We start from the raw sequence: 57,671 nt of genomic DNA, 5'->3' as shown, positions 1-57,671 counted from the left end.
GCGGAACCGGATGCCTTCGCTGCTGGCGTTCGCCCCGTTCCCAGCGCTGGCAGCGGTGTTGCTTGTCGCCTCTGATTCCTCGCTCGCGATAGGGTCGACGCGCCTTCGTTTGACTTTCGCCATGGACCGCCCTGGAGCCATGCTGCTGGGCGTTTCGGCGCTGCTGTGGATCGCATCAGGTGCCTACGCTTCACAGTATCTGCAGGGCCGGCCGAACCACGCACAGTTCGTGGTGTGCTGGTTGATGACGCTGACTGGCTGCGTCGGGGTATTTCTGGCCGCCGACATGGTGGGCTTCTATTTCCTTCTCGCTCTGCTCACGCTCGGCGCCACAGGCCTCATCATCCACCACGAAACGCGCAGCGCATGGCGCGCCGGTGCGGTCTATATCGGGCTCGCCCTGCTGGCCGAAACCCTCCTGCTCATGGCCTTCGTGCTGCTGGCCGCGCAGATCCCGGGTGACAGCCTGTTGATCCGCGACGCCGCGGCGGTGCTGTCGGCCTCGCCGCAGCGCAATCTGATACTTGTCCTGTTGATAGCCGGCCTCGGCATGAAGGCCGGTCTCGTACCATTTCACTTCTGGATGCCACTGGCATATTCGGCCGCGCCGACGCCGGCCTCCGCTGTGCTCAGCGGTGCGGTCGTCAAGGCAAGCATCCTTGGCATGATCCGGTTTTTTCCGCTCGAAACCGCGCTGCCCGATTGGGGCACCGCCCTTGCAGCAACAGGGGGTTTTGCCGCGCTTTACGGCGTCGTGATTGGAATCACGCAACGCAATCCCAGGGTCGTGCTGGCCTATTCAAGCGTGAGCCAGATGGGATTCATCGTCGCGATCATTGGCATGGGAATGCTTGCGGGGGACGGCCGCGCCGCGCTGGCAGCGGCCTTCTATGCCGCGCACCACGTCCTGGTGAAGGGCGCGCTGTTCCTGTCGGTGGGCGTAATTGCCGCGACCGGCAGCCGACTTCTATGGCCGATGCTGCTGCCCCCGGCAATCATTGCGGTGGGCCTCGGCGGACTCCCGCTCACGGGCGGTGCATTGGCGAAATTCGTCGCCGACGAGTTGCTGGGAGATGGCACCGCGAGCACGATTGCAACGCTGTCCGCGGTCGGCACGACGCTGCTGATGTTGCAGTTCTTGCGCAGCCTGGCGAATACCGCATCGCAAGACCCGCAAGCGACGCCGGCCGTGGGACTTGTCTGGCCCTGGCTTGCGACCGCTGCAGTTTCGCTCGTTGTGCCGTGGACGCTGTATCTGACGGTCCCGGCCGGAACGCTGCCTGACCCGCTTTCGCCTGCGGTACTATGGAAGGCGCTTTGGCCCGTTCTCCTTGGCGCCGCACTGGCGGTTCCGCTGTGGCGTTGGTGGCGTTGGCTGCCTCGAATTCCCAAGGGAGACATCGTTGTGGCACTGGATGGTGGAATGCGGATGGCCGTCACATGGGGTAAGGCGCTGGAACGACTGGACTGTGTTCTTCGTCAATGGCCGACAGCCGGCGCATCGTTGCTTGTACTGACCATTGCGCTAGGTGCGGCGGTGCTCGCGCGATAGAAATGGCGCGCAGGATCACCGGACGCGAACGCTTTCCTTTATCCCATTCGAATCGAATGGGCATCCGAAATTAAACCATGGCGACTTTCCCCGTGGGAAGATCATATACGGCACCGACCACGCGGAGCTTCTTCTTCGCCACCATCTCCGCCAGAATCGGGGTTGCCTGTTCCAGTCGCTCTACATTATGGCGTACATTCGCGACGACCGCGCGCTGCTCGAGATCCGGCCCGGCTTGCTTCATTTCCCCTTCAATACCCGGCTTCATGGCCCGCACCAGATCCGCAATGTGCCCGGGCAGATCGTTGCCTTTCTGAAGTGCCGCCACGGCGGCATTGACAGCGCCACAACTGCTGTGGCCGAGCACCATGATCAACTTGGTGCCAAGCACTGCAGCGCCAAACTCCAAACTCGCAAGACCTTCGGTCGTTACGAAATTGCCCGCAACGCGAACAACAAACAGATCTCCTGGTCCTTGATCAAATGCCAGTTCGGGTGCGATCCGAGAATCCGCGCAGCCTAGAATCGCTGCAAAGGGAGCCTGACCAAGTGCACGGCTTGCGCGTCCGGCAGAGAAATCCCGCTCGCGTGGTTGATTCGCGACATAGCGCTCATTGCCCTCGGTCAATAGGTTCAGCGCTGCATCTGGCGTGTCGGCAGCCGATGAGGGCTGAGCTTGGGCGGCACGCCCGACAAGGGGAAGCGTCGCGAGCACGGCGCTCCCTAGCAACAGCGACCGACGGCTGGGCCCCTCTCGCGAACAAGAATCGCACATAAGATTTCTCCTTCCCTGTTTTCATTATCCCCCCTTGCTCTCCTCGCCTGCATCCGCTCCGCGCCTCTGAGATCGTCGTGCCCTAGCGTCGCCCGCCCATCAGTCGTAGCAGCATCATGAAAAGGTTGATGAAGTTGAGGTAGAGCGAAAGCGCGCCCATCACGGCCTTGCGGCCTGCAGAAGTGGCGTCATCGCCGCGGTCGTACATGGCCTTGATCCGCTGGGTATCGTAGGCGGTGAGGCCCGCAAAGACACCGACGCCGATGATGGAAATGATCCAGTCCAGCCCGCTCGATCTCAGGAACAGATTGACCAGGCTCGCGATAATGATGCCGACCAGACCCATGAACAGGAAAGTTCCGAATCCCGACAGGTTTCGCTGGGTGGTGTAGCCCCAGATACTGAGCGCACCGAAAGCCGCCGCCGAGATAAGGAACACCCGCGTGATCGAGGATTGCGTGTAGATGTGAAAAATGGTCGACAATGAAACCCCGACCAGGGCCGCATAGAGGAAGAACAATGCTCGCGCAGTTTCCGCTGACAACGTATTGATCCGTGCGCTGATGAAAAACACCAGCCCCAGCGGTGCCAGTATCAACACCCACATCAGCGGGCTCTGAAGCAATTCAGGGCCGGTGAACTGATAGGTTAAAAACGCGACAACGCCGGTGAGGCCAACACCCGCGGCCATATAGTTGTACACGCGCAGCATGTGAGCGCGCAGGCCGGCGTCTATCGCGATGGCGGCGTCGGCGGGAAGACCGGGCGCGCCTGCATTTCGATCGTAATCTGACATGGTCTTGTCCTCCCTGATCCCGACGACCGCCGGTGCGCTTCTTACCGAAGCCCGTAAGCCTAACCTGCCATCAATCGGATTTCTGTTGTTGCTGGCGCAGCTGAATATTGCGCTCGCTCTTCCCTCGCGGCAACGCCGTCGTGTGCGGCCGCCGTCGACTGCGGACTCCATGCGACACTCGCGGGCTGGCATTCTTGGCAGCAGTATCGCCCGCGCCCGCGGTACGGACATCGTCCCTGACAGCATCCATTGCCAGGCTGCGTTCGACGGAAGCGCCGGGTCTTGCGGCAGCAGCGAACGCCGCGCACATGACCACCATTCCCACACCCGCCATCGCAGTGAGGCGCTTCATGACCACTTGGCTCCCTTGGTCATTGGGGCTCCCTCCCGTCACGGCCTTTGCCTGATCGGGAAATTCGCCCGTCCTGGGCACGAAGGCCACTGGATGCATATCGCCCCAATAAGACCAGAACGCCATGGCGAGCCCCCCAAGGAACGCCACAGCCAGAATCAAGAGCAGTGCGGATTGCCGGCCCGACGAGATCGCCGGAACCGTCAGCGCCAACGAGAGATCGCCTGCACGCGTGTCTCCACGCCGCACCGACGATGTTTGCGGGAGACTGCGCTACTGTCGCACCGCACGGCATCGGATGATCACCTCAATGGAGATGAGGAATTACCCTGAAAGACAAATGCCGCCGCCTGTATTTCCCTGCCTGGATAGACTCGTTCAGGAGCGGAAGAACGCGGCGATGCACACGAGGTCAACGAGGTTCCCAGATCGGCGCGTCAGCGAACAAGCCGCCCTCGGCAAAACAGATGCCGTAGATCAGGACCACCCCGAAGGAGACGCTGATCAGGCCCGATGCCACGCGAAGGCGCCAATTGAACTTCGGCAGATTGACAGCCGTGAACGTAAACGGCGCCGACAGGATCAGCGTGATCAGCATCATTCCAAGGATAGTCCCGAGCCCGAATAGCAGCAGATACCCGAGCGCGGCCATCGGTTCGCGGATAATAGACAGGATCATCAGGGCGATTGCGGCTGACCCTGCCAGGCCGTGCACGAGGCCGACCACGAAGGGTCGCAGCCAGCCGTAGAACGCGATTCGGCTGAGCCCGCTGCGGTCGAGCCGCGCCAATGGCGCTTGCTCGTCGGCGTGCCCGTGCGCGCCGACGCCATGACCATGCGGGTGCCGGTGCAAATAGTCGCCGTGTGCATGGAGATGATCGTGGACGTCGAGCTCATGTGCGCCGGGAACGCCCTCATGCGCGTGGGCCACACCGCCCGTGCGGCAAATGCCTGCCAGGGTGAGCACACCGAGCAGGACGAGCATGATGCCGACGGCAAATTCCATCGACATGCCGAGCCGCGGCGGAATGACGACCCCGAACACGATGATTGCCGCGCCGACTGCCATGACCGTCACGGTGTGTCCGACCCCCCAGGCGGCGCCAATCAGCGCCGCACCCGCCAAGCCTCGCTCGCGACTGACGATGGTCGCAATGGCGACCACGTGGTCGGCGTCGGTTGCATGCCGCATCCCGAGGAATAAGCCGAGAAACAGGAAGGACGCAACGTTCAGGGTGGCTTCGGTCATTGCGCACGTTTCAAGATGGCATCGAAGCCAAGGCACTTTCGCGCGGAAAACCTGGGACGATAGGTCCATCCGCAACGGCTGGTCCATCAGGGCAATTCCGATAGACGACCGGGGGAGAACCCTGATTGACACTTCCAGTTGTGGGGCACCTACTATCGGGTAGTTTCGTTGAACGGAGATTCTGACGACCGTTCCGCGGAACCAACAGCCACCTGCTTTTCCCAAAGCAAAGCAGGCAGGCAGGCAGAGCCGGAGGATTGCATGCAGCTCACTCCGAGAGAGTTCGACAAGCTGCTCGTCTACATGATGGCAGATGTCGCGTTAAAGCGAAGAGCCAAGGGCCTCAAGCTCAATTATCCCGAAGCCGTCGCGGTCATATCAGCGGTCGCTCTTGACGGCGCGCGCGCCGGGAAAACGATCGAAGACGTAACCAAGGAGGCGCGTACCGTGCTGACCAAGGCTGATGTGATGGATGGCGTCGCCGATCTTATTCCGATGGTTCAAATCGAGGCGGTGTTCACCGACGGCAGCCGCCTGGTGACGGTGCACACGCCCGTCCAGTGAGTGCCTGACAGGAGGCTAACATGGCTGGACCAAAAGTGGGCCCCGCTGTCGCCGCAAATATCGACCCGGCGACAGAGGACGTACCGGTCGGCGGTTACGTGTGCAGTTCAGCGGCGATCACATTCGATGCCGATCGTCCGGTGACGACGCTTAAGGTGCGCAATGCCGGTGATCGCCCGATACAGGTCGGATCGCACTTTCATTTTTTCGAAGTCAATCCTGCGCTGGAATTCGATCGCGCAGCGGCCTTCGGGTTGCGCCTGAACATCCCGTCATCAACCGCAACACGGTTCGAGCCCGGGGACGAACGCGAGGTTCAACTCGTTCCCTACGGCGGCAACCGGGCCGTCTATGGTTTCAACAATCTCGTCGATGGTCCCACCGCAGGCCAGGACGCCGCCACGGTCAAATCCAAGGCGGTGGCGCTGGCAGCGAAGCGGGGTTTCCGCTCGATATAGGACGCGAGGTCACGTCCAAAGGCAAATCTTGAACGAGGGCCAGTATGCCTACCATGTCTCGGAAAGAATATGTCGGCCTCTTCGGTCCGACGACGGGTGATCGCATCCGATTGGGCGATACCGGCTTGTTCGTCGAGATTGAGCGCGATTTACGCGGTGGCTACGGCGACGAGCTCGTCTTCGGCGGCGGCAAGAGCATGCGTGAAGGCATGGGCATGGACAATCAGGTGACGCGGGCGGGCGGTGCTCCTGATCTCGTGATCACCAACGTGACCGTGATTGACGCCGTGCTGGGCGTGGTAAAGGCGGATGTGGGAATCAGGGACGGCCGCATCAGTGCGATCGGCAAGGCCGGCAATCCGCAGACGATGGATCGCGTTACACCTGGCCTGGAGATCGGCCTTACCACCGATGCCATCTCGGGCTCACATCTGATCCTGACGGCCGCCGGGATCGATACACACATTCACTTCATTTCTCCGCAGCAGGCGCAGGCAGCGCTCTCAAACGGCACCACGACCTTGATCGGTGGCGGTACCGGTCCTTCGGACGGCTCCTACGCGACGACGGTCACGTCGGGTCCCGGAAACATCAGAATGATGTTACGCGCGTTCGAAAACTGGCCGCTCAACGTCGGCATTCTCGGCAAGGGGCACGGACACGGCAAGGCGGCCCTGGTTGAACAGATCGAGGCGGGCGCGGTCGGCGTGAAATGTCATGAAGACTGGGGCACCACCCCCGCGGTGCTTCGGTCCGCGCTGACAGTCGCAGACGAGACCGACACTCAAGTGTGCATCCATACCGACACGCTGAACGAATCCGGTTTCGTCGACGATTCGATCGAGGCATTCGAGGGGCGGACGGTCCATTCGTTTCATACCGAAGGATCCGGCGGCGGCCACGCCCCTGACATCATCAAGATCGCGGGCCTTCCCAACGTCTTGCCGTCTTCGACCAACCCCACGCTCCCCTACGGCATCAATTCGCAGGCGGAGCTCTATGACATGATCATGGTCTGTCACCACCTCAGCCCCGACATCCCGTCGGACGTTGCGTTCACCGAGAGCCGTATCCGCGCTGAAACCATCGCCGCGGAAAACGTCCTTCAGGATCTCGGCGTAATCTCGATGTTCTCAAGCGATTCCCAGGCCATGGGACGCATCGGCGAATGCTGGCTGCGTTGCATCCAGACCGCTGATGCGATGAAGACTGGACGCGGCAAGCTGCCGGAGGACGCGCCCGGCAACGACAATTTCCGGGTGCTGCGCTACGTGGCGAAGATCACGATCAACCCGGCGATCACGCATGGTATTGCCGACGTGCTGGGCTCCGTCGAGGTCGGCAAGATCGCCGACCTCGTCCTGTGGGAGCCGGCGTTCTTCGGCGCCAAGCCGAAGCTTGTGATCAAGAACGGCTTTATAAGCTGGGCGGTGATGGGCGACCCAAACGCGTCGCTGCCGACGCCGCAGCCCACCTACTATCGGCCCATGTTCGGCGCCTACGGTGATGCGTTGGCGGCCAACTGCATCACGTTCGTCTCCGGCGTCGCTCACACTGCCGGGATCAAGGAGCAGCTGGGGCTTCGCCGGCAGGTGATGCCGGTGCGAAACGTGCGCAAGATCGGCAAGCGCGATATGGTCCGAAATGCCGGGACTCCGAAAATTGAAGTAAGTCCGGAGACTTTCGCCGTGACCGTCGACGGCAAGCACGCGACCGTGCAGCCATTGACGACGATCTCGCTAAACCAGAAGTATTTCTTTAGTTGAGGAGCGTGCCGTGATCGTCATCCAGACCGTTCTCGGCAACATCGGCGATCGCGAATGGGCCGAGCGCCTGTCTGCCGCGAACACGGACTTGCTGGAGATCGACCAGTGGGAAGCGCAGAAGAGCCGCTTTCGCAAGACGACTGCAAAGGGTGTGGAGATCGCAGTCTCGATCGACCGCGGCACCCATATCCGCGACGGCGACGTGCTGCTCTGGGATGCCCAAGCGCTCTCGGCGCTTGTCGCGCGAATCGAACTGCGTGACGTGATGATCGTGCATCTGGACGGTCTAGCGAGACTCGTGCCCGAAGTGGCAATGCGCACCTGCGTTGAACTTGGCCACGCCATGGGTAATCAGCATTGGCCGGCATTGGTCAAGGACAATCTCGTCTATGTCCCGCTCACCGTCGATCGCAAGGTGATGGCATCCGTCATGAATACCCACCGTTTTGAGGGAATCCGCTACGAGTTCGTATCCCGCCGAGAGGTCGTTCCCTACCTCGCCCCGCATGAATCACGTCGGCTCTTCGGTGGTGCAGAGGGGCCGGTGCATTCGCACACCCATGAGAACTATGCCGGTGTCGAGGCCGAGACGGGACGTGTGTACGGACGCCCACCGACGCACGTCCATCCTCATCAGGAAGCCCCCGCCCAGGGACGAATATCGCCAGCAACGGCCGGTTCTGCTCATGACCATCGAGAATGATGGCGTCGATGCGACGAGAAGCACCGCATTTCTTTCGCGGATGCTGCAGTTTGGAGACTCGATGTTTCCCATTGGCGCATTCGCGTTCTCTTCCGGCCTCGAATCCGCCATTCAGAAAGGTGTCGTCACCGACGCGGCTACGCTTCGAGCGTTCGCGCGCACCGCGTTGGAGCAGGCGGCGCGCGGCGATTGTATCGCGCTGATCGCCGCGCATCGGGCGGCAACGGCCAGCGACGTCGATACCCTTGCCCGGATCGATGCGCAGGTATATTCGCGCAAGCTTTCAGACGAAGTGCGGACAATGTCAGTTCGCATGGGCAAGAAGTTCACGGAGATGGGCGTGGAGGTAGTGGGCGCGCCGCTGCTTCGCACCTGGCGTGAATGCATTGAAAAGTCCGTTACCCCCGGTTGCTACCCGATAGCCCTGGCCATCAATTTTGCCGTACAGGATCTGCCTGCCAGCCAGGCGTTTGTCGTACACCAGTATGGCGTTGCGACAACGATCCTTGGTGCGGCCTTACGATTGATGAAAGTCAGCCACATCGAGACGCAGAAGATTCTCTTCGAGCTTACCGGGCAAACGGAAGGGATGTACGCGACCGTCGCGGCGGCGCGGCTGTCGGACATGGCGGGCTTTGCTCCGTTGACGGAAATTCTGACGGCGATCCACACCAGGGCCCATGTGCGCCTGTTCATGAGCTGACGTTGAAGGGAGCTTCTGATGTCGAACAATATCACGCGCATCGGCATCGGCGGGCCGGTCGGATCAGGCAAGACCGCGATCGTGGAAGCCATTACACCGCGCTTGCTAGACCTCGGCATCAAGGTGCTTATCATCACCAATGACGTGGTAACGACCGAAGACGCCAAGCACGTTCAGCGTACGCTCAAGGGTGTTCTGCTCCAGGAACGTATTCTCGGAGTGGAGACAGGTGCCTGCCCTCATACTGCGGTGCGCGAAGATCCAAGCATGAACCTCGCAGCGGTCGAGGATATGGAACAGCGTTTTCCGGATAGCGACGTTGTGCTGATCGAAAGCGGCGGCGATAATCTCACGCTGACCTTTTCGCCGGCGCTGGTGGACTACTTCATTTATGTAATCGACGTCGCCGCGGGCGATAAGATCCCTCGCAAGAACGGACCCGGGATCACGTATTCCGACATCCTGGTGATCAATAAAACAGATCTTGCCCCCTATGTCGGGGCCAGCCTTGACGTGATGGAGCAGGATTCGCGGATGATGCGCGGTAGCAAGCCGTTCCTGTTCACGAACTGCAAGACGGGGGAAGGCATTCCGGAGTTGGTCGCGCTGATCGAGCGGGAATTTCTGTTCGATATCAATCCGCGCGCGCGGCGCTCAGCATGATACCGGCGGCCTTTCCTCCCTGGACACGCGCTGAAACGCTCGGCGCATCGATGCCGGAATTCGCCTCGTTCCAGGACGAGCCGCCGCAAATGAGCAGCGGCACTGTGGGCAAGACGGGCTTCCTCCGTCTGGGCTTCGAGCGCCGCTCGGGCGAGACGATCCTGGCAAACCTGGAACGCCGTTCTCCCTACATGGTGCAGCGCGCGTTGCATTGCGACGAACAAATGCCAGGTTTGGCCTACGTGTTCCTGATCACCACCACGGGCTGCCTGCTGCAGGGAGACAGGCTCGGTCTGGACATCACCCTTCATCCGGGCGCGCAAGCTCACCTCACCTCCCAATCGGCAACCAAGATCCATGCGATGGACGCCAATTACGCGGCGCAAAGCCAAGCTATTGCGCTTGCCGACGACGCATACCTGGAGTTTCTTCCCGAGCCCGTGATCCCGCACCGGCACTCTCGGTTTGTCAGCGACACACAAATCTCCGTTGCTCCGTCAGCCACATTGCTGCTCTCGGAAATCATTCAACCGGGCCGAAAGCACCATCATCCCGACGAGTGCTTCGGAGCAACCGTGCTGTCGGTATCAACGGCAGCGGCGCGGCCCGATGGTCGTTCCTTGTTCTCCGAGAAGCTGGTAATCGAACCGCGGCGATATGCGATGCGGCAGACTGGCGTGATGGATTCCTTTGATGTGTTCGCCAACGTGATCCTGTGCGCCCCCAAGGACAAGGCAGACCGGATCCACGAGCGCGCGGGGGCCGATGTCAACCTTGCGGACGGTGTTGCGTTCGGAGCCTGTCGTTTGCCCAATGATGCTGGCGTGATCTTCAAGGTATTGGGCCGCGAAACCGCGCAAGTGAAAGCCAAGGTGCGCGAGTTCTGGAGCGTGGTGCGTCAGGAGATCATCGGCGCCGCGCTGCCACCGCCCTATCTATGGCGCTAGCGGACCAACGGCACCAACAGGTGATCTCCAACAGCTGATGTCGACACGTTCGAGGAGGCAGCAGTGGAAACGATCTTGGCAAAGTGGGAAGGCCTCGCCGCGTCGTCAGGCATCGTGCGGTTCCTGGACATCAATTTGCGCGGCATCGGGCAAGTCATGTTTCAGAACAACCCGCTAACCGGGATTCTCTTTCTGGCCGCGATCGGCTGGGCTTCATACGCGGCTGGCGTCCCCCGAGTGGTAATTGCCGGTGTCCTCGCTGTCGTCGTGGCAAACCTGACGGCGCAATGGCTTAACGCCGATCGCGAGTCACTCCATGCAGGGCTCTACGGATACAACGGCGTCCTTGTCGGACTTGCGTTGGCGACATTTCTGGCTCCGAACGCACTCATGTGGATCTATGTGGTGTTGGGCGCGGCGGTTTCGGTCATCGCGATGCTTGGGACTGTCAACGCCCTCAAGCCCTGGGGTGTATCCAGCCTCACGTTTCCGTTCGTGCTCACGACATGGCTGCTTCTGCTGGCCACGTATGGATTTTCCGGCCTCGTGGGGGCTGCACTACCGGCTGGCAACGTTGTCGTTGCGTTTCACCCCTACGAGGCCAGCCCACTCAAGCTGATCGACCTCCTCCAGGGTGTGCTTCAAAGCGTCTCACAGGTCTTCCTGAAGGCGAACGGCGTGGCCGCCCTGCTACTGCTCGTCGGTCTGGCGGTGAACTCATTGAGTGCCGCCGCATTCGCTCTCGCCGGTGCGATAGTGGCAGTTCTGACGGCCCATCTTTTTGGCGCCGAAAGCGAGCTGATCACCGGCGGTCTTCTCGGTTTCAGCCCTGTTCTGACGGCGATCGCACTGGGTGCCGTGTTCTACCGACCGAGCTGGCGGGTCGCGATCTACGCCATGCTGGGCACGCTGGTGACGGTCATCGCACAAGCGGCACTGAACGTTGCCTTGACGCCTCTCGCCATCCCTGCGCTTACGGCGCCGTTCGTGTTCGTCACATGGATCTTCCTTCTTCCACGTCAATGCTTCGAGCCGGCCGCGGCAGACGATGCCGAGACAGTGCGCACAAGCTAGATTTCCATTTTTTTGGAGCTCACATGTCCGGCATGATTTGCGCAGCGCTCCTGGACCAGCGCGGACGTCACCAAATCGCAGATTTGAGGTTGTTGCTGGTGGAGGGCTGAACGATGGGACTCGTCGGAATACTGCTCGGGCTCGCTCTGTTGATGTGGCTCGCCTATCGAGGGTGGAGTGTACTCATGGTGGCGCCGGTGGCTGCCATGCTGGCCGCGGCGATTTCGGGTGAGCCGCTTCTCGCTCATTGGACGCAGACCTTTATGCCCGGTGCTGGCCGATTCGTTACGCAGTGGTTTCCGATGTTCCTGCTTGGCGGGTTGTTCGGCAAGCTGATGGACGACAGCGGTTCGATCACCTCTATCGCGCGTTTTCTGACTGAACGGTTGGGAACACACCGCACGATGCTCTCAGTGGTGCTGGCTTCGGCAGCGGTGACCTACGGCGGCGTGAGCGTCTTTGTTGCCTTTTTCGTGTTGGTCCCCATGGCGAAAGAGATGTTCCAGGCTGCGAACATCCCGCGTCGCTTGATGCCGGCGACCATCGGTCTCGGGGCGTTCACGTTCACGATGTCGGCAATGCCGGGAACGCCGTCTGTCAACAATGCCATTCCGATGCCGTACTTCGGCACAACGACCTTCGCGGCGCCGGGTCTGGGTATCATCGCTTCGATCATCATTTTTGTCATCGGCATGTGGTGGCTCCGCCGTGCAGAAAGCGCCGCGCGCAGGGCCGGCGAGGGCTATGATCACAGTTCGGAGGTGTCTCCCGCCATCGACGAGACCGTTCGCATGCAGGCGTCAGCTGCCGGCGATTTCGATCCAGCTGAATTTCAGCATGGCAAGCACAGTGCTAGTCTCCCCCCCTTTGTGATTGCCGCATTGCCGCTGGTTGTGGTCATCTGTACGAACTTCCTACTGTCGCTAGTCGTCCTCCCACGGCTGGATTTTTCGTTCTTGGCCAAAGAGGTGTGGGGCGAGACCACGATCGGAGCGGTGGCCGGCGTCTGGTCGGTTGTTATTGCGCTCGCGACTGCGACCCTGACCGTCATTGTCTTCAACTTCAGGCGTTTCCCGGCGTTGCGGGAAAGTTTGGATGCTGGCGCCGCCTCCTCCGTCATGCCAATCCTGATGATTGCCAGTCTCGTCGGCTTTGGGGCTGTCATTGCCGCGCTGCCCGCGTTCGCGGACGTACGTGACGCGCTACTCGCGGTTGGCGGAGGCCCCCTTATCTCTCTCACGATCGCCGTGAACGCGCTCGCTGCGCTTACCGGCACCGCCTCCGGGGGAATGGCAATCGTGCTCAATATACTCGGCGACACCTTCTTGCGGCTCGCCGCCGAGCACGGCATCAATCCTGAGCTGATGCATCGCGTGACCACGATTGGCGCTGGCACGCTCGATGCGCTGCCGCACAACGGCACGGTCCTGTTGCTGCTTCAGATCAGCGGGCTGACCCATCGCGAGAGTTACTTCGATATGGTGATGACCGTGATCGTCACCTGCATCATCGCACTTGCTGCTGTCCTTGTCCTGGGCACGGTGTTCGGGTCATTTTGACGATTTCAGATCCAGCAATTCAAGCTTGGTTCTCGACTGAAGTTCAGAGCGGATACGCTGGAGTGGAGTAACTCGCTCGAGGCGATCCCCCGCTCTGCGAGCTGTCGGGGGTTCGAGTCGGGAGAGTACTGCCGCCTCTCCCCACACGACGCAAATCTGCGATATTTGCTCCGATCGCCCGCCTGAACTCAGAAGCTGGTCGAACGGTGGGTTCAATTCGGGGACCGCAACAACCTCCCCCAAAGACTTCCGCCGGTCGTGATCTGCCTGCGTTTGTAAGGATTTGATCCGCTCTCTTCGTGAAGGCAGACTTTGGCGGTTGCTAGCTGCAGGTCGGCCATGGCCATGCCCGGACATCGCCACAGGCGGGGCTGGCTGACATGTCACTTGCTTGACACCTTTCGTAGCGTTGGTCTCTAATCCGCACGCGAGTCCTGAGGCTGGAGGTGAAATTTTCGCCGCCAATCAAGAATGAAGCCAACTGCTCCGCCAGGCGAGTGCCGGGTAAAGGAGCGGAGGCTAAAAATAGCTTCCTGGGAGGGAACAATGGACAGACGCCAGACACTCAAAATGCTTGGTGGTGCGGCGGTGATCGCCGGTACCGGTTTTCCGGGGTTTGCTTTTGCGCAGGCTCAAAAGGAAATGGTCACGGTCGTGAAGATCGCCGGCATTCCGTGGTTCAACGCTCTTGAAAAGGGAATCCAGAAGGGCGCCAAGGACTTCAGCATCAATGCCACCATGGTTGGACCGGCGAACGTCGATCCGGCACAACAGGTAAAGCTGCTCGATGATCTGATCGCCAAGAAGGTCAACGTGATCGGCTTGGTGCCGCTGGACGTCAAAGTGTGCGAGCCGGTGCTCAAGCGCGCCCAGGCGGCCGGCATCAAAGTCATCACCCATGAGGGCCCCGAACAGGAAGGCCGTGACTGGAACGTGGAATTGATCGATTCCGTTCGCTTCGGTGAAGTGCAGATGGAGCGTCTCGCCAAGGACATGGGCGGCGAAGGCGACTACGTGGTTTATGTCGGGACCTTGACGACGCCGCTTCACAACAAATGGGCCGACGCCGCGATTGCCTATCAGCAGAAGAATTTCCCGAAAATGAAGCTCGTCGCCGACCGTTTCCCCGGCGCCGACGAGATCGATACCAGCCAGCGCACGACGCTTGACGTGATCAAGGCCTATCCGAACCTGCGCGGCATTCTCGGCTTCGGCTCGAATGGACCGATCGGGGCCGGCAATGCGGTGCGCCAACAACGCCTTGGCAAGAAGATCGCCGTGGTCGGCACCGTGCTGCCGAGCCAGGCGAAATCGCTCATCGCGGATGATACCATCCGCGAAGGTTTCCTGTGGAATCCCACCGATGCAGGTTACGCTATGGTTGCAGTTGCCAAGCTCGTGCTTGATGGCAAGCCAATCACGGATGGCGTCGATGTTCCCGGCCTCGGCAAGGCAGCGGTCGATGTGGCCGGCAAGCAGATCAAGGTCGACAAGATCATGCGGATCAACAAAGAAACCATCGACGGACTGATCGCCGGAGGACTCTAGAACTACACCGGCCCCAGCCGCCTCGTCGCGCCGCATTCCCGGCTTTCCGGCCGGGAATGCGATCCGCGTCGAGGCGATCGCTTGACAAGCGGTCACATTACAGGACGAAGCCTTGACGACTTTCCTGGAGATGTCCGGCATATCAAAGCGTTTCGGCGGCGTGCATGCGCTTCGCGACGTCGATCTGACGCTGGAGGTCGGAGAGGTGCATTGCCTTGTCGGCGAAAACGGATCCGGCAAGTCGACGCTGATCAAGATCATTTCCGGCGTCGAGGCGCCGGAACCAGGGGGCCGGATCGTCATTTCCGGCAAGGAGTACCCAAAACTAAGCCCGGTCTACTCCACCCATTGCGGCATTCAGGTCATCTATCAGGATCTATCGCTATTCTCCAACCTCACCGTCGTCGAGAACATCGCCATGGCGCACCATCTTGGCGGCGTCCACACGGTGAACTGGTCCTCTATGCGGGCCATCGCCATGGCCACAATGGCGAAGGTCGGTATTGAGGTCGATCCGGAAACAAAAGTCTCCGAACTCAGCATTGCCGGACGCCAGCTGGTCGCGATCTGCCGGGCCCTGGCGGCGGATGCCAAACTCCTCATCATGGATGAGCCGACAGCGTCGCTGACCCGCCACGAGGTCAACACCTTGATCAAGCTCGTCAGCGACCTGAAACGAAGCGGTATCTGCGTCGTATTCGTGAGCCATCGCCTCGACGAGGTGCTTGAGATCGCCGAACGCGTGACGGTGTTGCGGGACGGCGCCAAGGTAGGCACCTTTGCCGCAGCGGCCATCGACGGCAGCAAACTCAGTCACCTGATGACCGGGAAAGCTTTCGAGTATCAGAAGCAGGTGCCCGACCTAGCCGTGGGTGCGGTTGTCCTCGAAGTCCAGGGCCTTGGCCGCGATGGTGACTACGACGATGTGAGCTTGCAACTGCGCGCCGGAGAAGTCGTGGGGCTTACCGGATTGCTTGGATCGGGCCGAACCGAGCTCGCACTGTCGCTGTTCGGCATGAACCCGCCTGATCGAGGCACCATGGCGCTTGACGGCCACCGCGTCGTGCTGAACACGAATGCAGACGCGATCCGTCGAGGCATCGCTTATGTATCTGAGGACAGGCTCACGCTTGGCCTCATCCTTGACCAGTCGATCACGTCGAACGTCACGCTGACTGTGCTGGAACGTCTCGCTGGTGCATTCGGCCTGATTGGCACACGCGCGCGGCAAAGCCATGTTGCGCGATGGGTCGCCGAACTCGGAATCAAAGTGTCTGATCCCAACAACCCGGTCAAGACGCTCTCTGGCGGCAATCAGCAGCGGATCGTGCTCGCCAAATGGATGGCGACCAACCCACGAGTGCTTATCCTTGATAGCCCAACGGTCGGTGTCGACATCCGCGCTAAGGATGGGATTTATGAGATCATCCGGCGGCTGGCCCGCGAGGGCGTCGCAGTGCTGATGATATCAGACGAAATCCCCGAGGTACTTTATCACAGCCATCGCGTGCTGGTGATGCGCGAAGGGCGTTTGACCGCTGACGTGATGGCCGCAGACACCTCCGAAGATGCGCTTCGGCAGGCGGTCAATGCCTAAATCGCGGTTTGCTTCATTTGGCAGGTTTCGGCGCAGCCATGAGTTCTGGCTGTTGATCGTGATCCTCGTGCTCTGCGCCAGCCTGGGCGCGGCGAACGGCCAGTTCCTGACCATGCAGAATCTGTTCGACCTGCTGACCTCCTACGCATTCGTAGGCATCCTCGCCCTCGGGCTGCTCGTGGTGCTGATCGCCGGCGGAATCGACATCTCCTTCACGGCGACGGCATCGGTGGCGCAATATGTCACGCTTACGGTGGCGAACGCATACGGCGCGAACTGGGTCTGCGTTTTTGCGATCGCGATCGGCATTGGCGGTACGCTCGGCGCCCTCAACGCGATCTTCATCCAGAAGCTTCGGATACCATCAATCATCGTGTCCGTGGCAACGTTGAACATTTTCTATGGGCTGCTGATTTTTTTCACGGGCGGTAAATACATCTATTCGTTACCCGACTGGTTCGCGACCGGGATATTCTGGTTCGAGTTCGATTGGGGCAAGGATACGTCCTACGGCGTCAACCTGCAGATCCTCGCGCTCGGGTTCTCATTTCTGTTCACCTGGCTCCTGCTCAATCGTAGCAATATCGGTCGTCAGATCTACGCCATGGGGGGCAATACCGATGCCGCGCAGCGACTTGGCTTCCATGTCTTCGGCCTCAACATGCTGGTCTATTGCTACATGGGGGTCATGGCCGGTATCGCCTCGCTGGTCCAGGCGCAGCTTGCACAGTCCGTCGCTCCGACGGTGCTGGTGGGCAAGGAGCTTGACGTGGTTGCGGCCGTCGTGCTCGGCGGCGCCAGCCTGATGGGCGGTGTCGGGACCGTTCTCGGCACGTTTCTGGGGTTGGCACTGCTCGCCATCCTGCAGAATGGAATCATTTTGCTGGGCGTTTCGTCCTACTGGTCGCCATTTTTTGTCGGGTTGGTCATCCTGATCTCGGTCTCGGCGACAGCCTGGTCGCAGCGAGAACGACGGACCCGGAGCGCGCGGCCATGAGAAATGCGTCCACCCTCGCCCTTCGCGGACGCCTGATCCGTTTGGCCGGCAGCGGGACGATCGCAACCCTCATCCTGTTGTTGGTCGCGCTCTGGTTGGTGTTCGCCATTACCATCGGCGACCGGTTTTTCTCCGTCAACACGCTGCAATCGATGGCCTTCCAGATGCCGGAGCTCGGCATCCTTTCGCTTGCGATGATGCTGGCCCTGCTATCGGGCGGCCTTAACCTTTCCATCATCGCCACCGCTAATCTCTCCGGACTGACCATTGCCTTCCTGCTGACGCACTACATTCCGGGCACCCAGGGCATTGCCTGGGCCGGCGTGCAGGTGCTGGCGATTGCGGCAGGGTTTGCCGTCGCTGCACTGGTCGGCCTGGTCAACGGATTTGTCATCGCCTATCTCGGCGTTTCGCCGATCCTCGCAACCCTCGGCACCATGACACTCTGCAAGGGACTCGCGATCGGCCTGACACGCGGCAATGTCATCTCCGGATTTCCGGAGCCCATTGTTTTCATCGGCAATGGAACGGTTCTCGGGGTGCCTTTTGCCCTGATCGTGCTGGCGCTCTGTGCGTTACCCGTCGCGCTCATGCTAAACGCAACGCCCTTCGGGGCAAGGGTTTACATGATCGGCTCGAACGAGAAGGCAACCCGCTACTCCGGCGTCGATACCCGCGCCGTCCTGCTCAAGCTCTATGTCCTCTCGAGCCTGCTCGCCGGTGTCGCAGCAGTCGTCATGCTGGCACGTTTCAATTCAGCCAACGCGGCATATGGCGAGAGCTATCTGCTCGTCACCATTCTTGCAGCAGTGCTCGGTGGCGTCGATCCATTTGGCGGCTTTGGCAAAGTCGGTGGATTGCTGCTTGCGCTGATCATCCTTCAGGTGATCTCCTCGGCGTTCAACCTTCTCAATCTCAGCCAGTTCCTCACTCTGGCGATCTGGGGTGGCATCCTGATTGCCGTTGCCGCGGTTCCTCATCTGGGCGGCAAAGCGCCCCGGTAGACAACGATGACAAGATCGGAAGCCTCTCCCCGGATCGCGGTTCTCGACATTGGCAAGACGAATCTGAAACTGCTGGTCGCGAGTGAGGATGGCTGGCCGCTCGAAACACTTTCGATCCCGAATGTGCCGACCACGACAGGACCATACCTCGCCTATGATCTTGCCGGGCTGGAAGAGTGGTTCCTCGACACCTTGGCCGTGGTGACGCAACGCCACACCATCGGCGCGGTGATCGCGACCGCGCATGGGTGTGGCGCCGTGCTTGTCGAAGGTGACGAGCCAGTGCTGCCGATGATGGACTATGATGCAGTCTCGCCGCCTGAGATCGACCAGGCCTACGCCCGGATTGCGCCTGCCTATGATGAAGTGTTTTGCGGTATCAGCGGCGCGATGCGGCTCGGCAAGCAATTGCTCTGGCAGGAACGCGCATATCCCGCCGAATTCGCCCGCGCGAAAACCTATCTTACGACTGCGCAGTATTTCGCCTTGCGGCTCGGCGGGCGTGCTGCAAGTGAAATTTCACAGCTCGCGGCTCAGAGCCATATCTGGGACCTTTTCCACCATCAGCCTTCCTCCCTGATGCGCAAGCGCGGCTGGGACCGTCTTCTGCCGGAGCGGGCATCCGCCGGTGCGGTGCTAGGGAGGGTTTCGGAGGCCGTAGCCAAACGTACCGGCTTGGCGCGCTCGACCGAAATCCTCTGCGGCGTGCATGATTCCAACGCCAACCTGTTCCGCTACAAGGCCGCCGGCCTGGCCGATACCTCGATCCTATCAACAGGCACCTGGATGATCGGCTTTCAGCGCGGCCTCGCGCTAGACAAGCTCGACGCCACACGCGGCATGGTGCTCAATATCGATGTCGACGGTGAGAACGTACCCTCCACGCTGATCGCGACAGGCCGCGAATATGACTCGATCAGCAGAGACCACGACGCTTCTGACGCAGCTGTCCTCACCGCATTGCCGAGTCTACTGGCCCTTGGAACCCTGGCACTCCCCTCCTTCGTTGGGGATGATGGACTGTTCCCCGGTGCAGCTCACCGCGGACGCATTATCGGACCGCCGCCCGAGACGCCAGCCGAATGGCAGGGGTTGGCAGTCCTCTACGCCGCATTCAGCGCAAACCGCTGTCTAGATGCGCTTGGCAGCTCGAAACACATCGTCATCGACGGTGGTTTTTCCGCCAACCTGCCCTTCGCGCGTGCTCTGGCCACGTTGCGGCCGTCGCAGAGCGTCTCGGTGAGCCAGTCGCGGGATGGAACGGCGCTCGGCGCGGCGCTGCTGTGGCGGAGATTTTCGCGTACGATTCCGGTTTCGAGCGTGGTGCTTGAAGCTGTCACGCCGCTCGGCGAGGACGAGTGCAAACGCTCCCTTTCCGCCGCCTATCAATCCTGGATTTCTTTTTCGGAGCACCCATCATGACAGACCGCAATCATGCCGATCTCCGCCAGGGCATCGTCGATACCTGCAAGGAGATGAACCGAAACGGTCTCAACCAAGGAACTTCCGGCAATCTTTCGCACCGGATTCCAAACGGCATGCTAATCACACCGACAAGCTTGCCCTACGAGCGCATGCGGCCAGAAGACATTGTCGCGATGGATTTTTCCGCGAATTACCAGGGCAACCATCGCCCTTCTTCAGAATGGCGTTTTCATCGCGATATTCTGCGAGCGCGTGACGACATAAACGTCGTGCTTCATACGCATTCGACCTTCAGCACCATTCTCGCCGTGCACGAGCGTGGCATTCCCTGCTTCCACTACATGGTCGCGGTAGCCGGTGGCAACGACATCCGTTGTTCGCCTTATGCCTGTTTTGGCACGCAGGCGCTGTCGGATTATGCCGTTAATGCGCTCGAAGGACGAAATGCCTGCTTGCTCGGCCATCATGGCTTGATCGTAACGGCGCAGACACTTGAAAAGGCGCTTTGGCTTGCCGTGGAGGTGGAGACCCTGGCGAAGATGTATGTCCACGCGCTGGCGATCGGCGAACCTCCGCGCCTCAGCGAGACCGAAATGGCACAGGTCCACGAACAGATGAAACGCATGGGCTACGGCCAGGCGCCCGATCTTGACGACGTCGGTGATGTTCCACGCGCCATGCCTCAGTCGAAACTGGCGCCACATTGACTCAGAGTGTCGTTGAACGCGGCTAGTCTCTTCTCTTCGCTAAGGAAACTTGCAAGCAACTCTAAGTGCCGAGCTTGAGATGCTCGGGGACGACCGTCGTTGGCCTCAATTGTGTCGAAAAATTACAGTACTGATTCGCCAGTGAGCCAGCGTCTCGCAATCGGTTGGTCCTTTGGCCTCTGAACTCACAAGTCACCGACGCGAGTGGCGTGCAATGGGGCCCGGCCCAGCCGGGCCTTTTGTCCTTTGTGAATTGTGTGCACTCACTGCACCCCAGGCTCACCGCGCCCGCATCGCGACCAAGAACCCTCGTTGGCGCGAACTCACAAATATTTGGCCTGAATTGCCAAGATACAGACTGCCCTTTTTACTATGGCGACCCAGTTGGCCCAACGCACGGGGTGCACTTCGACCGGGGATCGATGACCAATGCGCGTCTTTTTTAGTTGCTTGTTTTGCGGGGCGCTTCACAGCGCTATCCAAATAAGGCGACCGGTCGTGGCAAGCGGGCGTTTCGATTGCAAAGCGTGCGGGCAGACACTGCATCGATGGTGGGCCGTATATGACTTTACAGATTGGAAGGGGCCGCTCGACCAGTAGCGGGCGCGGCCAATCCGGGTCGCCGCACCTTGCCGGCCCCGCTCAAATGCGCCTATGCCCGTCCTCACCCGCCGGCACGATCCGCACCGCAGCATTGCGGCAAGCGGATACCGTCGGACTGGCGTCAGCATGGCTGAATCCGATGGTTGCTTACACCGCTTTGGCACTCGGATCGTGCTGCCCGCGATCCGTTGAGCGACTGATAGCTGTGCAAAAGTCCGCGCCAGCCGGATCCCGCCTTGGCCCAAGGGTGGGCCCTAGTTTCACCGTAAGCGCCGGCGAGCGCCGCCCCGTGTCTTGGCTGCTCCGGGACGGCTTGGCTCGTGCGCGCGTCGGCGGTCAAGGCGTCAAGTAAAGCGCGAGCCACGCCAGTCGATTAGACTATTAGGCTCGTAAAGAAGGGCTTGGTTATCTCGACGACCGAGGGTTCTCTCTCATCAGGAGTGGCGGCGGAGACAAACTCGCTTTTGCAGTTAAAGCAATGCCAAAGATCATGGATTTCTTGGGCATTGACGCGCTCACGCCACTCTAGATGGACCAACCCAGAACCACATTGAGGGCATTTTTCTGGATGGGGCGTCGAGAAGATTGATGCCATGTGGAACCTCCCTCGTTTTCGGCGCAGCTTACGACTGTCTGGACACCTTGGAATTGATCCACAACAAACAATTTGCCCATTTGTCATCGCCGGGCGGCTTCCAGGTCCGGGACCGTCGAGTGCTGGCGCGCGCCCTCCGCAATCGGGCCTTGCCAGTTGGTACACAAAGGGCGGCGATGTGGCGCATTCGAATATGGAAGCCGTGATCTTCATGGGTTGGAACGCCCAGAGCCCGCATAAGGTTAGATAGATTGCGCACCATCGCGGCGGCCTGACCGCACGCTGGATTGGAGGCAGCACATGAAAATCGTGGACGAAGACGGCGAGATCATCGCAACAGCATCCGATGACCATACTTTAATCGGCGGCCACCACCGCCTCGCAGTGGCGGCCAGCCTCGGTAAAAGACTGTTCTGGCGAGATACCGGCGAACCAGTGAAGCTAGATAACTTCTTCAAGCATTATGGAAGTTCTCTTCGACATACAGCCTGAGCCGCTCGCCGAGCGTACGTTGTTCGGTGCATCGCAACAACGCCAACGAGGATTTTTGCCATCGCGCATTCCTGGTTTAATTTTATGCGGTCCCGTACACAAAGGGTGGCGCGCGAAAGAAATCTACTGCGACATCTGTCGCAGTTGGGAAGCGCGCACGGGCAAGAATTGTAACGCCCGCAAGGTGCCGGTCGAGCGGCGCGCCTTGGCCGCCTGCGTCGAGCCTGTGTCACGTCGCGAGATCTGGTCGCTTCAAATGACCAATTGCGCGGGCCCGCCGCCGATCTATCAGGTCTGCCTCTTCACGATTTCAAATCCCTTTGCGTGCAATTCCAGCAGTATGCCCTGTGCCAAGTGCGTGCACTCTTCAGACTTGATCCAGTGCGGACTTCTCCAATCCGGGTCGTCTTCCTTTGGGTAAATGGTGAAGGCGGAGCGAATGGCGGCTTCGATCACGTCGATGGGATTGTCCGACATCTGCATCCCTCACGCATTTGGCGAAATAAAACAAAATCCTGGGAATTAAAGAACAAGCCCAGCCGGACACTCACGCGGCCCTCTCCATTCAGAAGAACGTCACCGCCATCAATGGCTTGATCTAGGTCAACGCTGCGCCTCGGGCTCAGGCACGTGAACGGATCGCACTAAATTTAACGCGGTATGATGAATTGCAAATATATTCATACGGCGCGGTCGCGCGGTCCCGGCACTTGCCTCTGGCCCTCACAAAGGACCGGAACTGCACCAATGACCGCCCCCGGCGCGGCGTCACTGCGTCAGAGAGGGCTGCAGTAATGCCGAGAGCGGTCGTCGGCAGGCGGTCGCCATCGTTTCAAGCACCCGGCAAATCAGGAGGCGAAGCCGCCGGTACCGCCGCTTTGACCTCCGCCAGCGCCGCTTGCAAGGCTGCTTCCTTAGTGTGGTCGAGAGAAGTCTTTAGCACCGTGCCGCCTTCGCCTTTTAGCTTCTCAAGAACCTTGTCCGCCGTGACTTTGCGCACCAGTACGAAGAGTGCCGCGGTTCCGGGTTGAACGGCGGCAGCGGTCTCTTTCATCCATTTGTCGTTGATGCCGACATCCGTTAAATATCCGCTGAGTGTGCCGGACGCGACGCCAAGGACAGCACCAGCAAGCGGCATTAAAAAGATCAAGCCAATCAGCGTGCCCCAAAAGGCGCCAGTAGCCGCACCAGCAGCCGTGGTATTGATCAGTTGATTTAGTTTGATGTTTCCGTTGCTGTCTTTCACCGCGATCACGGCATCGCCGAGTTCGATCAAATACTCCTTCTGCATGGCCAGCAATTTTTGACGAACTTCCTCCGCCTTCGCCTCGGTTGGAAATGCAATCACGACAAGGTCACTCATCTGTTCTGCTCCTCTACTCGAACGATTGCTACCCGTGCGAGAGAGGATGCGCCCGGTCGCGCGGGACAGGCAAGCCGCTACGGATAGCGGATGACGGCGCTCCGGGCACAACGGGAGGCGGCGGGCACACCCGGCACGGGCGGCAACGCACTGCAGTCAGACGCGCACCAGCGACGCCCCTATTGCTTTCCGGGTCCCTCGGGGGGCCAGGGGAAAGTGCCGGGACCGCGCGACTTCAGCATATTTGCAATTTCCGCTTTGCCATTTTTGTATGCTGAAATTCGTTCCATGTTAGCGCAAGATAGTGAGATACGGGAATGACGTCCGCAAACCCGACCAGGACCGAACGCGTTATTTGTCCCGCAAACGAGGCTTCTGCAATTTGATCGATACGAGAGAGATCCCGTTTTCGAGACGAAAACCGGGACTCCGGATCGGGCTCGGTCTTGTCGGCGCATATCGCCTTCTGGAGCGATGCGAACAGGATTCGGGAAGGACTAAACCGGCCGGGCGGGCAGCGCGAATCCTTTCCCTATTTCAGGCGTCGAGCGACTGGAGTCGGTACTCGGACATCTTCTGGGCGGCGATGATGACCTCGACCCTGTTCCTGGCCTGCATCTTCTGCATCAGCTCGGTCATGTAGTGCTTGACCGTCTTTTCGGTGATGCGAAGCGTCGCAGCGATTTCCTTGTTGGTCATGCCACGCAGCAGCAGCCGGACAATCTGTCCCTCGCGCTGACTGAGCTTGATGGCCTCGGCGACGCGGTGGCGGACGTCGGTGTTGCGGAGCGCGTCGATCACCCGGACCGCAAAGCCCTGGGTGATATAGGTCTCATCCTTCAGCACGGCCCGAACGGCGGCCATCAACTCGTCGGCCGAGGAGCGCTTGAGGACGTAGCCGTGAGCGCCGGCGTCGAGCGCCCGGACCGCATGGTCGACGCCGTGCTGGGAGGTGTAGGCGACGATCTTGATCGCAGGCAGGACGTTGCGGATCGTGCGGATGGCGTCGTAGGTCTCGTCGGGGACGGAGGGGCTCAGAATCATCAGCCTGGGGACATGGAAACGGGCCAGCCGGATCATGTCGGCGGCGGTGGCGCCGAAGGCGACGATCTTGAAATCGGTCGGCGCCGAAAGAAAGGTCTTGAGGGCCGTCATCATCAAAGGTTGGTCCTCAACAATCGCGATCGTAATATCGCTCATCAAACCCACCCAAAATAGCCATCATTTAAACTTCCGCCGGTGGAGAACGACGGTTCCAAGGCATTCACGAGGAAAGAAAAAATCCCCGAGCCCGAAAGAAAATACCAATTCGTGGAATCCGTCCTTGGATATTCCGGAGGTGTGGCAAGATGCCCGGGCTGCGGTGCTGGGCCGGAAGGCCTCCGAAACCCCGCCGAATGTCGCCGGTTCGCGGTTTCCGACGCTCCCCTTCGCTGAAAGGTTAACGTAAGGACCCCCCGCGGCCACCTCGGCGGTCGATGCCGTCCTCGGTGTGTCGGTGGGTAAATTCGTCATGCCTCAGCGCTCCCGAAAGGCGCGGGTCATCTGGTCGGTGACGGGCTTGGCCAGATAGGAGGCAGCGGTACGCTCTTGGGTCGAGACGAAGACCTCCGCCGGCATGCCGGGAACGAGCTTCAGTCCCTTGTACTGTATCAGGTCCTCCTCGGCTGGAAGCAGGCGGACGTGGGCGATGTAGTGCTCCTGGCCGTTGGACGGATCCCGGGCCGAGGCCGGCGACACCATCGCGACCTTGCCCTTCAGCTCCGGCGTGGTGGTGCGGTTGAAGGCGGAGAGGCGGATGCGTGCCGGCTGTCCGACCCTCACCTGGTCGATGTCGGCCGGCGAAACGCGAATCTCGAACTTGAGGTCGGCATTCTCCGGCACCACGGTCGCGATCTTGGCTGCCGGAGTGATGACGCCGCCCACCGTGTAGGCGAACAGTTCGTTGATATAGCCGGACGCGGGGGAACGTATCTCGGTGCGCGACAGCCGGTCCTCGATGGCGAGCTTGCGCTCTTGAAGCTCGGCGATGCGCGCCTCCACCGTGCGCAGGTCCTTCTGGGCCTCGGTCGAAGCGTTCTGGTCCACGGCGATGATCTGCACGCGGATCTCGCTGGTCCTCACCTTGGCACGGGCGATGCTCGCCTGGATCTCGCCCTGCTCGCCCATGATGCGGGCGTAGTCGCGCTGGGAGGTATAGACGCGCTGGTACTCGACGATCTTGCGCTCGAACAGCGACTGTAACTTCTCGCGCTCGGCGCCGACGAGCCTGCCCTCCTCCTCCTTGGCGGCGAGGCGGGCCGCCATGCCCCTGATCTCCTCGCCGGTCTGGGCAATGCTGAGCTCGAGCTGCTCCTTCTGGCTGTCGCGTGCGGTCTTGTTGCCGGCGAACAGACGGGCCTCGCCGTGGATTACCGATCCAGCGGTTGAGGGGAATAAGGCGTGCATGTCGTCGGGAAATTCGACCGACGTCAGGTTGTCGCGTTCGGCCATCAGGCGGGCGCGGCGCCCGAGTGCCTCTACCAACTGAGCGCGCACGATCAGATGCTCGGCCTTGATCTGGACGTCGTCGAGGGTCGCCAGTACCTGGCCTTCGCGAACCTGGTCGCCCTGGCGCACCGACAGCGTCTTGACGATGCCGCCGTCGCGGTGCTGTACCTCCTTGAGGTTCTGATCGACCTTGACCGTGCCGGCGGCGACCACCGCGCCCTCCAGCATCGCCCAGGCCGCCCAGCCGCCGCAACCGGCGACCAGCAGCGCGCTCAGCAAGATGCCGGCGACGATGCGCGGCCACAGTCGCAACGGCCGTTCGCGAGGCGCGTCCATGGCAGGATGCTCCGGGCGGACGAGTTCGGATACATCGACATGCTTCATGGCTTCACTTCCTCAGGGATGGATCGATGAGAATTGCAGATGGTGGTGGCCGGCGACCTCGATCGTCATGCCGTCTCCGTCGTCGTTGCCGTAATGGACGTCGATGGCGGTGTACTTGCTGTTGGCGAGCTCCTCGAAGCGGAAGCGCACTGGGCGATTATGGCCGCCGTCGTTTTCCTCGAGGTAGATCTGTTCGAACAGGTCGGCGACCTGCTCCTCGGCGTCGCCGCCTTCCTTGATCGTAATCTGATAGGTCGCGGCCACGATCTTGTCGCCGACCGTGAAGTCGGTGATCTTCTTCACCACGTCCTGCTGCTGGCGGTCATCCTCGTCGCGCTCGAACTGGAAGCAGTCGTCGCCGGCGCCGCCGGTCAGGACCACCGGGCCGCTGCCGGCGATGATCACGTCGTCGCCCGAGCCCGCGATGATCTCCTCGAAACCTTCGATCAGGTCCTTGCCGATCTCGCGTCCCATGGCGGTGCCGCTGCGCAGATCGATGGTGACGGTGACGGTGGTCGCCGAATAGTCCAGGGTGTCCTGGCCCGAATTGCCATCATAGGCGTCGTCGGCGCCGTCGACCGACGCCAGCACGACGTCGTCGCCGAAGCCGCCGTCCACCTTGTCGGCTCCGCCGCCGTCGGCGATGGTGTCGTTGCCGTCCCCGCCGGCAAGAGTGTCGACCCCCGCACTCCCGGTGATGACGTCGTCGCCCGCGCCGCCGACGACGATCTCGAACTCCGCGATCGCGTCCTCGCCGATGTCCTCGCCGGAGGCCCGGCCCGAGGCGAGGTTCACGGCGATCTTCCTGATGGCCGAGGAATAGTCGAGCGTGTCGGTCCCGGCACCGCCGTCGAGGCTGTCGTTCGCAGCATCGGCGACAGCGAGAACCAAGTCGTTTCCACCGCCGCCGGCGACCGCGTCGGATCCGCCGCCGTCCGAGATCGTGTCGTTCCCGGTCCCGCCGGTCAGCGTGTCGTCGCCGGCGCCCCCGGCCACGACGTCGTTTCCGCCGCCGCCGTCAATCGAGGCTGAAGCCGATCCGGCGGCCGTGAGGGTATCGTCGCCCGCGCCGCCGATGACGATCTCGAACTCCGCGATTGCGTCGTTGCCGATGTCGGTGCCGGAGGCGGTACCCGAGCCCAGATCCACTCCGATCGAACGCGTAGCCGATGAATAGTCCAGCGTGTCTACGCCGGCGCCGCCGGCGAAGCTGTCGTCCGCGGCATCGGCGGCCGCCATTACGATATCGTTCCCCGCGCCGCCTGTTACGAGGTCGTTTCCGCCGCCGTCGGCGATGATATCGTTGCCGCTCCCGCCGGACATCCGGTCCGCGCCCTCGCCGCCGTCGAGGTGGTCGTGGCCGTCGCCGCCCTCAAGGGTGTCGTCGCCGGCTCCCGCAAGCAGGATGTCGCGGCCCGCGCCGCCGTCGAGGTGGTCGTCTCCCTCCTCGCCCAGCAGGGTGTCGTCGCCTTCGTCGCCCCACAGACGGTCGTCGCCGGTGCCGCCGAACACCACGTCGTTGCCCGTGCCCGCGAACACGATGTCGTTGCCGTCGCCCGCATAGACCACGTCGTGGCCCGCGCCCGCCAAAATGTGGTCGTCGCCGGCCCCGCCCGAGATCCGGTCGTTGCCGCCTCTGGCGTCGATGTTGTCGTCCCCGCCGAGTCCCGCGATGGTTTCGGCGCACTGGGTGCCGAGCAGGATGTCGTCGCTCTCGGTCCCGACTATGGGCGGCGCCTCAACCACATTGAAGTAGGCTGTCTGCATGACGATGTGGGAGCCGTCGCTGATCGCGTAGGTCAGCTTGACCTCGCCGAGCATGTTCGGCGCGCGGTCGAATTCCCAGCCGTCCTCGGTGCGGACCAGAGAGCCAGAGGAAGAGAAGATGCCGACCACGGTCAGATTGTCGCCGTCCGCATCTGTGGCGCCGGCCAGCAGCGCCGCCATCGATATCGCCAGCCCATGGCAGGCCACCACGTCAGGAAGATGCACCGCGCCCGAGACGCGGGGCGCGCGGTTGCGGTGATCCGGCGCCGGCGGGTCACGCGGTCTGTCGCCGCCGCCACCTCCTCCGCCACCTCCTCCGCCTCCGCCTCCGCCTCCGCCTCCACCTCCGCCTCCTCCGCCACCACCGCCACTGCCACCACCGGAGCCGGAGTCCTCCTGGCGAGGCCGGTGGTTGTCGTTTGCGACCTTCGGACTCGCCCCGGATCCCTTGTTCAGCTCGGGCTTGTCGGTGCGCGCCCGGGCGCTGAAATCGGTCGCACCGCCGCCTACGGCGCGCTCCTCCTCGCCGCGCGCGACGATCCTGCCCTCCTCGGTCCAGTCCGACGACCGGGGCGGCTCAGGCTGCTCCTCCGCGGGTTCCTCGGCCGCCGCGAGCGCGTCCTCCTTGAGGTTCTCCTCCTCGCCCGAGCCGCGGACCTTTTCACGGTCCTCGCTGGCCCCCAGCTTCATTGGCAGGAAGCTCTTGAGGTAGGCTGTGCAGGATCCGACGATGAGCAAGAAGATCAGCGGCACGAAGCGGCGGCTGCGATCCTGCTTCTCTTCGTAGTCCTCGCGGCCGGGGGCAGTCTCGACGGTGGACTTGCGGGTGGCCTGGACGTTGATCATGCAGGCCTCCGCATTTGGGCTTCTACGGGAATCGTGCCGGCCGGGGTCGGCGCGGAAGACTGCAGGACAGGAGTCATGATGTCCTGCTTCTTGCCGAAGGCGACCATGCGGCCGGCCTGGACGATGGCGACGAGATCGACCGCCACCAGCGCGCTCGGGCGGTGCGCGATCACGATGGCGATGCCGCCGCGAGCGCGGATGCCCTCGATCGCCGCGGTGAGCGCCGCCTCACCCTCGCCGTCGAGATTGGAGTTGGGCTCGTCCATCACCACCATGAAGGGATTGCCGTAAAGCGCGCGCGCCAGCGCGATGCGCTGGCGTTGACCTGCGGAAAGCGCGCAGCCCTGCGGCCCCAACCTGGTGCGATAGCCCTCCGGCAGCCTGACGATCATCTCGTGGACGCCAGCCGCCTTGGCGGCCTCGATCACCTTGCGGGAGTCGGGCTGGCGCTCGAGGCGACAGATGTTCTCCTCCATGGTGGTGTCCATCAGCGCGACCTCCTGGGGGAGATAGCCGATGTGCCTGCCGAGGTCGTCCTCGCGCCACTGGGTCAGGTCGGCGCCGTCGAGCCGCACGCTGCCGCGCAGCGCCGGCCAGATGCCGGTCAGCGCGCGCACCAGCGTGGTCTTGCCGCCGGCGCTGGGGCCGATGATGCCGAGCGCCTGGCCGGCCTCGAGCTCGAAGGCGACTTCGCTCAGCACCACCTGTCCGGTCCCGGGGACCGCCACGGTGATCTTCTCGACGGAGAGACGGGCGGTCGGATCGGGCAGCCGCATCGGCTCGTCGGCGGCGGCGAGCGCGATGACGGTGTCGCGCAGCCGTTGGTAGGCCATCCGCGCGGCGATGAAGGCCTTCCAATTGCCGATCGCGAGATCGACGGGGGCCAGCGCGCGCGCCGAGGCGACCGAGACCGCGATGATGGCGCCAGCCGAAAGCTCACCCTTGATGGTGAGGTAGGCGCCGAGCCCCAACAGGGCCGACTGCAGCACCATGCGTAGCACACGCGAAACCGCGGCGAATCCGCCGGTGATGTCGTTGGCCCTCGTCTGCAGATCGAGATGCTCGGCATTGGCCTCGTTGAAGCGGCCGACGGCGCGGCCTGCGAAGCCCATCGCCTTGAGCACCTCGGCGTTGCGCGCGTTGCAGTCGGCGATGCCGTTGCGTTCCGTCGCCGCCTTGCGCGTGGACACGATGAGACGGCGGGTCATGACTTCGCTGACCACGGTGAGCACGACGAGAACGAGCGCGCCCGCGAAGGTCAACGCGCCGAGCATCGGATGAAGGAAATAGATGAAGGCCAGATAGATCGGCATCCAGGGCAGGTCGAACAACGCCGACGGGCCCTGGCTGCCGAGGAAGCCACGGACGGTGTCGACGTCCCGCCCGCGCTCCAGCGCTTCGGAGGTGGAGAAGCCGAAACGCGGCATGTCGATGGCGACGCGATGCGCCAGCGGCGCGATCTTGCGATCGATCCGGGCGCCGACCCGCACCAGCACCTGGGAGCGGACGACGTCGAAGGCACCCTGGAATAGATAGAGCCCGATCGCGAGCACCGAGAGCATCACCAGGGTGGGGATGCTGCCGCTGGTCAGCGCGCGGTCGTAGATCTGCATCATGTAGACGGAGCCGGTGAGCGCCAGCACGTTGATCATGCCGGAGACCACGAAGAGAAACAGGACGATGCTGCGGAAGCCCCTTGTCAGCTCGGCCAGGCGCCGGCGCTTCGCGGGTGTGAGCTCTTTCGGTTTGGCCATTTGTTTGGATGCCCTCAGGTGCGAGGAACGGAAATCGCGCCGGAACGGGAAGATGGTTTCCCGTTCCGGCATAGGGTCGTGAGGCTAGAGCGTGACGTTGGAGCCGAGGTTCTGGTGGCCCGCGATCTCGATCTTGAAGTCGGCGGCGGCGTTGCCGTCGACGTTGCCCTGGATGACGGTGAATTCCTGACCGTCATGGGTCTCGTAGCTCACCGCGAGCTGCCCGGCCGCGGTGAACGCGGCATCGGAAACCAGTGTGAAGCTCTGGTTGCCGTCGACGGCGTAGTTCGCGTCGATGCCGCTGAGGTCGATGCGGTCTCCCGGCTCGAAGCCGACGATGGTGTCGCCCTTGGCCGCCTCCACCGAGTTGAAGCGGAAGGTGTCGTCGCCGAGCCCTCCTTTCATCACGTTGGCGGCGGTGCCGGCGACGATGACGTCGTTGCCGGAGCCGGTGGTGACGTTCTCGATGCCCCACAGCGTGTCGTTGCCGGTCTGCGAGCTCGAGGCGCTGCCGTTCGCGAGCGGGCCGGAACCCAGGTTGACGGTGACGGCCGTGCTCGCCGCTGACATGTCGAGCGTGTCGGTGCCCGACCCACCGGCGCCTTCGTCGCCGAAATAGGCGTCGTTGCCATCGCCAATCTCGGCCACGATCAGGTCGTTGCCGGCCCCGCCGAACACGGTGTCGTCGCCCGCACCGGCATTGATCAGGTCGTCGCCCTGATCGCCGAAGATGCGGTCCGCCCCGGCATCGCCGTAGACGATGTCCGCGTCGGCTCCGGCGAACACGTGGTCGTCGCCCGCGCCAGCGAAGATCACGTCCCGGCCAGCACCGCCGTTGACGAAGTCGGCCCCCTCGCCGGCCGAGATCGCATCGGCGCCAGCATGGCCGACGGCGATGTCGTCTCCTGCGAAGGCGACGATGCTGTCGTCGCCGGGTGTGCCGACCAGCGTATCGGACTGCGCCGTGCCGGTCCGGACCACGTCGTCGGTTGCGGTCTCGGTCTCTTCTTCGTCGTCGTCGCCGCCCGCGGTTGGCGTCTCGTCATCCTCGTTCGGCGTTTCGGTTTCTTCCTCGTCGTCCTCGTCCGGCTCATTGGTTTCGAACTGGGGCGGCACCATGCCCGAGAAGGTGACCGAATGGGTTCCGTTCGAGATGGTCTTGGTGCCGTCCTGGTTCTCGACCAGCTGGTAGGTCGCCGGATCCGCCCCTTCCGGAAGCTCGATCACGTCCTCGGCCTGGAGGGCGCCGATGATGGTGTCGTTGCCGCCGTTGGACCTGAACACGATGCGATGGGCCGAGGTGAGGGCCGAAATGTCGATCGTGTCGTCGCCCTCGTCGCCATCGATCGTGATGGTGTTGAGGCGCAGGCTGGTCGCGGTGAAGTCGCCGACGACCGTGAACGTATCGCCTGCTCCCGCGCCGCCCGTCGCTCCAGTCGGTTCGATGCCGTTGATGCGGATCTCCTCGATCTCGCTCAGCTCCGCGATCACGTTGGCGAAGGCTGAACCGCCTCGGGTGACGACGATTTCCGGCGTACGCCCGCCGAAGCTCGCGATGTCGTTGCCAGCAACGGCATCCCAGGCGGCCAACGTATAGATGGTGTAGGCCTCGCTGGAGGTGTTGCCATTGATGACGAAGGTGTCACCCGCGGTGCCTTCGGTGCCGCCATTGACGATGTCGCGGCCATCTGTCGGGGCCGCCGTCGCATTGGCGTTCCAGACGATGGTGTCGTCTCCGGCGCCGCCGTTGACCGTGTCTGCCCCGGCGTTGAGGCCCGGCGCGGTGACGTTGACCGTGAAATTGTCGACGTAGAAGTTGTCGCCATTGTCCCAGTTGTTGCCGTCGCCGGTAGTCCGGAAGCGGATGGCCGAGTTCGAGCCGATATGGGCGGGCGTCAGGGCGGCGCTGAAGTTGAAGGTGCCGTTGGCACCGCCTCCCAGCGTTCCGCCGGTCACGACCTCCCAGGCGTTGGTATTGACATTCCGTGCCTCGACGATGACGGTCTGGCCGCCGTTGAGATTGTCGTCCTCGTAGGTGAACGACACCGTCGCCGCAGTCGCGCCGGCGAGGTTGACGGCGCGCTCGATCGTCTCGCCGCCATCGACGCCCTGATTGAACTGAAGGCGGCCGCCGGTGATCGAGATGTCGCCTGCTGTCGGGCTGGTCGTCTCGCCGCCACCTTCGGTCCAGTTTCCCGTGAACGCGAGCGTGCCGTTGCTGTTCGAATACGACGCCGCTCCGAAGCTGTCGACGTAAGCGCCGTTGTTGCTGCCGGTGCCACCGGTCAACGTGTCGTTGCCGTCGTCGCCGTTGAGGGTATCCGCGCCCTCGCCGCCGAGGATGACATCGTCGCCACCGCCGCCGCTCAGCGTATCGTTGCCGCCGAGGCCGTCGATGAGGTTGGCACCACCGGTGCCGGTGATGACGTCGGCGTTGGCGCTCGCCGTGCCGAACGGTGCCGGCGCGGCCTGCGCCAGGACGTAGTCGGACGCGTCGATCGCGGCCGTCGTCGTGTTGTTGACCTGGATGGTGCCGATCGTCGCCAGGGACGCATCCCTGACCGTGAGCAGGGTATTGGCGCCCACCTGGGTCTCGACAACACGCGTCGCCAGGTTGGCGGCCGTGATGCCAAGCGCGCTGAGGTTGATCAGGTCCTGGCCCCCGGCCGCGGTCGAGTCGAAGCCGGTGATGGTGTCGGCACCGAACCCGGCGGCGTTGTAGACCACCACGTCGTTGCCATCGCTGACGTTGATGGTGTCGTTGCCGGCGCCGCCGATGATGGTGTCGGTATCGCCGCCGGTGCCTCCGCTCAGCGTATCGTCGCCGGTGCCGCCGTCGACCAGGTCGGTGCCGTTACCGGCATCGATGGTGTCGTTGCCGCCACCGCCGAAGATCTGGTTGTTGGCGCCGTTGCCGGCGATGGTGTTGGCCTGCGCGTTGCCATTGCCGTTGATGGCGTCGCCTCCGGTCAGCGTCAGGTTCTCGACTTCGGCCCCGAGCGTGTAGGAGACCGAGGACTGCACCGTGTCGGTGCCGCCGGCCGCAAGTTCGGTCACCACATCGGCGGCATCGTCGACGACGTAGATGTCGTTGTCGGCGCCGCCGGCCATGACGTCGGCCCCGGCTCCGCCGTTGAGGGTGTCGGCCCCGATCCCACCTGTCAGCGTGTCGACGTCGTCGCCGCCGTTCAGGGTATCGTTGCCGTCGCCGCCGGCGAGCGTGTCGTTGCCCAGTCCGCCGTTCAGGGTGTCGTTGCCCGCCAGGCCGCTCAGCGTGTCGGCCAGATCGCCGCCGGTGATGACATTGTTGCCGGCGTTGCCGGTGCCGATGAACTGGTCGGCGTCGACGCCGCGGTAGGTGAGGTTCTCGACGTTGGCCATGTTCGCGATGGAAAGCTCGGCCAGGAAGGTCTCGACGGTGTCGGTGCCCTCGTCCTGGGCCTCGATCGCGACATCGAGCAGATCGTCGATGCCGTAGGTATCGTTGCCCGCACCGCCGACCATCGTGTCGGCGCCGACGGCGCCTTCGAAGTCGTCACCAGCGAGGTTCAGCCGGGCGTCGAGATCGTCGTTGCCCGCACCGCCGACCAGGAGGTCGTCGCCGAGCCCGCCGACGAGGTCGTCGTTGCCGGTGCCGCCGAAGATCAGGTCGTTGAGGCCGCCGCCAGTGATCTCGTCGTCGACGCCCTGCTCGCCCACCACGAAGTTGGCCTGAGCGTTGGTCACCGCATTCAGCGACATGTCGACGTCGCCGCCTGCCCGGTCGGCCGGATCTGAGCGGCTGATGAAGTAATCCTCCGCGCCGAGCGCATAGCCGGCGAAAGTCGCGCCGTTGAAGTTGATGCGTTCGACGCCGGTCTGCGCGTTGTTGCCGGTGAAGTGGCCTGCCACCGTGATGGACTGGGCGACGGAGCCCGTCGGCCCGGTCGGTAGGCTGTAATTGATGACCAGGTCGCCGGTCTGGGTCGCGGTGCTGCTGTCGAAGGCGTCCAACGCGGTGATCGTCGGTACCGGAAGCAGGGTCACCGGGTCGATGATGGGCTGACCGGACGGGTCGACCGCGTTCGGAGCCTGGATCGAGATGCGGTCGGCGGTGCCGCCGCTGGCGGCATTGACAGCTTCGTTGATGAGATCGTTGCCGTCGCCGAGCCCGAACGCGTAGGTGTCGTTGCCGAGACCGCCGTTGAGGGTGTCAACGCCGCCGTTGATGCCGGCTCTGACGATCGTGATCGTCAGGTTATCGACGTAGAAATTGTCACCGTTGTCCCAGTTGTTGCCGTCGCCGGTTGTCCGGAAGCGGATTCCCGAGTTCGCACCGATCTGGGCAGCGGTCAGCGTCGCGCTGAAATTGCCGTTGCCTGTCGCGGTGGTGCTGCCGAGCGTTCCGAGAACTTCCCAGGCGCCGCTGCCGCTGTTGCGGGCCTCGACTATGACATTCTGGCCCGCGCCGAGATTGTCGTCCTCGTAGCTGAAGGACAGCGTTGCGGCCGTGGCCCCCGCCAGGTTCATCGAGCGTTCGATGGTTTCGCCGCCATCGACGGTCTCGTTGAAACGAAGGCGATTGCCATCGATTTCGATGTCGCCGCTCGTGGCGCTGTTGTTGTCGCTTTCGGTCCAGTTTCCGGCGAAGTTTGCAGCGTTACCATCGTTGCCGGAATAGCCGCCCGAATTGAAGTTGTCGGCAACCGTTCCCGTGGCGGAGCCCGGGCCGCCGACCAGGATGTCGTTGCCGCCGAGACCGTTGAGCACGTCGGCTCCGGCAAGGCCGACGATGATGTCGTCGGTCGCCGAACCGTTCAGCACGGGACGGTTGTCGGACGGCGGGCCCTGCGGGGCGAGGCCATTGTCGCTGAACGGGGTGCCCATGACGATGCCGAGCGTGCCGTCGGAAAACTGCAACTTCTCCATGTTGCGCAGCAGGTCGGTGCCCTCGAGCGGATCGAGGCCGCCGGTGTTGGAGACCACGAGGGTGCCGTCGGCGCGCGCCGAGAACGAATAGTTGGCGCGGACGTCGGAGTAGACTGCGGTGTCGACGTCCGATGCCGCCGCGCCGTCGGAGACGATGTCGCGGACGATCTTGAGCTGGCCGGGATTGATCTGACCCGAGAACACTTTCTGGACCAGAGTCGTCATGCTGTCGTGGAACTCGAGCACGGTGCTGCCGACCGGGCCGTTCTCGTCGAAGTCGGACATCACCGCGATGCGCACCCGCAGCCATCGGTCGCCGTCGATGATATCGTCGCCGCCGCGGCCTTCGATGAGGTCGCTGCCGGCACCGCCGAGCAGGATGTTGCCGCCGACGAAGCTGCCGTTGGCATCGAACGAGGCTGGTCCCGCGCCGGCGAGAAGTGCCTGCAGGCCCGTGATGAGGGCGATGCCCTCGGCATCCAGGGCACTGCCGCGGAAGCCTTCGGTCGGCACGAGGTCGGCGGTGACGTCAGAACCGCGGATGACGTCGTTGTGGGCCGATCCGGACGCGCCTTCGACCTGGGTGAAACTGTCGAGCGCCGCGTTGCCCGGAAGCACCGGCAGACCGGGCAGGATCACGCGGTTGAGGTCGACGTCGACCGCCAGATTCATGTTGGCGTAGGTCGTCCAGTCGTAGCCGGACATGCCGTCGAACTTGCCGCGACCAAGGCTGCCGAACCAGATATCGTCGCCGCCTTCGCCGATGAATTCGTCGAAGCCGCCGTCCCCGTGGAACACGTCGTGGCCCTTGACGGCATCGAGCTGGAACTGGTCGTCGAAATTGTCGCCGACCGCGCCGGTCCAGGCGCCGATCTCGATCCAGTCGTCACCTTCGCCGCCAAGCGTCTGCTCGGTGGTCTTGCTGCCGAGAACGAAGTCGTTCCCGACCCCGCCGAAGGCCTCATCGAGACTGTCGGCACCAAGCACGATGAAGTCATTGCCCTCGTCGGCGACGATCAGGTCGACGCCCTGGCCGGCGTTGACCGCGTCGTGGCCGCGGCCGGTGCGCATGATGTCGTCGCCGAACTGGTCGGTGATGATGTCGTCACCGTCGCCGCCGATGTACTGGTCGTTGCCGGCGCCGCCCTCCATGCGGTCGTTGCCGGCGTCGCCATAGAGGGTATCGTCACCCTCGCTGGCGATCAGCGTGTCGGCCTGGTCGGTACCGCCCAACAGGACGTGGTCGGCGCCGGTATAGCGCAGGTAGTTCGCTTCGGCTCCACCGGTCGCCGGGTCGTCGCGCAGGACCAGCGGGGTCAGGATCGTGCCACCGGTCGGATCGGCCGAATCGAGCCCCGGATTCCACTGCCGGGTCTGGTCGACTTCGAGGATGAGGCCGGGCGTGGAGAACACGTCCGAAGGCAGATGGCCGGCGTCCGCATTGAGGCCGATTACCTTGGCGAAGGTGTTGTTCTCCATCTCGGACAACAGATGCAGCCCGTCGAGCCGCTGCAGGTAGTAGAAGCGGTCGCCGTCCTGCAGCTTTTCGAGCTGAACCTCGAACACGAAGTTGAAGGTGGAGCCCAGCATGCCGCCGAACGGCATGACCTTCTCGGCGAGACCGCCGATCCAGAGATCGACGTTCTCGAGGCCGCCCAGCGAGCCGCCGGCGTAGATGCCGGTCGCGTTGAGGAAGGCTATGCGGTCGGCATTGAATGCCGCGAGCTCGGCCGGGTCGGTCGGAACGACGACGTCGCCGAAGCTGGTGCCGAAGATCAGCGCCATGGCCGCGTCGCGCTTGCCTTCGACCGTCGTCTCGCCGGTGATCAGCGTGTGCGTTCCATAGGCGGCGACGAAGTTGATGATCGAAGCCTCGTTTTTGAGGTGGCTCGCGAAGTCGACCCAGCTCGCGTAGGGCCGCAGCTCTTCGGCGTGGCTGCTGGCCTCGAAGAAGTCGCGGCGCGCAACGTTCAATGACGGCACGCCTGCATCGCGTCCTCGCGCAAGGTTGATGGTAGCCAGATCGAGCGGCAACCCGAGCAGATTGTTGCGCAGCGCGCTGGTGACGAACTCATCGATCTCGTTGCCGACTTGCCGCGTCATGCCGCGGATGATGTTGCCGGCGGCGACGCTGTCCGCGACGGTGTGGCCCGAGTCGAATTCGATCGGGTTGAGGAAGGCCTCGATGAGCCCGATCTGGTCGTTGGTGAAGGTCGGGTCGAGCCGGTCGATCGTCTCGGTCAGCATTGAGTGGCCGAAGCGGTAGACCACGTGCGCGAATTCGGCGACAATGCTCGGATTGATGTCGGCGTGGTATCCGTCCGGCACGACGAAGAAGTCGATGTTGGGCTGCACCTTGCGGGCGAAGTCCTCGAAGACGAGATGTTGGTATTGCATCTCGGTGCCGAACTTGGCGGCCTGGAACAGGCGTTCGCCATCCCAGACGAGGGCGGCGATCTGAGCGGGCGTCGTCGGCAGTGCGGCGAGGTCGACGGCCAGCCATTCGTTGAGGAAGGCCAGGTCGTTCGAGGCCAGGACGATCTCTTTGGTGTGCTCGACCAGCCGGTTGTGCTCGGAGTGGAAGATGTGGTGGACCGCGGTCAGGCCGATGTTCTCGTTGGCGCGGCCGTCGCCGGCGATGAAGTGGGCGTCCAGCAGTTCGTTGTCGTAGACCGCCGGGTTGTTGCCGGGGTTGAGCAGCCCGATTTCAATGTCGCCGTCGGCGATGCCGTTCGGCACGGCGTCGTGCGCGATGTCGGCAAGGAAGGCGGCGTTGATGCGGATCGCGGTGGTGACGCTGACCGGCGCCGTCGAGGTGCCGGAGATGACGATGTCGTCCGCAGTGTTCGGAATGCCGTCGGCGCCGACGCCGGTGATCACCTGGGCGAAGCCCGCGGCATTCGGAATGAAGTTGCCGTACGGGTCGGTGCGAAGCAGCGGCACCGCGCCGACGTCCTGGTCGGTCAGGAGGATGCCGAGCATCTTGGCCTGTTCCTTGACCTCGCCCCAGGTGGCCATGCCGCCCGGCTGGTCTCCGCCGCCCTCGATCAGCTTGCCGGTAGCGTGCGGGACGCCGTTGGCGTCGAGCGCGTACTGGCGCAGGAAAACCTGGTGGGAGGCATGCGACGTATAGGTCTGGTTCTGGTCGACAAACGGCGTCGTGGTGTTGACGGGACGCACGTCGTCGGCTGTCCCCATGACGCCGTCGGCGCCCGGGCTGACGGTGGCGCGGGTCAGGACCATGAAGTTGGTCGAGCTACCCGGCACGTACAGCGGATCGTCCGGCTGGAGCGGAACGAACACGGTGCCGCTGCCGCCCTTGTTGACGAGATCCAGACCGTGATCGAAGAACTGGCCGAACAGAGTGAACCAGGAGTTGAACGGGGCCGACAGGCCGACGTCCGGAGAGACGTTGACGACCTGGACGTTGTCGCCGTCCATCGTGATCCCGAACGGCTCGAGGCCCGCATCGCGGACCGCGCGCGCCACCGCCAGATCGTTGAGCATGTCGTTGTGCACCGCCGTGGCCGCCGCGAAGGCGTCGATCGCCGCCTGTTCGGCCGCGCCGGGAACGGTGGACTCGTCGCCGTCGCTCAGCTGGTTCGCCGCCGCCTTGGCGTTCTGCATCACCACGCGGGCCTGATACTCGGCGTCGAGTGCGGGTTTGAAGGCGTTGTAGATATCTTGCACGAGGGCGACGTTAGCCAGCGTGGCCTCGACGATCCCGCCGGACTGCAGGCCCTTCATGATCGCCGCCGGGTTGGCGAGCGTCTGATCGACGATCAGGTTAGAGATGGTGCGCAGGCTCGAATCGAACACCATCGAACCCGGGTTGTTGGACGGCGCATAAGACGTCGGCACGGCGGGCGCGCCCGGCGGAAGGAAATTGCCCGGTACGTTTTCGCCGGGCCTGAAGGTCGGATCCAGCAGTTCGGGGAACGGCATGTCCGCAGCGCCCCACTTCTCCTGGCCGGGTAGCAGGTTGTTGTTCTGTCCGTCGACGGTACGAAGGCCGATGCTGAGGTTGTAGGATGGGACGGAGCCGACCTGGCCGGCCAGACCGGCTCCGTAGAGCGGCGCGGCGTTCGGGTCGAGCGGATTGACGATATAAGCCGCGTGCTTCTCCGCGACCTTGATCTGCGCGAGAATGAAATCCAGATCGCTCCTGATGTACGCAACCATGGCGGCCTCACCTGTTGTGGCGCACGGTCCGCCGCGGCGGCCGAGCTGTTGAAATTCTTGTGAGCCGTCCGCGTCGGATGGCTCCTATGGGCTCAGGTTAGATTTTTCCGTGAACAACGGGACAGGGTACAAGGTCCAATGACCTCGTGGGACCGAGGTCTGGCGCTTCGGCCGACCATGGTCGTAGGACCTTGGTCCGATCGGCGGACGACCATCCTCGCTTCGCCAGCGCCTCGGTGCGGCGGGTGAAGCGGTGTTTTCCGGATGTTTTCGGGAGACTTGGCCGCGCCCGATCGGAGAAGCCGTCGCATCGATCGGGCATCATGGCGTGCGGAACACGCAATGCTGGGCCGAGAACCGCCGGAGCACGGCATCGCAAGCGTCAAGAGCGCTCCAGGCCGGCGACGTCTTCGCGCCGTGTCGTCGAGCGTAAAGGGGGTTCGGCCCGGATACACCTCGATGCACTCGGCCTCCTGCAGCGAGCTTTCGGTGAACCCACCGCAGAGTGACGCCGATGATCGAGATGCCGGCGGCCGTCAGGACGATAACACTCGCCACGCCGCGATCTGTCACAGGCGCTTCGCGTCGCGCGTTGCGATGGATTCACCAACTCGGGTGAAAACGTAGGAACGAGCGCCTCCCGATCTCAGTTGTTGTGCATCAATATTTCTAGAAGGAGACGACGATGGAAACGGAACGCGTGAAACAGGTACGTTAATCGGCAGCGACAAGGTCGAAGGCACGGCAGTCTATGGGTCTGACGCCCAGAAGATCGGTTCGATCGAGCGCGTCATGATCGACAAGGTCAGCGGCCAAGTGTCGTACGCGGTTCTCGGCTTCGGCGGCTTCCTCGGCATCGGGGACGATCACTATCCGCTGCCTTGGCAATCGCTAAAGTACGACACAGGTCTCGGCGGCTACCGGACCAATCTTACCGCAGACAGGCTTCAGGGTGCGCCGAAGTATGGCAACGACAATGCCTGGGACTGGAACGACCCGGGACGTGCCAGAGCAGTGAACGACTACTATTCCGGGTTCTGACGGTTACCGGCAAGCCCGCCCGCGAGAGCGGGCTTGCCGCGGCGGTTAACGCCGCCCGGGGTGTATGGGCGCGAGTGGGGATACGGTCGGGACACCCCGCGCACAAGGTGGATGATCGTAGGTTCAAATCATCCGCAACAAAGACACATAAGCCATCGCGTCATCTGTTGCACAACCTGCAGTGAGCGCCGTGCGAACACCGAGCCACGGCGGCGGTTGTATCGTTCCCTTGACTATTGGATTAACCCGGTTTCCGATTTGGGGCACAAGCCGCCGATCACGCTCAAGATGGCAGACTTCCGCTTTGCGTTGGTAAGCCGACGTTTAATAGCGCGCGAATGCCACTACCCCCGCTCTTTTCCGCTCGGCTGCCCCACGAGCGTGCTCAGCCCCCTCAAAGCGCCAATACGTCACCGCGCTGGAAGCTCCACATTCGTTACACTGAAGGCTTTGCTCGCCTAGCATGTGTCGTCCCTGGCGGAAGAGATTGCGACAGGCAGATATCTTACAGGAAGGACAGACCAGCGATGAGTTTCGCAATCGCCAGCGAAGAATGAGGTCGCTTAACACGATCCAAGATCCCTGACTGCAATCAGCTAGTCTTCACGCTATCACGAGCTGGGTAAAGGCTCCCCTTAGGACAATAAGCATTCTGAATTGTGCACTTGTGAACACAACACATCCTCGGCCGGCGTTGCCGCCGCGAGCTGATCAATAAGAGGCCGCGACCTCAGAGCGTCAGGATCAGCCAAACGATTAGGCCAGCGTTCACGGTGCCTACGGTGATGCCTGCCTGAATAAGTCGCTCGGTCATGGTGCCCCTCGCGAAATTGAGGCAGTAACCATGCGCTCAACCGGTACCGGCTAATCGATCTGCGCCACCTCAAGTTACGTCAGGGACCTTGCGTTCGAGCATGGCTGCCTCGACCCGATTGGCAAGAACCGTGAGATGGCTGGCTCTAGAGACGATTTCGCGTTGTCGCTATGGACGGCGATGCCTTCTGGCTTCGTGCCTGCCTAACTATCTTCTTTCTGAAGAAGAGAATGCAGACGTTGAGCGAGTTCGGACACGCCAAAGGGCTTTTGAATAATCGGAAACTCGTCTGTCGCCCCGTGACGCGCGAGCACGTCTCCCACGTAGCCCGACGTAAGTAGTATCTTGATCCTGCTGTTCCGCCGCTTTGCTTCGCGAGCAAGCTCGACGCCATTGGGACCATTCGGCATGACGACATCGCTGAACAGAAGATCGAACCCCTGATCGCTGTCGAGAATTCGGATGGCTTCGGTGCCGTTGTGAGCAAGGCGAATCCGATAGCCGAAGCTCGTCAGCATTGCAGACACGACTTCTAACAGATCTTCATTGTCCTCGACCAAAAGAATTCGCTCGGAGCCTCCCGGCGTAGCCCGGGTTTGCTCGGCTTCCACCTCGTCGCGAGCCTCCTGATTGGCTCTCGGCAGGTACAGTGAGATCGTGGTGCCGGCGTTAGGGGCACTTTCGACTGAAATATACCCACCGGATTGCCGGACAAAGCCATACACCATGCTGAGACCGAGGCCAGTGCCCTTGCCAACTTCCTTGGTCGTGAAGAAGGGTTCGAAGATCCGGTCGCGCACCTCGGGAGACATCCCCTGCCCCGTATCCGAGACGGACAGCCTCACATATGATCCGGCTGGACATCCAGCGACGGCTTCCCCATCCAGAACGACGTTTCGCGCCTCGATCTCGAGCACCCCGCCGCCCGGCATCGCATCGCGACCGTTCAGCGCCAGATTGAGAAGGGCAGTCTCCAGCAGGGATGGATCCACCCGACAGAGCCACAATCGCTCGTCGATCTTCAGCCTGACCTCGCATTCTGCGCCGACCGCCTGACGGACGAGCCACTGGAAGTTGGAGATCAGCTCGTTGGCATTAATCAGTTTAGGGTTGAGCTTTTGCCGTCGAGAGAAAGCGAGGAGCTGTGCGGTGAGCTTCGCCCCCCGGTCGGCGGCACGCCGCGCAGTCGCGGCGAAGCGCCGGATCTTGCCGTCATTTGACGCGCGCTCGATGAGATCAAGGTTTCCCGAAACGACGGCAAGCAGGTTGTTGAAGTCATGGGCAACACCGCCCGTGAGCTGTCCGACGGACTCCATCTTCTGACTCTGATGAAGCTGCTCCTCGATGCGCTGGCGCGCCTCCACGGCATGCTTTTGCTCGGTGACGTCTCGAAAGAAGATCGCGATCCCTTCGCCAGAAGGAAACGCGTTGATCGCATACCAAGCGGCACGACGAGGGCAGTGCGCTTCGAACGAAACCGGACGGCGGTCCGACATGACTTCCCGAAGCTGCTCGACGATTCCCGTATCGGGGGCATCCAGAAGCGACGCCTGCAGGTGCATTCCAATGAGATCACGCCCCTGAGCGATCTGAGACCAGGCCCTCTGGTTGAAGAAGCTGATCCGCCAATCGTGGTCGACGATCACCACGCTGTCGGTCGTGCTTTCGAAGAGCATCGTAAGCCGGGCCGCGGCGTCCTCGGCCTTCTCTTTTGCATCGGACAATTCCTGCTCGCGGCGATCCAGCGCATCGGCCATGGTGTTGAAGGCGCCGGCTACGCCAGCGATTTCAGAACTGCCGCGGATATTCACACGGCGAGCATAGTCGCCGAGGCGCCATCGATTCGCGGCGTCAACTAATAGTCCGAGCGGCCGATGGATGAATTGCCGGGCGCCGAGCAGCGTCAGGCCCAGCACCATCATGGCGCTGAGGGCGATGAGGAAGATGTCGTGTCGGGTCCGACTCTGGATCTCGGCAAAGGCGTTCGCCTTGTCGAGGCCGAAGCTGACGCGAAGTCCCCCAGAATCGGGCCCGAGAGCCGAGAAACCCACGATCCTCTCGACGCCGTCGACATCAACCAGGTCGGCAGCGAGACCGTCGCCATACGGTCTCTCATCACCAGCGCGAACCAGTTTCTTACCGACAAATCGGTCATTGTCCGGATAACGGGCAAGGTAGGTGCCGTTGCGATCGGTGATGGCCAGCGCGTCTCCCGCCGGAACACCCGCGCGCGCGATGTAGTCCGCTAACCAGTCCAGGCCGAGAGGCGCAATGATGACGCCCCCTAGGTGACCATCATCTCCGTAGAAAGGCAGCGCAAACTGAATGAGTTTCCGATCGACGGACAGACCGATCGAGAACTGTCCCACCGTAAACGCGCCCGTCTTCAACGCATCCGCAAAGTAGGGACGGCCGGAGACATTCACCGGCTTGCGATCTGTGTTTGTATCGCAGAAGGGCTGGCCACTCAGATCGGTGGCGACGAACGTGAGGAAAGCCGGAAACCGGGACCTCATCCCTGCCATCGCCGCATTGCACCCCTTGCTATCTTTCGCCTTTATCGCAGGGAGTTCGGACAGCGCAATCAGGACCTGCCGAATGCCCTGAACGATCTGTTGCTGCTGTTCGGCGGCGAGCTTAGCGAGACCGAGCGCCTGATTCTGTACGTCCACTTGGCGCGCGCGTCGAAGGTTAACTTCGTTGTACGCCTGAATCGAGATAGCAGGCAATAACGCGACTGCGACAAGCGCCAACAGGCGCGACAAGATGGTCATTCTCTGCCGTATTCAAATCGTCCCGGAGCTTGCTGTGCATTTCAATCTAATGGCCATACGCCTATAGGCGTTCGTCATTCCAATCACGATCGTGAGAACCACGAGTGACCGCACGATGAACATGCGCGCGGCGCGAGCTTCATCCGCACCCGCATTCAAATGACACATGTTGCATCTTCGCCCCTACAATCCCGCCCTACTCGCGAGCGCCACGACATCGCGCGGTGGTACGGCCAGAACCGACAATCTTGGTACTGTTTTTTTGAGCGGACATCGCGCATGTATCTGCCAAGATCAACGGCAACTCGGATGTAACTTCGCTGCCAACTAATATGCTGACCAGGTCGCGCGTCTTGATGATCCGAACGATGTAGCCCAGCAACCTACGCCGCTTCGATAAGCCCACCGACCTGAGCGCCCACAGCTGAGCGGCGGATCGATTCGACTAGTGATGCGGACAGACGAACGGTATCCAGCCGTCTAACAGCAGTCCGTCCCGGGGCAACGACTCCGTCATCATCCCGAGACGCTTCTCTTCGATGTCGCTCAGCCTGGTTCGTCGGACAACGTGCAGAAGAAAAGAGAGTGCCCTCCGTCAACCCATCCTCAAAAATGGGACTAAAGACCCGCGCACCAGGAAAGCCGGTGCGAGAGACGCCTACCGCTACCTGGGACGAGCTCGTTGCCTTTCGCGCCAAGGCGAACGAACTTGGCTATCGATCCGTGGCAACGGCAGCACTGGTCGCGTGGGAATGGCTCCAGCGAGAAGAGCACGTGTTCGGTGCTCTCGAGATCAGCCACTATCGACCGAAGGAGCGTCCGAATGGCGTTCGCATCGTCCATCCGAAGAATGGCGAGGAAGCCTGGTGGCCACTGTTCGACGAAACCGGCGAGACCCTCTTCCCCGAGCTGATGGCCGAACTGGACGCAATTAAGCAGACGACCGTCTCGGGCCTGGTCTTTCGACGCGACCATTCGCACCGGAGGTCACCGACCCCGCTGCCCCGGATCACAGCCAAGCAGGATCTTCGCTATCGACGCGGGGTCGTGAAGAAGATCGTCCGTGCGGCGGATCTGCGCGAAGAGCTGTCCTTTACATCATTCCGCCACGGCGGCTTCACCGAGAGAGCCGACAGCGATCTGGCGGACGCCGAGCTCAGAGCCGCCGGCCGCCATTGCGCGTCGCGGCAGTTGCCGACCTATGCAAAGCGCACACGGAAACAGCTAATTTCCGGCACCAAGAAACGACGAGAGAAAAGAACAAAAGCAGCCGGTTTGTCGGAATAGCCACGACCCATCTGTCGGAATGACGACCGTGACAAACCCCTAAACTATTGAGAAGCTTGGTGGGCGCACCAGGGCTCGAACCTGGGACCCGCTGATTAAGAGTCAGCTGCTCTACCAACTGAGCTATGCGCCCGAAAGGCGGTCAAATGCCTTGCGAGGCCGGTCGTTTAGCAAAGCGATCCGGGGATGGCAAGCGATGTGGTGAAGGTTTTTCTACAGTCCCCAAGAAGCGAAAAGCCGCCGGATTCCAGCGGCTTCTCCAGGGGCAATCCCCGCAAAATCCCTGATGGCTCAGAGCCGGCCCTCGCGGTCCCGGTCCGGACCGCCGTCGCGGTCGAAACGGTCGCGGTGGAAGTGCTCCATGCCGCGCTCCATCATGCGGTCCATGCCGCGTTCCATGAAGTGCCGGGGCGGGCCGTCCTCGCCGCCGCCGAACGGGCCGCGGTGGCGCGTCAGCACGGCGAGGCGCCGCTTCTGGCCCTCGTCGAGCGTCTTGTAGAGCGGGTCGGCGGCATCGGCGATCTTCTTCAGGGCCGCGGAGCTGGTGCCCATGTCCTCGGCGCGCTGGCGCAGGCGGGCGATCGGATCCTCGGGCTTGTTGGCGTCCCGTGAGGCGTCACCCGGGCCGGCATTCATCCGCGCGTTGGCGCGGTCGATGCGCAGCTTGGCGAAGTCGCGCACGGCAGCCTCGACCGGCGGCCACAGCTTCTCCTGGTCGGCGTTGAGCTTCAGCCCGGCATGGACGGCGGCGATCCGCGCGTCGACGAAGGCGGCGCGGTCTTCCGGGTTCATGCGGCTGTGACGGAAGTGCTCCATCCACGGGCGATGATATTGGGCATAGACCGCGCCCGAGCCGGCGATGCTGAGCACGGCGATGGCGGCGATGGTGAACTTCCTCATACGAACCTCCTCTGGAAGGATGCCGGTGAGGATGAGCGCCGAACGGCTGACGCGCAACTTACAACTTGGACAGAGAGAGCGTTCTTACCAAGATGTAACTCCCCTGAATCTCCATTCAGATGCAGACTGAAACGTTCTGCAACAAAAAGGGCCTCCGTGCAGGCTGCACGGAAGCCCTTTATTCATCGTCGATCCGGATCAGTTCGTCGCGCTCTTGGCTTCCTTCTGGAACTCGTCGATCAGCGACTGGCCGACGCGGCTTGCGGCGTCCTTGTAGACCGGCTCCATCGCCTTGCGCATCGCCGCGTCCTGCTCCGGCGTGAGCTTGATGATCTCGCTCTTGCCGCTCTTCTTGATCTCGGCCAGCGCGTCGTCGTTCTCCTTCTGCGACTGCGCGTTGTTGAAGTCGGTCGCTTCCTTCATCGCCTTCGACAGCTGATCGCGGATGTCGGCCGGCAGATCGTCCCAGAACTTCTTGTTCACGATCACGACGTAGCCGATGTAGCCGTGATTGGTCTCGGTGATGTACTTCTGCACCTCGTGCATCTTCTGGGTATAGATGTTCGACCAGGTGTTCTCCTGGCCGTCGACGACGCCGGTCTGGAGCGCCTGGTAGACTTCCGAGAACGCCATCACCTGCGGCAGCGAGCCGAGCGCCTTGAACTGGGCCTGGAGCACGCGCGAGGACTGGATGCGGAACTTGACGCCCTGATAATCGGTGGGGGCGACCAGCTTCTTGTTGGCGCTCATCTGCTTGAAGCCGTTGTCCCAATAGGCAAGGCCGGTGATGCCCTTGGAGTCCAGGAGCTTGAGCAGCCGAAGGCCGAGCGGGCCTTCCGTCACCTTCCGCAGCGTCTTCAGGTCCGGAAGGATGTAAGGCAGATCGAACACCTCGAACTCGCGGATGCCGAGCGGGCCGAACTTGGAGTTGGACGGCGCCAGCATCTGCACGCTGCCGAGCTGCAGGGCCTCGAGCTCTTCCTTGTCCTTGTAGAGCGTCGAGTTCGGGTAGACTTCGATCTTGACCTTGCCGCCGGTGTACTTCTCGGCGAGCTCCTTGAACTTCTCGGACGCCTTGCCCTTCGGCGTGTCGGTGGCAACGACGTGGCTGAACTTGATGATGATCGGCGATTGGGCCGATGCCGGCCCGGTCAGGGCCAACGCCCCGGTCAAGACCGCAACCGATGCCGCAGCCCAAATGAGTTTCCGCATGCTTCCTCCCGCACGTTTCTTGGTGGGGCACGAACCGTCGCCCCCAAGCCTTAGATTCAAGACTTGAAGGCAGGATTATAGGGAAGCGGGCACAGGCGCCATTGCCCCTTAGCAGGGGGCGGATTGCAAAAATGCGGTATCCGGAGGCGAAATCTGCCGGACTGGCTCAGGCATTGGGACCGGCGAAGATCACATCGTCGATCGTGCCGCCCGCATGGACAAAGGCGAGCGCGCCCGAGCCGATCGTGGTGTCATCAGCGCTGCCACCGGCCTGCACGTGCTGCGTGCCGGACAGGACCGTTGTACCGGTTGCGCTGCCATACACATATTGCACGCCGCCGTTGACGATGGTGGCGTTGGGGCGCCCCAATCGACCTGGACTCCGCCGGCATTGATCGTGGTGCCGGTCGCAGTACCGTCGGCGTAGACGCTCTGCTGGCCGCCGGCGTTGACGACGGTGTTGAAAGCATTGTTGTGAACGTGCTGGAGGCCGCCATTCGCGACCGTGGCCTGGATCGCAACGCCGAAGACGGTCTGGGTGCCACCGTCCACGGTGGTGTTGGTCGCGATACCACCGCCGAGGATATCCTGGTCGCCGCCGGCCTTGATCGTCGTGCCGTCGGCCGAGCCGCCGATCTGGATGTACTGATTGCCCGAGATCACGGAGTTCGAGGCCAGACCGAACACAAGCTGCGCGGCGCCCCGCAGCAACCACCATTCCATTGGCCGAGCCCTCGTGTGCCAAACGAAAAACGCGGCGCCGAGGGCGCCGCGTTTGCCGATGAATTGGAGAGGATGAAGCGTCAGCTCGCGGCTGCCGTCGTCACCGTATCGCGCTGGCGCTTCATGACGATCTTGTTGAGCGCGCCGAGATAGGCCTTGGCCGACGCCACCAGCGTATCCGGATCGGCCGCGCGCGCGGTCATGGAACGGCCGTCATGCGACAGCCGCACCGAGACTTCCGCCTGCGCGTCGGTGCCTTCGGTGACGGCGTGGACCTGGTACAGCTCGAGCTTGGCCTCGTGCGGCACCAGGCGCTTGATGCAGTTGAACACTGCGTCCACCGGACCGTTGCCCTCGGCCTCCTCGATCTTGATCTGGCCGTCGACGTCGAGCTTCATGGTCGCGCGCTGCGGGCCATGGGTGCCGGCGATCACGGTCAGCGAGGTCAGCTTGATGCGGTCGTGCGACGCCGCCATCTCCTCGTCGACCAGCGCCTCGATGTCCTCGTCGTAGATGTCCTTCTTGCGGTCGGCGAGCGCCTTCATCCGCGTGAACGCATCTTCCAGCTGGTTCGGACCGAGCTTGTAGCCCATCTCCTCCAGCTTGTGCACGAAGGCGTGGCGGCCGGAATGCTTGCCCAGCACCAGCGAGGACTGCTTCAGGCCGACCATCTCGGGCCGCATGATCTCGTAGGTGGAAGCATCCTTCAGCACGCCGTCCTGATGAATGCCGCTCTCATGCGCGAAGGCGTTCCGGCCGACGATCGCCTTGTTGTACTGCACCGGGAACGAGGTCGCCGCCGATACCACCTTCGAGGCGCGGGTGAGCTGCGTCGTGTCGATCTTGTTCCAGTACGGGAATTTGTCGTTGCGCACGTTGATCGCCATCACGATCTCTTCCAGCGCGGCGTTGCCGGCACGCTCGCCGATGCCGTTGACGGTGCACTCGACCTGACGCGCGCCGCCGACGATGCCGGCCAGCGAGTTTGCAACCGCCATGCCGAGGTCGTTATGGCAGTGCACGGAGAACACGGCCTTGTCGGAGTTCGGTACGCGCTCGATCAGCGTCTTCATGAAGTGGGTGTATTCCTCCGGCACCGTGTAGCCGACGGTGTCGGGGATGTTCACCGTGGTGGCGCCGGCCTTGATGACGGCTTCGACGATGCGGCAGAGATAGTCCATCTCGCTGCGGGTGCCGTCCTCGGCCGACCATTCGACGTCGTCGATCTGGTTGCGGGCGCGCGCCACCATCGCAACCGAGGTCTCCAACACTTCCTCTGGCGTCTTGTTCAGCTTCACCCGCATGTGCAGCGGCGAGGTCGCGATCACGGTGTGGACGCGGCCGCGCTTTGCGAATTTCACGGCTTCGGCGCAACGGTCGATGTCGGCCGGGTGCGCACGCGACAGGCCGGCGATGATCGAATTCTTGGAGCGGCGGGCGATCTCGCTGACCGCTTCGAAATCACCCTGCGAGGTGATCGGGAAGCCGGCCTCGATGACGTCGACGCCCATATCATCCAGCAGCTCGGCGACCTCGAGCTTCTCCTCGAAGGTCATGGTGGCGCCGGGGCACTGCTCGCCGTCGCGCAGGGTGGTGTCGAAAATGATGACGCGGTCCTTGTCGGACTTGTTCGCGGGGGCCATTGCAAATTTCCTTTTGAGCTTTTGCGCCGTCGGTTGGCTGGGCGCTTGAGGTATCCGGTGATCTCGACCAACCCCTGAGTGCCCAGGCGCGCAGCGCCCAGCCGGCCCTCAGGGGCAAGTAAGAAGAAGCCCGCCAATCAGGAGGGTGGGCAGCAGCGCGGCCGGGATCGTGGCGGCGGCCAGAGCCACCTCCCCCGAAATCCCATCGATTTGGCCGCGAATCAGCATTGCCAGACCCTTTTGAGCCCTCAAATCCTCGGTCAAAACCGTTGACGGTTGGTTGCCGGGAGGCTCGATGCGCCGTTTCTAGACGAGAAATGGCTGCAACCGCAACGCCAAAAGATGGTCAGGAGGGCTGACCTGCAACCAGATCTGCAATGTGCGGCGCGACGACCGGTCCGTCATCGCACGGATCATCCGGCAAATCCGAATTACGTAAGCTGGAAATTATGACGGTGTCGCCGGGCAGCGCGAGGAGCCCACGAGACCGGAGCGATATGCGGGAAGGTCGCCCGGATGTCGCTCCCCTCACCCGCGTTGCGGTCAGGCTATCCTGCGCGGCGGGCGCGGGCCCTGCTTTCCCAGCGGTCGAGCATCTGACCGAGCTCACCGGTGGCGACGGGGACAGCCTCGTTGGTGTTGGCAGGTGCGGCGGCGCGGAGCCAGCCCGGCTCGGTATATTCGCGCCAGCGGCGCGCCTCCGCGCGTCGTTTGCGAGAGGCGAGATCGCGGGTGAAATAGCCGGCGGCGAACGCGATGGCGAGGGCAATGACCAGTGCAACAACGGCTAACACAATGAACTCCGGCTGATACCCCGGAAACGTTCTGCCATCATCGCGCGTGAGGTCAAGGCTTGACACGTCCTAAAAGCCGCTCCGGTTAACCGCACAAAGCTCGACGACAGGCCCCGAACGACGAGACCGGGACGAATTGTCGCTTCCGCCCTCGCCTCGCCGCAATGCCGCCGCGTTCCAGCCTTCGCAAGCCTGCCATCGCGCAGGGGATGCGAACCTGCCCCTCGCAACCGGCCGCGGACCGGACTAACCTTTGTCCGCTCGGCCGGATCAACCGGCCAGCCGAACATAACCGGGAGGACGCAATGGAACGCTCAGAGCAGCGCGACCAGGATGCTGCGCTTTCACGACGAACACTTGTGCGGGGACTTGCGCTCGGCGCCGCGGCGACCGTGGCCGGCCCCGCGCTGGCGCAGACCGGACCCGCCGCACCGCCAACGACGATCACCACCCCGCCGCGCGATTTCGGCCCCAGCGGCGCACCGACGACCTATTTCTGGGACCCCGACATCATCGCGGTCGACCCGTCCTTCAACGACCTCGCGCAGCCCAACACCGCGATCAAGCGCCTCTACACCGGCTTGTTGTGGGCCGAAGGCCCGGCCTGGAGCGCGCAGGGCCGTTATCTCCTCTGGAGCGACATCCCCAACAACCGGCAGATGCGCTGGACCGAGGACGACGGCCGCGTCAGCGTGTTCCGCGCGCCCTCCAACAATTCCAACGGCAATTCGTTCGACTTCCAGGGCCGTCAGCTCTCCTGCGAGCACCTGACCCGGCGGGTGACGCGCTACGAGCACGACGGCACGGCCACGGTGCTCGCGGACTCCTATCAGGGCAAACGCCTGAACTCGCCGAACGACGTCGCCGCGCATCCCGACGGCAGCTACTGGTTCACCGACCCGCCCTATGGCGGTCAGCTCTATGAAGGCGAGCCCGACGTCGCCGGCGGCCCGAGCAATGCAGGCGGCAAGCTCAATCCGCGGATCGGACAGCCGGCCGGCTTCGTGCCGGGCAAGCGCGAGCTACCGACCAACTGCTATCGCATCGATCCAAGTGGCCGCATCGACCTCGTCGTCACGGAAGATCAGGTGCCCGATCCCAACGGCCTGTGCTTCTCACCGGACTACAAGAAGCTCTATGTCGCCTCGACCGGCAAGGGACCGGGCGACACCGGGCCCGGCGGCAAGGGCGATATCTTCGTGTTCGACGTCGGTGCCGACAACAAGCTGTCCAACGTGAAGAAGTTCAGCGACTGCGTGATCGACGGGGTGAAGTGCGGGCCCGACGGCCTGCGCTGCGACGTCAACGGCAATGTCTGGTCATCCAGCAATGCCGGCCGCGCCGTCGGCTATAGCGGTGTGACGGTGTGGTCGCCGGAGGGCAAGCTGCTCGGCCGCATCCGCCTGCCGGAAGTGTGCGGCAACGTCTGCTTCGGCGGCCCCAAGCGCAATCGCCTGTTCATGGCCGCGAGCCAGTCGCTCTACGCGGTGTACACGGCGACGCAAGGCGCCGGTCCGGGCTGAGGGGCAAGCACGGATTGCACCACGGCGCCGGCGTTCCTCGCCGGCGCCGAATGATGCTGTATCGCTCGTTTGAAGCGACCCAGCATTATCCCCATTCGTGAAGATGCATCTCATGCGGCTTTACGCCGAGCAGGTCGATGATCTCGGAGCCGACCTGCAACAGCGTTCCGCCATGATGGTCAGATGATTTCGTGACCTGAACGTCGTTTGAAAATTGCAGCTTGTCCTGTTTGGGATCGAAGTCGGTGATGACCGCGGTGTTGTGCTTACCTGCGAGCTCACCAAGGTCGAATGCGAATGTGTCGGCACCGGCACCCCCGGTCATGGTCATGCGGCCGCCCGCGGCGACCAACGTGTCATCCAGATCTCCGCCGGTCAGGGTATCCCTGCCGGGAGATCCGACCACAAGCTGCGCCATGCCTGCTGCAGCCTCTTCTCCGGTCGGGTCCACGCCGCCCAGCGTGCCGCTGTGCCGCTCGGTGGCGACGAAGGCATCGCTCTGCATCGCAGTGGTATCGGTATCGCGCAGAATGAGGTCCGACAGCGTGGTGCTCTTTATCTCATTCAGGGTCTGCTTATCGAAACCCTGGTTCTCGAAGTAGTAGCGATCGCCGTCGCGCAAAGCGGTGAACTGGTCGGCGATGATGATGCCGAAGGTGGGCCCGATGACGGCTCCTGGCGCATGATCCTCAGCCAATCCACCGGCCCACAAATCGACGGCATCGATCGAACCATAGGCTTTCTCGAACGCTGCTGCCGTCGCCGGATCAGAGCTGAGCTGATCGAAGCTGGTGTAAGGCGCAAGCCCCAGCGCCTCCCGGGTTTGGTTCAGTGTACCCAGCCCAAGATCATGGCCGCGTTGGATATTGATCGCTGCCAGGTCCATGCTGTCCGGAGGATCGAACAGGAGGTTTCGCAAGCCATCGACAATGTGAGCGTCCAGCGGGTTGGCCAGGTCCCCCGCCAGATGCCGCAGCAGGCCATCCGCACCAGTCGCCTTGAAAGTCGCTGTGTCTTCGAAGAACGATTGCGCCAGCGTCTGCTCCGACGTAAGGGCACCCAGGTTGCTGGTCGCACTGATCTCGTCGGAGACGATGGAGTGACCGAAGCGAAAGGCCGCACCGGCAAACTCTTCGGTGATCCGCGCGTCCGCCGTGCCGTCATAGCCTTGGTACGGCTTGATGGCGTCCTCGCCCAACAGATGCGGCAGGAACTCGTTGTAGGTGATGTTGACCATCTCGGCCGTGGTGATGGCCTTGGCCGTCTCGTATAGCTCGTCGCCGCTCCAGTTCGGATGGTCCTCGTGCAGTCGATCGACCTGGTAATTGTGCTCGCGCACAAACAAGACTTGCAAGGCGGTCAGGTCGGGATTCTCCTGCGCCCGTACGTCACCGGCCGCAAAGACGTTACCGTGCTCGGTCTCGACGATCGGGAGATTGTCTCCCGCCGACACCTTCATATGGCCGTCGGCCGTTCGCAGGCTCGCTGCGGTGGCTGCGTCGGAACCGTAGATCTGCGATCCGTCCAGCCAACCCGTCACCGTGTTGATCGCGGCTGCCGGATGCCCGGTGACCCCCGTCGCAGGATCGATCGCCACCCGCGTCAACGCGATCATGCTGCCGGGCGGCAGAAACTCATCATCAGCCGGGACCTTGATCGAGATATCATCCGTGCCTGTGCCCTCCTTCTGCAGATCCAGATCGTGATCGATGAACTGGCCCCACGCATACATCATGCCTGACAGCGCGACGCCGGCGTCATCCTCCAGATGCGGGCCTTCCTCGTCATCGCCAATATCCGTCTGCGCCACGACAATGTTGCTGATCTCGCGCGGATTCGGACCTGGCGTCATTTCATTGACCCCATCGACGAAATTTGCCGGCCCCAGCCGAGCAAAGTCGGTGTCGGCCTGGTTCAAGGTGGGATCCGCACGATTGTTGTTGGAGCCGTCGATGCTGCGGAATCTGAGCGCCATGGTTTACCCTCCCCGTAGAGTGTTCGCCCCAGCGCCTGCTCCATTGGCGGCTTGCGGCATGACGCTTTTGTGATTCTTTATGACGCTCGCATGATCGTTGAGTGACGACATTCGATATACGACAGAATTGCACCTCTAGCGGCGAAGCGGCAATCTTCGCCTGAAAGATCGTGCCGAACAGGCGATGTTGCGCGCATCAGCGCAGCACTATCCAAGGAACAAGCCATGCGCGTCATCATCTGCGGCGGCGGCGTGATCGGGGCCTGCGCCGCCTGGTTTCTCCGTCGCCACGGCATCGAGGTCATCGTCGTCGAGCGGACCGAGGTTGCGGCCGCGGCCTCCGGCAAGGCCGGCGGCTTCTTGGCGCGTGACTGGTGCGCTGGCACGCCGCTCGACGCACTCGCGCGGCGAAGCTTTCTGCTTCATGCGCGGCTGGCGGAGGAGATCGCGGGCGATTGGGGCTATCGCCCGATGACCGCGTATAGCGGCTTTGTTGCTTCCGACGGCGATCCGCGCCGGAATGCACCATCCGCGCTCGGCTGGCTCGCCAACGGCGTCGTCATCGCGCAGCGCATCGGTACGACGCAGACGACCGCGATCGTTCATCCCCGCAAATTCACGTCGGCCGTGATGACCGCCGCAGTCGCGCAGGGCGCCGAGCTTCGCATTGGCCGCATCACGGGCATCGTGCGCGATGCGAATGGCGCGCGGGCAAAAGGTGTCGAGGTGGAAGGCAGCATCATCGAAGCGGACGCCGTCGTGATCGCGATGGGGCCGTGGTCACTGCTCGCCGCACAATGGATGCGCCTGCCCGCTGTCTATGGCCAGCGCAGCCCGAGCATCGTGTACGACATTGGCCCCAACGTGCCGGCCGATGCGTTGTTCCTGGAGCATGACGAGGACGGCAGCGCCGTGTCGATCGAGGTCTTTCCACGCGCCGACGGCAGCACTCATATCACGGCACTCTCGGACATCGCGCCGCTACCGCTCGATCCGGCGGCCGTAACGCCGGACCGGGACGCGATTGCGCGCCTGCAAACCATGTCCGGGCGGCTGTCGCCGCTGTTCCGGCCCGAGAGGATCATCGCACAGCAGGCCTGCTTCCGTCCGGTGACACAGGACGGCTTGCCGCTGATCGGCCAGGTCCCGCAAAGTGAAGGCCTCTATGTTGCGACCGGACACAATGTGTGGGGCATCCTGAATGCGCCCGCCACCGGCGAGGCAATGGCGCAGCTGATTGCCGACGATGCAACGCGCGACATCGATCTCGGTCCGTTCGATCCCGCCCGGCTCCAGCCGCTCGATCCGTCGCTGCTGCAAGCGCGCTGAACCAACGACACGCTGCTCATCGATCGCATTGTTATGCGCCTGCGATGCTCATGCATGCCCATCGACGAAATCTGCATGCCTGCGCGTGAAACGGGTCCAGTAGCTCTGCTGCCCGCAATTTGCGCAGCGCTAGACTTTAGTCCGTCTCTCACAATCCTGAACGCGGTTTCACTTGCCGAGAATGCCATCGCCGTTATAGTCGCGACATAATGGCTCACAAGAGGCCTGTCCAAAGGGAGAGAACAACATGAAAAAACGACTCTCTGTTGCATTGCGAATAGCGCTCGGTGCGGCCGCGACGGGCGCGGTGATGGCAGCATCAGGCGCGGCACTTGCAGCCGATCCCATCAGGATCGGCGTGATCGCGGAAGCGCAGGCGATCGCCGGCGCCTCCATTCCACAGGCGGCGCAGCTCGCTGCCGAAGAGATCAACGCCAATGGCGGCGTCGACGGCCGCAAGATCGAGATCATCTCCTACGACAATCACTCCTCGTCGGCGGATTCAGTGCGTGCGTTCCAGCGCGCGGTGAACGAGGACAAGGTCAACGCGGTCATCGCCAGCTATATCAGCGAGGTCGTGCTGGCGCTGGAGCCCTGGGCCTCACGGCTGAAGACGCCGTTCGTCACGCCGGGTGCCGCCTCCAACGAGATCAGCAAGAGTGTCCATTCCGACTACGAGAAGAACAAGTACACCTTCCACGGCTATCTGACCTCGGCCGCGCTGGCACGCTCGGTCTGCGACGGCGCCAAGGACCTCCTCGTCGACAGGATGCACATGAAGACCGCGGTCATCATGAGCGAGGACGCCGCGTGGACCAAGCCGCTCGACGTCGGCTACGAGGAATGCCTGCCGAAGATCGGGCTGAAGGTACTCGACCACATCCGCTTCTCGCCCGACACCACCGACTTCACGCCGATCTTCAACAAGATCGAGGGCTCCAAGCCCGATGTGATCATCACCGGCATCTCCCATGTGGGCGTGCAGCCGACGGTGCAGTGGAAGAACCAGCAGGTGCCGATCCCGATGTTCGGCATCTCCTCGCAGGCGACCAACGAGACTTTCGGCAAGGACACCAACCAGGCAGCCGAAGGCGTGCTCTATCAGGGCGTCTCCGGGCCCGGCGTCGCGGTGACGCCGAAATCGGTGCCGTTCGCCGAGAACTTCAAGAAGAAGTTCGGCAATTATCCCTCCTATGCCGGCTACACCGCCTATGACGAGGTCTACTACATCGCCGACGCGGTGAAGCGCGCCGGCGCGACTGACGCCGACAAGCTCGTCGCCGCGCTCGAGAAGACCGACTGGGAAGGCACGATCGGCCGCGTCCAGTTCTACGGCAAGGACGATCCGTTCACCCACTCGATCAAATACGGCAAAGGCCTGATCACCGGGCTGATGCTGCAATGGCAGGACGGCAAGCAGAGCGCGGTCTGGCCCAAGGACGTCGCCAAGGTCGACGTCAAGTTCCCGAGCTTCATCAAGCTCAGCAACTAGCAGGAAATGCTCCCGGGATCATCTCCCGGGAGCTTCCACATGCGGCTCTCCGCAGCACCTTCCCTCAAAGCGGCAGTCGCACTGCCACCTGGCTAATCATAGATGCGAGCTTTCCAGATTCTGATCGATGGCTTTGCCATCAGCGCTCTCTACGCTCTCGGTGCCACCGGCTTCACCCTGATCTTCGGCGTCTCCGGCGTGCTCAACCTCTCCCACGGTGCCATCATGGTGGCCGCAGCGGTAGCGGCCTGGGCCGCCGCCAGCATCCTCAACGTCGGCACCTATGCCGGCGCGCTGATCGGGGTCGCCGTCGCCCTCCTCACCGCCTTCGCGACCTATTT

41 protein-coding genes, 1 tRNA gene and 1 pseudogene (2 of these 43 cut by a window edge) are annotated in these 57,671 nt (G+C 62.6%); 23 read left to right on the top strand and 20 right to left on the bottom strand.

Annotated features, from left to right (window positions below; all coding sequences use genetic code 11):
* Window positions 1-1,552, top strand: the 3' portion of a protein-coding gene (locus JQ627_RS18155) for a complex I subunit 5 family protein (protein WP_212485513.1). The gene continues 62 nt to the left of window position 1, outside the view; 1,552 of the gene's 1,614 nt are visible here — the last part of the coding sequence; its start codon lies beyond the left edge, outside the window; its stop codon occupies window positions 1,550-1,552.
* 70 nt (window positions 1,553-1,622) lie between these two features.
* Here JQ627_RS18155 and JQ627_RS18150 read toward each other — a convergent pair whose 3' ends face one another.
* From JQ627_RS18150 to JQ627_RS18135, 4 genes are all read right to left on the bottom strand, one after another.
* Entirely contained in the window at window positions 1,623-2,327 is a 705-nt protein-coding gene (locus JQ627_RS18150) for a carbonic anhydrase (RefSeq protein WP_212485512.1), read from the bottom strand.
* Window positions 2,328-2,409: 82 nt separating this feature from the next.
* Entirely contained in the window at window positions 2,410-3,123 is a 714-nt protein-coding gene (locus JQ627_RS18145; protein ID WP_212485511.1) for a Bax inhibitor-1/YccA family protein, read from the bottom strand.
* A 70-nt stretch (window positions 3,124-3,193) separates the two neighbouring features.
* A complete protein-coding gene (locus JQ627_RS18140; protein ID WP_212485510.1) occupies window positions 3,194-3,688 on the bottom strand; it encodes a hypothetical protein in 495 nt (164 codons plus the stop codon).
* Window positions 3,689-3,887: 199 nt separating this feature from the next.
* Window positions 3,888-4,724 carry a hypothetical protein gene (locus tag JQ627_RS18135; protein WP_212485509.1) on the bottom strand — a complete coding sequence of 279 codons (837 nt, stop codon included), beginning with the start codon at window positions 4,722-4,724 and terminating at the stop codon, window positions 3,888-3,890.
* A gap of 261 nt (window positions 4,725-4,985) precedes the next feature.
* Here JQ627_RS18135 and JQ627_RS18130 point away from each other — a divergent pair, with 261 nt between their 5' ends.
* From JQ627_RS18130 to JQ627_RS18055, 16 genes are all read left to right on the top strand, one after another.
* On the top strand, window positions 4,986-5,288 hold the full coding sequence (locus JQ627_RS18130) for an urease subunit gamma (protein ID WP_212485508.1): 303 nt from the start codon (window positions 4,986-4,988) through the stop codon (window positions 5,286-5,288).
* A 20-nt stretch (window positions 5,289-5,308) separates the two neighbouring features.
* The gene (locus JQ627_RS18125; RefSeq protein ID WP_212485507.1) at window positions 5,309-5,746 is read left to right on the top strand and encodes an urease subunit beta; all 438 of its coding nucleotides are present in this window, start codon (window positions 5,309-5,311) and stop codon (window positions 5,744-5,746) included.
* Window positions 5,747-5,790: 44 nt separating this feature from the next.
* Window positions 5,791-7,512, top strand: a complete 1,722-nt coding sequence (locus JQ627_RS18120; RefSeq protein ID WP_212485506.1) for an urease subunit alpha — start codon at window positions 5,791-5,793, stop codon at window positions 7,510-7,512.
* A gap of 10 nt (window positions 7,513-7,522) precedes the next feature.
* Window positions 7,523-8,215 carry an urease accessory protein UreE gene (ureE, locus tag JQ627_RS39635; protein WP_212485505.1) on the top strand — a complete coding sequence of 231 codons (693 nt, stop codon included), beginning with the start codon at window positions 7,523-7,525 and terminating at the stop codon, window positions 8,213-8,215.
* Complete coding sequence (locus tag JQ627_RS18110) at window positions 8,199-8,918, top strand: urease accessory protein UreF (RefSeq protein WP_212485504.1); 720 nt, start codon at window positions 8,199-8,201, stop codon at window positions 8,916-8,918. Before ureE ends, JQ627_RS18110 begins: the two co-directional genes overlap by 17 nt.
* A gap of 18 nt (window positions 8,919-8,936) precedes the next feature.
* Window positions 8,937-9,581, top strand: coding sequence for an urease accessory protein UreG (gene ureG, locus JQ627_RS18105; protein WP_212485503.1), 645 nt, complete (start codon window positions 8,937-8,939; stop codon window positions 9,579-9,581).
* Complete coding sequence (locus JQ627_RS18100; protein WP_212485502.1) at window positions 9,578-10,528, top strand: urease accessory protein UreD; 951 nt, start codon at window positions 9,578-9,580, stop codon at window positions 10,526-10,528. The genes ureG and JQ627_RS18100 overlap by 4 nt, the downstream gene beginning before the upstream one ends.
* A 63-nt stretch (window positions 10,529-10,591) precedes the next feature.
* Window positions 10,592-11,602 (top strand): urea transporter, encoded by a 1,011-nt coding sequence (yut, locus tag JQ627_RS18095; RefSeq protein WP_212485501.1) that lies wholly within the window; start codon window positions 10,592-10,594, stop codon window positions 11,600-11,602.
* Between the two features lie 113 nt (window positions 11,603-11,715).
* Window positions 11,716-13,161, top strand: coding sequence for a GntP family permease (locus tag JQ627_RS18090; RefSeq protein ID WP_212485500.1), 1,446 nt, complete (start codon window positions 11,716-11,718; stop codon window positions 13,159-13,161).
* A 546-nt stretch (window positions 13,162-13,707) separates the two neighbouring features.
* On the top strand, window positions 13,708-14,709 hold the full coding sequence (locus JQ627_RS18085) for an autoinducer 2 ABC transporter substrate-binding protein (protein ID WP_212485597.1): 1,002 nt from the start codon (window positions 13,708-13,710) through the stop codon (window positions 14,707-14,709).
* A 112-nt stretch (window positions 14,710-14,821) separates the two neighbouring features.
* Complete coding sequence (locus JQ627_RS18080) at window positions 14,822-16,306, top strand: sugar ABC transporter ATP-binding protein (RefSeq protein WP_212485499.1); 1,485 nt, start codon at window positions 14,822-14,824, stop codon at window positions 16,304-16,306.
* Entirely contained in the window at window positions 16,299-17,303 is a 1,005-nt protein-coding gene (locus tag JQ627_RS18075; protein WP_212485596.1) for an ABC transporter permease, read from the top strand. The genes JQ627_RS18080 and JQ627_RS18075 overlap by 8 nt, the downstream gene beginning before the upstream one ends.
* Window positions 17,300-18,307, top strand: coding sequence for an ABC transporter permease (locus tag JQ627_RS18070; protein WP_212485498.1), 1,008 nt, complete (start codon window positions 17,300-17,302; stop codon window positions 18,305-18,307). Before JQ627_RS18075 ends, JQ627_RS18070 begins: the two co-directional genes overlap by 4 nt.
* 6 nt (window positions 18,308-18,313) lie before the next feature.
* The gene (locus JQ627_RS18065; RefSeq protein ID WP_212485497.1) at window positions 18,314-19,729 is read left to right on the top strand and encodes an FGGY-family carbohydrate kinase; all 1,416 of its coding nucleotides are present in this window, start codon (window positions 18,314-18,316) and stop codon (window positions 19,727-19,729) included.
* Window positions 19,726-20,439: a class II aldolase/adducin family protein gene (locus tag JQ627_RS18060; RefSeq protein WP_212485496.1), complete on the top strand. Its 714-nt coding sequence runs from the start codon at window positions 19,726-19,728 to the stop codon at window positions 20,437-20,439. The genes JQ627_RS18065 and JQ627_RS18060 overlap by 4 nt, the downstream gene beginning before the upstream one ends.
* Window positions 20,440-21,937: 1,498 nt before the next feature.
* Window positions 21,938-22,129: a hypothetical protein gene (locus JQ627_RS18055; protein ID WP_028150075.1), complete on the top strand. Its 192-nt coding sequence runs from the start codon at window positions 21,938-21,940 to the stop codon at window positions 22,127-22,129.
* A 288-nt stretch (window positions 22,130-22,417) separates the two neighbouring features.
* Here JQ627_RS18055 and JQ627_RS18050 read toward each other — a convergent pair whose 3' ends face one another.
* The 7 genes from JQ627_RS18050 to JQ627_RS18020 form a co-directional block, all read right to left on the bottom strand.
* Window positions 22,418-22,606 (bottom strand): hypothetical protein, encoded by a 189-nt coding sequence (locus tag JQ627_RS18050; protein WP_249143157.1) that lies wholly within the window; start codon window positions 22,604-22,606, stop codon window positions 22,418-22,420.
* A gap of 355 nt (window positions 22,607-22,961) precedes the next feature.
* The gene (locus JQ627_RS18045; RefSeq protein ID WP_212485494.1) at window positions 22,962-23,492 is read right to left on the bottom strand and encodes a DUF1269 domain-containing protein; all 531 of its coding nucleotides are present in this window, start codon (window positions 23,490-23,492) and stop codon (window positions 22,962-22,964) included.
* Window positions 23,493-24,029: 537 nt separating this feature from the next.
* Window positions 24,030-24,692, bottom strand: coding sequence for a response regulator transcription factor (locus tag JQ627_RS18040; RefSeq protein WP_212485493.1), 663 nt, complete (start codon window positions 24,690-24,692; stop codon window positions 24,030-24,032).
* Window positions 24,693-25,010: 318 nt separating this feature from the next.
* On the bottom strand, window positions 25,011-26,366 hold the full coding sequence (locus JQ627_RS18035) for an HlyD family type I secretion periplasmic adaptor subunit (protein WP_212485492.1): 1,356 nt from the start codon (window positions 26,364-26,366) through the stop codon (window positions 25,011-25,013).
* 12 nt (window positions 26,367-26,378) lie between these two features.
* Complete coding sequence (locus JQ627_RS18030; protein WP_212485491.1) at window positions 26,379-28,979, bottom strand: cadherin-like domain-containing protein; 2,601 nt, start codon at window positions 28,977-28,979, stop codon at window positions 26,379-26,381.
* Window positions 28,976-30,733, bottom strand: coding sequence for a type I secretion system permease/ATPase (locus JQ627_RS18025; protein ID WP_212485490.1), 1,758 nt, complete (start codon window positions 30,731-30,733; stop codon window positions 28,976-28,978). The genes JQ627_RS18030 and JQ627_RS18025 overlap by 4 nt, the downstream gene beginning before the upstream one ends.
* An 84-nt stretch (window positions 30,734-30,817) precedes the next feature.
* Window positions 30,818-39,823 (bottom strand): peroxidase family protein, encoded by a 9,006-nt coding sequence (locus JQ627_RS18020; protein ID WP_212485489.1) that lies wholly within the window; start codon window positions 39,821-39,823, stop codon window positions 30,818-30,820.
* A gap of 663 nt (window positions 39,824-40,486) precedes the next feature.
* Between JQ627_RS18020 and JQ627_RS18015 the strand changes: the two genes are divergently transcribed.
* Window positions 40,487-40,864, top strand: coding sequence for a PRC-barrel domain-containing protein (locus tag JQ627_RS18015; protein ID WP_212485595.1), 378 nt, complete (start codon window positions 40,487-40,489; stop codon window positions 40,862-40,864).
* Between the two features lie 1,017 nt (window positions 40,865-41,881).
* Here the strand turns inward: JQ627_RS18015 and JQ627_RS18010 are convergent.
* On the bottom strand, window positions 41,882-44,452 hold the full coding sequence (locus tag JQ627_RS18010) for an ATP-binding protein (RefSeq protein ID WP_212485488.1): 2,571 nt from the start codon (window positions 44,450-44,452) through the stop codon (window positions 41,882-41,884).
* A 585-nt stretch (window positions 44,453-45,037) separates the two neighbouring features.
* Here JQ627_RS18010 and JQ627_RS18005 point away from each other — a divergent pair.
* Complete coding sequence (locus tag JQ627_RS18005) at window positions 45,038-45,739, top strand: hypothetical protein (protein ID WP_212485487.1); 702 nt, start codon at window positions 45,038-45,040, stop codon at window positions 45,737-45,739.
* A gap of 57 nt (window positions 45,740-45,796) precedes the next feature.
* On the opposite strand, the gene JQ627_RS18000 is transcribed toward JQ627_RS18005, so the two are convergent.
* The 7 genes and pseudogenes from JQ627_RS18000 to JQ627_RS17970 all read right to left on the bottom strand — a co-directional run bounded on the left by JQ627_RS18000 (window position 45,797) and on the right by JQ627_RS17970 (window position 51,011).
* Window positions 45,797-45,872 (bottom strand) — tRNA-Lys (locus JQ627_RS18000).
* A 158-nt stretch (window positions 45,873-46,030) separates the two neighbouring features.
* Entirely contained in the window at window positions 46,031-46,639 is a 609-nt protein-coding gene (locus JQ627_RS17995) for a Spy/CpxP family protein refolding chaperone (protein WP_212485486.1), read from the bottom strand.
* A gap of 198 nt (window positions 46,640-46,837) precedes the next feature.
* Window positions 46,838-47,851 (bottom strand): TRAP transporter substrate-binding protein, encoded by a 1,014-nt coding sequence (locus tag JQ627_RS17990; protein ID WP_212485485.1) that lies wholly within the window; start codon window positions 47,849-47,851, stop codon window positions 46,838-46,840.
* 166 nt (window positions 47,852-48,017) lie between these two features.
* Window positions 48,018-48,221 carry an autotransporter adhesin family protein gene (locus JQ627_RS39060; protein WP_249143156.1) on the bottom strand — a complete coding sequence of 68 codons (204 nt, stop codon included), beginning with the start codon at window positions 48,219-48,221 and terminating at the stop codon, window positions 48,018-48,020.
* Between the two features lie 14 nt (window positions 48,222-48,235).
* Window positions 48,236-48,574, bottom strand: a pseudogene (locus JQ627_RS39785) (hypothetical protein); the annotation flags it as partial.
* Window positions 48,575-48,654: 80 nt separating this feature from the next.
* The gene (locus JQ627_RS17975) at window positions 48,655-50,217 is read right to left on the bottom strand and encodes a 2-isopropylmalate synthase (protein ID WP_212485483.1); all 1,563 of its coding nucleotides are present in this window, start codon (window positions 50,215-50,217) and stop codon (window positions 48,655-48,657) included.
* A gap of 548 nt (window positions 50,218-50,765) precedes the next feature.
* Window positions 50,766-51,011, bottom strand: coding sequence for a hypothetical protein (locus JQ627_RS17970; protein WP_014493145.1), 246 nt, complete (start codon window positions 51,009-51,011; stop codon window positions 50,766-50,768).
* Between the two features lie 305 nt (window positions 51,012-51,316).
* On the opposite strand from JQ627_RS17970, the gene JQ627_RS17965 reads away from it, so the two are divergent.
* Window positions 51,317-52,534 (top strand): SMP-30/gluconolactonase/LRE family protein, encoded by a 1,218-nt coding sequence (locus JQ627_RS17965; protein WP_212485482.1) that lies wholly within the window; start codon window positions 51,317-51,319, stop codon window positions 52,532-52,534.
* A gap of 85 nt (window positions 52,535-52,619) precedes the next feature.
* Here JQ627_RS17965 and JQ627_RS17960 read toward each other — a convergent pair whose 3' ends face one another.
* On the bottom strand, window positions 52,620-54,509 hold the full coding sequence (locus JQ627_RS17960) for a peroxidase family protein (protein ID WP_212485481.1): 1,890 nt from the start codon (window positions 54,507-54,509) through the stop codon (window positions 52,620-52,622).
* Window positions 54,510-54,734: 225 nt separating this feature from the next.
* Between JQ627_RS17960 and JQ627_RS17955 the strand changes: the two genes are divergently transcribed.
* From JQ627_RS17955 to JQ627_RS17945, 3 genes are all read left to right on the top strand, one after another.
* A complete protein-coding gene (locus JQ627_RS17955) occupies window positions 54,735-55,838 on the top strand; it encodes an FAD-binding oxidoreductase (protein ID WP_212485480.1) in 1,104 nt (367 codons plus the stop codon).
* A gap of 247 nt (window positions 55,839-56,085) precedes the next feature.
* Window positions 56,086-57,330 (top strand): ABC transporter substrate-binding protein, encoded by a 1,245-nt coding sequence (locus tag JQ627_RS17950; RefSeq protein ID WP_212485479.1) that lies wholly within the window; start codon window positions 56,086-56,088, stop codon window positions 57,328-57,330.
* A 102-nt stretch (window positions 57,331-57,432) separates the two neighbouring features.
* On the top strand, window positions 57,433-57,671 hold the 5' portion of the coding sequence (locus tag JQ627_RS17945) for a branched-chain amino acid ABC transporter permease (protein ID WP_063981675.1). The gene runs 637 nt beyond the window's last position; 239 of the gene's 876 nt are visible here — the first part of the coding sequence; it begins with the start codon at window positions 57,433-57,435; its stop codon lies off the right edge, out of view.

The sequence above is a fragment of the Bradyrhizobium liaoningense genome (genome assembly GCF_018130785.1).
Classification (GTDB): Bacteria; Pseudomonadota; Alphaproteobacteria; order Rhizobiales; family Xanthobacteraceae; genus Bradyrhizobium; species Bradyrhizobium liaoningense_A.
The sequence above is the reverse complement of the archived record's forward strand: the minus strand, read 5'-3'. Positions and strand labels throughout refer to the sequence as shown.

Excerpts from the sequence above, each read along its gene's own strand:
- JQ627_RS18075 (WP_212485596.1), top strand. The coding sequence starts at position 16,299 with ATGCCTAAATCGCGGTTTGCTTCATTTGGCAGGTTTCGGCGCAGCCAT.
- JQ627_RS18150 (WP_212485512.1), bottom strand. The coding sequence starts at position 2,327 with ATGTGCGATTCTTGTTCGCGAGAGGGGCCCAGCCGTCGGTCGCTGTTG.
- JQ627_RS18135 (WP_212485509.1), bottom strand. The coding sequence starts at position 4,724 with ATGACCGAAGCCACCCTGAACGTTGCGTCCTTCCTGTTTCTCGGCTTA.
- JQ627_RS18090 (WP_212485500.1), top strand. The coding sequence starts at position 11,716 with ATGGGACTCGTCGGAATACTGCTCGGGCTCGCTCTGTTGATGTGGCTC.
- JQ627_RS18020 (WP_212485489.1), bottom strand. The coding sequence starts at position 39,823 with ATGGTTGCGTACATCAGGAGCGATCTGGATTTCATTCTCGCGCAGATC.
- JQ627_RS18055 (WP_028150075.1), top strand. The coding sequence starts at position 21,938 with ATGAAAATCGTGGACGAAGACGGCGAGATCATCGCAACAGCATCCGAT.
- JQ627_RS17995 (WP_212485486.1), bottom strand. The coding sequence starts at position 46,639 with ATGAGGAAGTTCACCATCGCCGCCATCGCCGTGCTCAGCATCGCCGGC.
- JQ627_RS18040 (WP_212485493.1), bottom strand. The coding sequence starts at position 24,692 with ATGAGCGATATTACGATCGCGATTGTTGAGGACCAACCTTTGATGATG.
- JQ627_RS18050 (WP_249143157.1), bottom strand. The coding sequence starts at position 22,606 with ATGTCGGACAATCCCATCGACGTGATCGAAGCCGCCATTCGCTCCGCC.
- JQ627_RS17975 (WP_212485483.1), bottom strand. The coding sequence starts at position 50,217 with ATGGCCCCCGCGAACAAGTCCGACAAGGACCGCGTCATCATTTTCGAC.
- JQ627_RS18030 (WP_212485491.1), bottom strand. The coding sequence starts at position 28,979 with ATGATCAACGTCCAGGCCACCCGCAAGTCCACCGTCGAGACTGCCCCC.
- JQ627_RS18085 (WP_212485597.1), top strand. The coding sequence starts at position 13,708 with ATGGACAGACGCCAGACACTCAAAATGCTTGGTGGTGCGGCGGTGATC.
- JQ627_RS18065 (WP_212485497.1), top strand. The coding sequence starts at position 18,314 with ATGACAAGATCGGAAGCCTCTCCCCGGATCGCGGTTCTCGACATTGGC.
- JQ627_RS18035 (WP_212485492.1), bottom strand. The coding sequence starts at position 26,366 with ATGAAGCATGTCGATGTATCCGAACTCGTCCGCCCGGAGCATCCTGCC.
- JQ627_RS18125 (WP_212485507.1), top strand. The coding sequence starts at position 5,309 with ATGGCTGGACCAAAAGTGGGCCCCGCTGTCGCCGCAAATATCGACCCG.
- JQ627_RS18045 (WP_212485494.1), bottom strand. The coding sequence starts at position 23,492 with ATGAGTGACCTTGTCGTGATTGCATTTCCAACCGAGGCGAAGGCGGAG.
- JQ627_RS18145 (WP_212485511.1), bottom strand. The coding sequence starts at position 3,123 with ATGTCAGATTACGATCGAAATGCAGGCGCGCCCGGTCTTCCCGCCGAC.
- JQ627_RS17965 (WP_212485482.1), top strand. The coding sequence starts at position 51,317 with ATGGAACGCTCAGAGCAGCGCGACCAGGATGCTGCGCTTTCACGACGA.
- JQ627_RS18130 (WP_212485508.1), top strand. The coding sequence starts at position 4,986 with ATGCAGCTCACTCCGAGAGAGTTCGACAAGCTGCTCGTCTACATGATG.
- JQ627_RS17960 (WP_212485481.1), bottom strand. The coding sequence starts at position 54,509 with ATGGCGCTCAGATTCCGCAGCATCGACGGCTCCAACAACAATCGTGCG.
- JQ627_RS18070 (WP_212485498.1), top strand. The coding sequence starts at position 17,300 with ATGAGAAATGCGTCCACCCTCGCCCTTCGCGGACGCCTGATCCGTTTG.
- JQ627_RS18120 (WP_212485506.1), top strand. The coding sequence starts at position 5,791 with ATGCCTACCATGTCTCGGAAAGAATATGTCGGCCTCTTCGGTCCGACG.
- JQ627_RS18010 (WP_212485488.1), bottom strand. The coding sequence starts at position 44,452 with ATGACCATCTTGTCGCGCCTGTTGGCGCTTGTCGCAGTCGCGTTATTG.
- JQ627_RS18110 (WP_212485504.1), top strand. The coding sequence starts at position 8,199 with ATGACCATCGAGAATGATGGCGTCGATGCGACGAGAAGCACCGCATTT.
- JQ627_RS17955 (WP_212485480.1), top strand. The coding sequence starts at position 54,735 with ATGCGCGTCATCATCTGCGGCGGCGGCGTGATCGGGGCCTGCGCCGCC.
- ureG (WP_212485503.1), top strand. The coding sequence starts at position 8,937 with ATGTCGAACAATATCACGCGCATCGGCATCGGCGGGCCGGTCGGATCA.
- JQ627_RS17990 (WP_212485485.1), bottom strand. The coding sequence starts at position 47,851 with ATGCGGAAACTCATTTGGGCTGCGGCATCGGTTGCGGTCTTGACCGGG.
- JQ627_RS17950 (WP_212485479.1), top strand. The coding sequence starts at position 56,086 with ATGAAAAAACGACTCTCTGTTGCATTGCGAATAGCGCTCGGTGCGGCC.
- JQ627_RS18060 (WP_212485496.1), top strand. The coding sequence starts at position 19,726 with ATGACAGACCGCAATCATGCCGATCTCCGCCAGGGCATCGTCGATACC.
- JQ627_RS18100 (WP_212485502.1), top strand. The coding sequence starts at position 9,578 with ATGATACCGGCGGCCTTTCCTCCCTGGACACGCGCTGAAACGCTCGGC.
- JQ627_RS18025 (WP_212485490.1), bottom strand. The coding sequence starts at position 30,733 with ATGGCCAAACCGAAAGAGCTCACACCCGCGAAGCGCCGGCGCCTGGCC.